Source organism: Streptomyces sp. NPDC057617, from assembly GCF_042800555.1.
In the GTDB taxonomy this organism is placed as follows: Bacteria; Actinomycetota; Actinomycetes; order Streptomycetales; family Streptomycetaceae; genus Streptomyces.
Map to the genome: position 1 here is coordinate 1 of NZ_JBHVGV010000010.1, position 57,671 is coordinate 57,671.

Sequence of the window (57,671 nt, forward strand, 5' to 3'; positions counted from 1 at the left end):
TCCTCCTTGTGCTGTCGATCGCGGTGGTTGCCGGCTGGTACCTTTGGCGGGTCCGGCGGCACGGCGGCCACGCCACCGATCTCGACCTCGACGCGGCGGTGGGACGCGGTCACTTCGGACTGGACCGCGCGGGCTGGATCCGCCTGGGGGTCGTCTTCTGCTTCGGCCTGGTGCACGGTCTGGGCTTCGCGGGCGCGCTGGGCATCGACGAGGCGTGGTCATGGACCCTGCTGTGGTCCCTGCTGGTGTTCAACGTCGGTATCGAAGCGGTGCAGTTGGGGATCATCGCCGTGATCTTCCCGCTGCTGGCGCTGCTGCGGCACCGTGCGCCGAGGACCGGGCTCTGGGCGACCGGGGCGATCTCCGCGGGTGTGGCCGCCATGGGCCTGGTGTGGTTCGTGCAGCGGGTGTTCGGAATGTGAGCCCCGTGAGGTGTGGGCCGTCTGTGAAGTCCAGAAGTTCAACTGGCCCGAAGTCTGTAGTCGTGTCCGGTTCACCTGGGGCCGCGACATTTTGATTCCCAATACATGCACCCATGTGCGTAAAAGGAACGTAAATTGATGACATCAAGACCCTCTGCACAGGCCTTCGGTCCTGTGCGACGCCGTGTGGCCACCGGGGCCGCAGCGGCATTCCTGAGCCTGGCCGTGACCCTCGGCGGCGGCATGGCCTCCCCGGCGTCCGCCGCCGACCCGGCCGCGCTCACCGGCATCATCCTCGGTGTCGGCGCCAACGAGTCGCAGCGCACGGTGACGTGGTACTCCTCCGCCGACACGGCGCAGGTGCTCCAGGTCGCCCCGACCGCTGAGCTGGTCAACGGCGAGTTCCCGGCCGGTGCCGCCACCTTCGACGCCACCGGCGGCGCGAACATCGCCACCAGCGGCGGCTTCAACCGCCACGCCACGATCACCGGCCTGAAGGAGAAGACGCAGTACTCGTACCGCGTCGGCTCCGAGGGCAACTGGTCCTCGGCGTACTCCTTCAAGACGCAGGACTTCGAAGGCGACTACGACTTCCTGTTCTACGGCGACCCGCAGATCGGTTCGTCCGGCGACGTCGCGAAGGACCAGGCGGGCTGGCAGGACACCCTGGACGTCTCGCTGGCGGCCAACCCGAACGCCGAACTCCTGGTGTCCGGCGGTGACCAGGTCGAGACGGCCAACACCGAGACCCAGTGGAACGCCTTCCTCGCCCCCGACAAGCTGCGTCAGTACCCGTGGGCGGCCACCATCGGCAACCACGACGTCGGCGGCAAGGCGTACGAGCAGCACTTCTCCACCCCGAACACGGACCGCTCGGCCCCGCTGTACTCCAACGGGAACCCGGCGTCCAACACGTCCGGCGGTGACTACTGGTACATCTACAAGGATGTGCTGTTCATCGACCTCAACAGCAACAGCTACGCCACCTCCCAGGGCGGCGGCGGTGACGCGGCGCACATCAACTACGTGACCGACGTCATCAACAAGCACGGCTCCGAGGCCAAGTGGACGGCGCTCGTCTACCACCACTCGATCTACTCGCCGGCCGACCACGCCAAGGACAACGACAACAAGGTCCGTCGTGTGGACTTCCCGACGACGTTCTCGAAGCTCGGTGTCGACCTGGTGCTCCAGGGCCACGACCACAGCTACTCGCGCAGCTACGCGATCAAGAACGGCGCGAAGGCGAACCCGGACGAGAAGCCCGGTGCCGCCGATGTGTACCCGGGTCCCGGCGGCGTCATCTACGTGACGGCGAACTCCGCTTCGGGCTCGAAGTACTACGACATCACGAAGCCGGACAGCAGCGGTACGAGCGGTGCCGGCAACGGTGCGGACCCGCTGAACCCGGACAGCTACTGGTACAACTCGGTGCAGAACCAGGAGCACGTCCGCAGCTACGTCAAGGTGCAGGTGCGCAACGACAAGCTCGTCGTCGAGAACGTACGGAGCGGCACCTGCGCGGCCCCGAACGCGGCCGTGGAGCGTGGCCTCTCGTGCACCAACACCCCCGAGGGCCAGCCGGTCGGCTCGATCGTCGACAAGGTCACGGTGCACCCGTACAACGGTGACGACCAGGCCCTCGCGGTCAACGTGCCGAACGCCGCTCCGGGCGAGTTCGGCTGGACGATCGACGGCTACAACGGCCTGGTGGACCTCGGCACCGCCGAGGAGACCAACGGCGACCACTTCGAGGCGGACGGCAAGATCAACCCGATCGTCGTCTCGGACAGCCGCCGCTCGCTCGCCCCGTGGTCGATCTCGGCCAACGTGAGCGACTTCAAGGACGCCGACAAGGCGTTCTCCGGCTCCTACCTGGGCTGGACGCCGCGCGTGCTCGTCAACGGCGCGGGCTCCAAGGCCGGCCTGCCGGTCGCTTCCGGCTATGACGACCAGGGCCAGGGCCTGTCGGTCTCGCGCGGCCTCGGTTCGGCCGAGCAGGGCCACGCCCGGGGTACGGCCAAGCTGGGTGCCGATCTGGGTCTGAAGATCCCGGACAGCGTCCAGAAGGGTGGCTACCGCGCCACTCTCACGATCACTGCGCTGAGCAGCTGATCACACCCGTTCCACCGGCGGGGTAGGCGCCTTCGGGTGCCCTACCCCGCCTCCCGTTCAGGAGAAGCTTGAGATGTACGCGTCCGTACTGCGCCGGAAGTCCGCACGGAGCCGGAAGACCTGGGAGGCCGTGCTGCGCCGGGAGGCCGCGCCGGGCCGGGGCTCCGCGCCGCGCCCGCGCCGGGAGAGTGCACCGGGCTCGCGCCGGGGGACCGCCGTCGCCGGCCTCGCCCGTACCGCCGTCCGTACCACCGCCCTGGCCCTGCTCACGGCCGTCGCGATCGCCGGCCTGTCCGCGGGCCCCGCTGCGGCGGCCGACGGCGATGTCACCTGGACGGTCAGGACGGCCGCGAACAGCTACGGCGACGACCGGTCCAGCTACAGCTACACCGTCAACCCCGGCGGACAGCTCAAGGACGCCATGGTCGTCGCCAACCACAGCAAGTCCCCGCTCGAACTCGCGGTGTACGCCGCCGACGGGTACACGACCGACACCGGTCAGCTCGACCTGCTCACCCAGGACAAGAAGTCCGTCGGCATCGGCGCCTGGGTCCACGCGGGCCGCGGCAGCGTCGTGATCGCACCCGGCAAGTCCGCGGAGATCCCCTTCACGGTCGGCGTCCCGGGCAACGCCCCGCCCGGCGACTACGTCGGCGGCATCCTCACCTCGTTGAAGCAGGCCGACGACGCCGAGGGCATCAATGTGGACCGGCGCCTCGGTATCAAGGTCAAGCTGCGGGTCAGCGGCGCGCTCAAGCCGAACCTCGCGGTCGAGGACCTGCGTGTGGAGTACGACGGCTCGGCCAACCCGTTCGCGAAGGGCGACGCCACCGTCACGTACACGATCCACAACACCGGCAACGCGATCCTGTCGGCCCGCCAGTCGGCCTCGGTCTCGGGCCCGTTCGGCTGGCTGCGCACCGACGCGGGCACCATCGCCCCGCCGCCGGAACTGCTGCCGGGCGAGAGCTGGAAGGTCAAGGCCCCGGTCCACGGCGTGCGGCCCGCGGTCAGCCTGGCCGCCACGGTGACCCTGACCCCCCTCCTCACCGACGCCTCGGGCACCACCACCGCCCTCAAGCCGGTCGAGTCCACCACCCACGGCTGGGCAGTCCCCTGGACACTGCTCGCGCTGGTCGTCGTACTGATCGCGGCGGCAGTCGGCACGTTCCTCCTGATCCGCCGCAACCGGGCCCGCCGCAAGGAGCAGGAGGAAGCCCGGGTCCAGCAGGCGGTGGAACGGGCGCTCCGCGACAAGGAGTCACAGCAGAGCTGACGGGCGCCGCGTGCGCGACCGGGTCGTGGGATTCCGCGTCAGTCGTCGCCCAGGAAGATCGGGTTGGTGAAGGCCGCCAGGGGGCCCGGGAGGCCGGGGAGTACTGGGGGGTGGCGGACTTCTGCTCGTACGTAGGTTGCGTACGACGGGGTTGTCCGCCATTCCGCTGTGCCGTTGCCCGAGGGCGGGAGGGGGGTGGTGTGGAGGGTGCCCTGGTCGGTGATGAAGTGGGCCGTGCAGTTGGGGGCGCCGGTTACGGTCAGGTGGACCGTAACCGGGGTGTCTGCCGGGACCCGGAGGCGGTCGCCGATGTCGGCGTGGCGGGCGCGGCCGCCCGTCGCGGTGAAGGTGAGGGAGATCTTCGAGGACTCGGCCACGTAGCTGCGGCCCGCGCGGATGCCGGCCAGGATCGCGTCCCGGGTGAGGTCCTCGGCGAGGACCACCGTCTGCGGGGTGCCGATGGGGTCGGGGTCGCGGTGGGCGTCGCTGTTGCCCATGGCCGGGGTCCAGGGGCGGCCTGAACGGGCCGCGGAGACCAGGGTGTTGTCCCAGTCGGCCAGCGAGACCTCGTCGTCCACGGTGTACGGGCCGTTCCACACCTCGACCGCGTCGGCGTCGGCGAACCCGAACTTCCAGTTGCAGCCGATGCAGGTGGCGTGCGGATGGGCCGGTACGACCAGACCCCGCGCGCGGTGCACTTCGCGGACGTAGTGGCCGAACCGGTTGTCCCGCGCGCGGTAACGCCAGTCAACGAAGGTGCCCGGGTCCGTACCGATCGCCAGGACATGCCCGTTGCGGGTGGTGACCTCCTCGCCGGTGAGGATCAGCAGGTCATCGCCCCACAGCCCGGCCCAGGCGCGATGCCCGGACTGGGTGTTGTGTTCACTCGTATTGATGAAATCGAGGCCCGCGGCGCGCGCGAGCGCCGCGATCTCCGCCGGAGTGCGCCTGCCGTCGGAGTGCACGGAGTGGATATGGCAGTCGCCCCGGTACCACGCCCGGCCGCGCCCCTTGGCGCGCTCCGGCGGATGGACCGGCCGAGGCGTGGTTCCGGGGGCGCCGAACTTCAGCGTGATGGTCACCTCGTACGCGAGACCCTGCGGGGCGACGGTGTACGGGCCGAGCGCGATGTGCCAGGTGCCGGCGCGTACCGGGCCCGGGATGTAGCCGGGGGTCGCCTCGTCGGCGCGCAGGAAGAACTCCGTACGGGCGCCGCCCGACCAGCCGCGGAAGCCGCGCCCGCCGAGGGCCGTACCGCGTTCGTCGAAGATGCCGATGTCGAGGGCGTTGCCCTGGGTGCCGGCCGGGACCGGGGGCCGCTCGTAGCTGTACGAGACATGGATCTCGCGGACGCCGCGCGGTACTTCGACGGGCAGATAGACGAAGTCGGGGGAGCCGGCGGGGAGGGTGCCGGTCACGGTCCGGGTCAGTCCGTCGCTGTCGCCGGCCTGGGCGGGTGCCGCGCTCGCGAAGCTCACGGTACTCAAGGTAAGCGCGGCGGCGGCTCCCGTCATCAGGAGCCTGCGCCTGTCCGGTCCGGCGAGCCCGTGGTCTCCGTCTTCGAGGAAGCCGCCGAGGTCGTGGAGTTCGTCGAGTTCGTGGAGGGCTGCGTGGTCGTCTGCGTGATCCTTGGACATGCCGGTGGCTCCCAGGGCGCCGAGAGGGACACGGGTGGTCACACGATGCGTGCATTCGAACCCTGGTACCGAGCCGTGAACCCGGCCGCAAGGGACGGGGGTTGACAGGTGGCGGAAACGCGGCGGGGACGTTGCGCGCGAGCGCGCCGCGGTCCGGACGTGGCGGTTACGGTGGCCCCTGCGTCACCCACGGCACAACCGCCGCACGCGGCAACGTACGCAACCACCCCCCATGGAAAGGCCCCTCATGCGGATCGCGACCATGATCTTCCTCACCGATGAGACGATCACGCCCGTACGGCTCGCCCGCGAGCTGGAACAGCGCGGGTTCGCCGGTCTGTATCTGCCCGAGCACACCCATATCCCGGTCGAGCGCTCGACCCCGTACCCGGCCGGCGGCGACCTGCCGCGCGAGTACACCCGTAGCCTCGACCCGTTCGTCGCGCTCGCGCAGGCCGCGGCCGTGACGGAGCGGCTGGGGCTCGGCACCGGTATCACCCTGGTCGTACAGCACGATCCGATCGACCTCGCCAAGCAGATCGCGACCCTCGACCATCTCTCGGGCGGGCGCTTCACGCTCGGTGTCGGCTTCGGCTGGAACAAGGAGGAGGCCGCGGACCACGGCGTCGAGTGGACGACCCGCCGCGAGCTGACCCGCGACCGGATCGCGCTGATGCGCGCGCTGTGGGCGGCTGAACCGACGGCGTACGAAGGGGAGTTCGGCTCGGTACGGGCGAGCTACGCGTATCCGAAGCCGGTACGGGGTGCCTCGCCCCGCACCCTGATCGGCGGCGCGGCCGGGCCGAAGCTCTTCGCGCAGATCGCCGGCTACGCGGACGGCTGGCTGCCGATCGGCGGCGCGGGCCTCGCGGAGACGGTGCCGGTGCTCCGTACGGTCTGGGAAAAGGCGGGCCGGGACCCGGAGAGCCTTCAGATCGTGCCGTACTCGGTGCGCCCGACCCCGGGGAAGATGGCGTACTACGAGGAGTTGGGCATCGAGGAGGTCGTCCTCCAGTTGCCGCCGGCGGGCGAGACGGAGGTACTGCGGGCGCTGGACGAGTACGCGCAGTATCTCTGACGGGGAGTGGCCACGGGTCGCCGCGTCGGCGGCGTCCCGACCCGTCCCCTGGTGACGCCGGGTCTCGAACGTATCCTCAAAGGATGACGACGCGCGCGCCGCAGGACCCCGGGACCGGGCCGACCAAGGGACAGTCGGCCGACCGGTCCGCCGAAGTACCCGCCGACGCACCCGGCGCACCCGGCGCACCAACCGGCCGACCCGCCGAAACGGTCACCGGCCGACCCGTCGAAGACGCGAACGGCCGACCCGCCGAAGACGCCACCGAGCACGACGCACCCCCCGCCCCACGCCCCACCGCCAATGCCATGCGCCGGGCGCTCAAGCGGGCTCGGGACGGGGTTGCGCTCGACATCGGCGAGGCCGCCGTGCTGCTTCAGGCGCGGGGGGACGATCTCAGCGATCTCGCCGCGTCCGCCGCGCGCGTGCGGGACGCGGGGCTGGTGGCGGCCGGGCGGGCCGGGGTCATCACGTACTCCCGCAAGGTGTTCATCCCGCTGACCCGGCTGTGCCGTGACAAGTGCCACTACTGCACCTTCGTGACCGTGCCGGGGAAGCTGCGCCGGGCCGGGCACGGCATGTTCCTGTCGCCGGACGAGGTCCTGGAGATCGCGCGCAGGGGAGCCGAACTGGGCTGCAAGGAAGCCCTGTTCACGCTCGGCGACAAGCCCGAGGACCGCTGGCCCGAGGCCCGGGAGTGGCTGGAGGCCGAGGGGTACGACGACACCCTCGCGTACGTCAGGGCCATGGCGATCCGGGTGCTGGAGGAGACCGGCCTGCTGCCGCACCTCAACCCCGGCGTGCTGTCCTGGACCGACTTCCAGCGGCTCAAGCCGGTCGCGCCCAGCATGGGCATGATGCTGGAGACCACCGCGACCCGCCTCTGGTCCGAGCCCGGCGGCCCGCACCACGGCTCGCCGGACAAGGAGCCCGCCGTACGGCTGCGGGTGCTGGAGGACGCGGGCCGTTCCAACGTCCCGTTCACCAGCGGGATCCTGATCGGGATCGGGGAGTCGTACGAGGAGCGCGCCGACTCCCTCTTCGAACTGCGGCGCGTCCAGCGGGCGTACCACGGCGTCCAGGAAGTCATCGTGCAGAACTTCCGCGCCAAGCCGGACACGGCGATGCGCGGCATGCCCGACGCCGAGCTGGAGGAGCTGGCGGCGGCCATCGCCGTGGCGCGGCACATCCTCGGCCCGTCCGCGCGGATCCAGGCCCCGCCCAATCTCGTGGACGCCGAGTACGCGCTGCTGATCGGCGCGGGCATCGACGACTGGGGCGGGGTCTCGCCGCTCACCCCCGACCATGTCAACCCCGAGCGCCCCTGGCCGCACATCGACGAACTGGCCGCGAAGACCGCCGAGTCCGGCTTCGAGCTGCGCGAACGGCTCACGATCTACCCGGAGTTCATCCAGCGCGGCGAGCCCTGGCTCGACCCCCGGCTGCTGCCGCACGTACGGGCGCTGGCGGACCCGGAGACCGGTCTCGCCCGTGAAGTGAACCCGACGGGGCTGCCCTGGCAGGAGCCGGACGAGGGGTTCACCGCGACCGGCCGGACCGATCTGCACCGCACCATCGACACCGAGGGCCGCACCGCCGACCGCCGTGACGACTTCGACGAGGTGTACGGCGACTGGGAGGCGCTGCGCGAGGCGGCGGCGCCGGGCATGGTGCCGTCCCGTATCGACACGGACGTACGGACGGCCCTCGCGCAAGCCGCCGACGACCCGACGAAGCTCACCGACGCCGAGGCGCTCGCGCTGCTCCACGCGGAGGGGCCCGCGCTGGACGCGCTGACCCGGATCGCGGACGAGCTGCGCCGCGACATGGTCGGCGACGACGTCACGTACATCGTCACGCGCAACATCAACTTCACCAATGTCTGCTACACCGGCTGCCGCTTCTGCGCCTTCGCCCAGCGCCGCACGGACGCCGACGCGTACACGCTCTCCATCGACCAGGTCGCCGACCGGGCGCAGCAGGCGTGGGAGGTGGGCGCGGTGGAGGTGTGCATGCAGGGCGGTATCCACCCGGACCTGCCCGGTACGGCGTACTTCGACATCGCCCGCGCCGTGAAGAAGCGCGTCCCGGGGATGCACGTCCACGCGTTCTCGCCGATGGAGATCGTCAACGGCGCGTCGCGCACCGGCCTGTCGATCCGCGAGTGGCTGACGGCCGCCAAGGAAGCGGGACTCGACTCGATCCCGGGCACCGCGGCGGAGATCCTCGACGACGAGGTCCGCTGGATCCTCACCAAGGGCAAGCTCCCCGCGGCGACCTGGATCGAGGTCGTCAAGACCGCCCATGAGCTGGGCATCCGCTCCAGCTCCACGATGATGTACGGGCATGTCGACCAGCCCCGCCACTGGCTGGGCCACTTCCGTACGCTGGCCCGCATCCAGCAGGAGACGGGCGGCTTCACCGAGTTCGTGACGCTCCCCTTCATCCACACCAACGCCCCCGTCTATCTGGCCGGCATCGCCCGCCCCGGCCCGACGGACCGCGACAACCGCGCAGTGATGGCCATGGCGCGTCTCCTGCTCCACCCCCACATCACCAACATCCAGACGAGCTGGGTGAAACTGGGCACGGAAGGCGCGGCGGAAATGCTCCGCTCCGGCGCCAACGACCTCGGCGGCACCCTGATGGAGGAGACCATCTCCCGCATGGCGGGCTCCAGTTACGGCTCGTACCGCTCGGTCAAGGACCTGGTGGCCATCGCCGAAGCGGCGGGCCGCCCGGCGAAGCCGCGCACGACGCTGTACGGCGAGGTCCCGGAGGAGCGCATCAGGACGGCCACGGCCTCGGACGGCCATCTGCCGGAACTGCTGCCGGTGCTGGGGGCTGGGGCCGGTGCTGGGGACGGGGACGGGGGCGGAAACGGCGGACTGCCGGTGGTGCCGCTGCTCGGTGCGGGGGAGTGAGATCCGGCGTGGGTGGCGCGGGGGGTGAGGTCTGAGGTGAGCGGCGCGGCACGCCCGTCCATGCAGGAGCGCATCCGGCGTCGGCGGCGGGGTGGGTTTGTGGGGCGGCGGGAGGAGCTCGCGCTGTTCCGGGGGAACTTCGACACTCCGCCGGACGACGACCGGCACCGGTTCGTGTTCCATGTGCGGGGGAACGCCGGGGTCGGGAAGACCTCGCTGGTACGGGAGCTGGAGGAGGTCGCGCGGGAGCGCGGGGCGCTGACCGCGTATACGGATGAGGCCGTGGCCGGGGTGCCGGAGGTGATGGCCGCGGTCAGTGAGCAGTTCGGGCGGCAGGGCAGACCGCTGAAGGCGCTGGACCGGGCACTGGCGACGTACCGGCAGCGGCAGTTCGAGGCGGAGTCGGCGGCGGTGACGGCCGACCCGGCTGGGGGAGGGGCCGGTTCGCAGGGCGGGCCGTCGGCTGGTTCGCGGGCCGTCGCCACGGCCGGTCTTGCCGGGCTGGGGTTGGTGCCGGGGGTCGGCGCGTTCGCCGGGATGGTCGATCCGGGGCAGGTGGCGGAGGGCGCCGACCGGTTACGGGCCGCGCTCAGTGCGCGGCTGCGCAGCCAGGAGGACGTACGGCTGGTGCTGTCGCCGCTCCAGGTGCTCACGCCCGTACTGGTATCGGAGATACGGCGAGTCGGCGCCGAAGTCCCGTGGATCGCGCTGTTCTTCGACACATACGAACGCACCGCGCCGTTCCTCGACGAGTGGCTGCGCGATCTGGTCATCACCGAGCGGTACGGCGCGCTGCCCGACCATGTCGTCATCACCCTCGCCGGACAGCGCGGGCTCGACCCCGGCCACTGGGGCGACTACGCGGATGTGGTCACGGATCTGCCGCTTGCGCCCTTCACCGAGAGCGAGGCGCGGCGGCTGCTCGCCGACAAGGGCGTGGTCGACGAGCCGGTCGTACGGGATGTGCTGCGGCTCTCAGGTCGGCTCCCGGTGCTGGTGTCCACGCTCGCCACCAACCGGCCCGACGGCTCAGGCGATCTGGACGATCCCAGCGCGACGGCCGTGGAGCGCTTCCTCAAGTGGGAGCGCGACCCGGCGCGCCGGGCGGTGGCGCTCGCCTGCGCACTGCCGCGCCGGCTGAACGAGGACATCCTGCGGGCGGCGGTCGGCGAGCGGTCCCCGGGTGCGGGCGAGGATTCGGCTGGGCTCTTCGGCTGGCTCCGCACTCTGCCGTTCGTCAGCGGACGCTCCGGCGGCCGGGCGGCGCAGTACCACGATGTCGTACGCGACCCGATGCTGCGGCTGCAACGGACCGCCTCCCCGCGGAAGTGGACGGACGCCCACACCCGGCTGGCCGAGGCGTTCGCGCGCGAACGCGCGGCGGCCGAGGAGGGGCTGGAGCCGTACGGGGACATCGGCGCCGACCAGCGGTGGGCCGAGGAGAGCTGGCGCGAGCCGCGCCTTGAGGAGTCGTACCACCAGCTCTGCGCCCGGCCGCGCGCCGCCCTGCCCGAGGTGCTGCGCGACGGGATCGCGGCTTGCCGGCTGAGTCCTGTACCGGTACGCCACTGGGCGCGGATGCTCGCCGACGCGGGCCGGGACAGCGGTTCCGAGCAGCTCGGAGCGTGGGGCGCGGAGTGCCTCGCGGCGCTCGCGGACGAACGGCGTTACGCCATTGACGTATTGGGGCTCCTGCTCGCCCGGCCCGAGCTGACCGAGGCCGACAGGACCGCCGCGTACACCGCCCGTGGCTGGAACCACTTCCGCGCCGACGCACACGAAGAGGCCCTCGCGGACTACGGCCGGGCGCTCGCACTCGGTCCCGCGCATGTGCCCGCGTACCACGGCCGCGCGGTCCTCCTCCGGGCGCTGGACGACTTCACCCGCGCCCTGGCCGATCTGGACCGTGCCGAGGAACTGGTGCCCGGGACGGCGTGGGTGCCGCGCGAGCGCGGGGAGACGTACCGCAGGGCGGGCCGGTACGAAGAGGCCGTCGCCGAACTGGACCGTGCCCACGCCCGCGACCCGCGCGACCCGGTGATCCTGGGCAGCCGGGGACAGGTCAAGTTCCAGCAGGGCCTGGGGCAGGAGACTCGCGAGGGCGAGAGCTGGGAGCGCGAGGCCCTCCAGGACCTGGACCGGGCCATCGAGCTGCGGAGCGACTACACCTGGGCGCTGCGCCGCCGGGCCCATATCCGAGGCCGGCTCGGCGACACCGCGGGCGCGCTGGCCGATCTGGGCAGGGCGGAGAGGCTGGAACCGGAGACGGCACAGGTGCCGGGGCAGCGGGGCGAGGTGTACCGATGGGCGGGGCGGTACGAGGAGGCGGTGGCCGAGTTCACCCGCGCACTGGCCCTCGACCCCTCGTACACCTGGGCCCTGGGCAGCCGCGCCATGGCACTGAAGGCCCTGGGCAGAACGGCGGAGGCACTGGCCGACCTGAACCGGGCGCTGGAACTGAGACCGGGATACGCCTGGGCCCGCGCCCGGAGGGATGAGCTGCTGGCGGAGACGGGCGCCGCGGGTGGCGACGCGAGTGACGGCACGGGCGGCGGTTCGGGAAGCGGTACGAGCGGTACGGGCGTGGGGGCGGGCAGCGGTACGTAGCCGTAGCCTCCGGGGCGACCGCCCGAGGCGCGCGGCTCCCGGGCCGACTGCCCGAGGTGGGGGTGCCGCCGACCGCTGAAGCCCCAGCCGCCCCGGGCAACCGCTGAAGCCCCAGCCGCCCGCGCGACCGCCGCAGGCCCGTCCGTGGACGACCGGTCCCATACCGGCCATGATCCCTCGTACACCCTCAACTCCCTGTTCCCGTTCGACTACAGTGCTGCGCAGTCTGCGGAGGCAGTCTGCGGAGTCGCTGCGAGGCTCATGGGGAGGGAGGGCTCGTGAGCACACCGTCCGGGGCCGTCTGGGGCCGTGCCGAGCAACAGGACTTCCGCAGCAGAGTCCGGGGCTGTCTGCTGGGCGGGGCCATCGGGGACGCGCTCGGGGCGGGGGTCTCGGGGCTCGGCCTGGAGGAGATCAGGGCCGCGCACGGCCCGGAGGCCGTCACCGACTTCGTTCCCGCGTACGGCCGCCGGGGCGCCGTCACCGCCGCCACACAGCTCACCCTCTTCACCGTCGACGGGCTGATCCGCGCCCAGGTCCGCAGGGACACCGGTGCCTGGCATCCGCCGACCGATGTGCACCGGGCCCATCTGCGCTGGGCGGCGACCCAGCGCGACTGGGGGCCCGATCTGCGGCGCAAGGACAACGGCTGGCTCGCCCAGGAGGAGTGGCTGTACGCGCGCCGCGACCCGGCCCGGTCCTGTCTGATGGGCTTCGGCGACGAGATCATGGGCACGCTCGACAAGCCCAAGAACCCCACCGCGCGGGACGCGGGCGCGGTGGTGCGGTCCGCGCCGTTCGGGCTGCTGGTCGGCTGGGAGCCGCAGCTCGTCTGCCAGCTCGCCGTGGAGTGCGCGGCCCAGACGCACGGGCATCCGAGCGCGTATCTCGCGGCGGGCGCCTTCGCGGTGATCGTGCACGCGCTCGCCCGCGCCGAGAGTCTCGACGCGGGTGTGCAGCGCGCCCTCGCCCTGCTCGCCGCGCGTCCCGGGCACCAGCCCGTGACGGAAGCGCTTCAACAGGCGCTCGGCGCGGTACGGCAGGGGATTCCCGGCCCCGGGCGGATCGCCGCGCTCGGCGAGGGCCACGCCGCCGAGGACGCGCTGGCCGTGGCCGTCTACTGCGCGCTGGTGAGCGAGGACATCCGCCACGGCCTGCGGCTCGCCGTCAACCACGACGGCCCGTCCGGCACCACCGCCACCCTCTGCGGCTCGCTGCTCGGCGCGCACCACGGCGAGACGGCGCTGCCGCCGGCCTGGCTGGCCGAACTGGAGGGCAGGCCCACGCTGCTCGAAATCGCCGACGACTTCGCGATGGAGATGACCCAGGGGCCCGCGCTGCACAGCCCGGGGGTCGCGGCCTCGGGCTGGCTGACCCGCTACCCGCGCGGCTGATACGGGCGTACGGCACGGGCGACACGAGGGCCGCGCTCACGGCCCGTACAAGCGCAGCCGTACGGCCGTACCGGCACGCCCGCGCAGGCACACCCGTACCGGCGCACCCGCACAGGCACACCCGTACCGACACAGCCGTACGGGCGCACAGGCCGGCACCGCACCCGTACGCCCGTACACCGCTCCGTACCGACCCGTACCGCTACGGCTCCTCAGCCGTCAGCGTCCTTCCGTCCCGGAAGCTTCTCGTCCGCCGGACCCGCCTGCGCCGGCACCCGCAGCGACGCCGCCGTCAGACCCGAACCGTCCCCGTCGCCTTCGCCGTTGATCCGCGCCAGCAGCACATCGCGGTCCTCCGAGGGCTCCGGCTTCACGAAGCCGATCACGATGTACAGCACCAGCGAGACCGCGAGCGGCACCGAGACCTGGTACTGGAGCGGGACCCCGCCCTCGACATTCCAGTTGATCGGGTAGTTGACCAGCCAGAACGCCAGCAGCCCCATGGCCCAGCTCGTCAGCGCCGCCGTCGGGCCCGACCTCCGGAACGGCTTGAGCAGGCCGAGCATGAACGGGATCGCGATCGGGCCCATCAGACCGGCCACCCACTTGATGACGACGGTGATGATGTCCTTGAACGTCGGCGAGTTGACCTGGGTGGCGATCCCCATCGACAGCGCCAGGAACGCGATCGTCGACAGCCGGGCCGCCAGCAGCCCCGCCCGCTCCGACCAGCCGCGCGCCGCCTTGGACAGGGTCGGCGCGATGTCCCGGGTGAAGACCGCGGCGATGGCGTTGGCGTCCGACGAGCACATCGCCATGGTGTGCGAGAAGAAGCCGACGATGACCAGGCCCAGCAGACCGTGCGGCAGGAGCTGTTCGGTCATCAGGGCGTACGAGTCGGACGCGTCCGGCTTCTGCGCCTCGACCAGCAGCGGCGCGCACCACATCGGGAAGAACAGGACCAGCGGCCAGACCAGCCAGAGCACCGCGGAGAGCCGGGCCGAGCGGGTGGCCTCGCGGGCGCTGGCGGTGGCCATGTAGCGCTGCGCCTGGTTCCACATGCCGCCGTTGTACTCGAAGGTCTTGATGAAGAGGAACGCGAGCAGGAATGTGACGGTGTACGGTCCGGCCGTCGGCTCGGCATGCCCCTCGGGCAGCTTGTCCCAGACCGTCCACAGCGCGCTGAAGCCGCCCAGTTCGCCCATGACGGCGACGAGCATCGCGATCCCGGCGAAGAGCTGGATGATGAACTGGCCCAGCTCGGTGAGGGCATCGGCCCACAGCCCGCCGACCGTGCAGTAAATGCCCGTGATGACACCGGTGATGAGGATGCCCTGGTTGAGGGAGATCCCGGTGAAGACGGAGAGCAGGGTGGCGATGGCGGCCCACTTGGCGCCCACGTCCACGATCTTCAGCAGCAGCCCGGACCAGGCGAGGGCCTGCTGGGTCTTCAGGTCGTACCGGTTCTTCAAGTACTCCAGCGGGGACGCGACATGGAGCCGGGAGCGCAGCCGGTTGAGCCGGGGCGCGAAGAGTTTCGCGCCGATCCCGATGCCGATGGCGATCGGCAGCGACCAGGTCACGAACGAGGTGACACCGAAGGTGTACGCGATGCCCGCGTACCCGGTGAACATCACCGCGCTGTAGCCGGACATGTGGTGCGAGATGCCCGACAGCCACCAGGGCATCTTGCCGCCGGCGGTGAAGAAGTCGCTGACATTGTCCACGCGCTTGTGCGACCAGAGGCCGATCGCGACCATCACACCGAAGTATGCGATGAGCACGATCCAGTCGAGGCTGTTCATGTGCCCCCTCCAGGGGTCCGCCTTGTGAACGATCGGTGCTCTTCGTCAGTACGTCCGGTCAGCGGCGCCCCCGTGCGGGAGCGGGGACTTCGGGGATTGAACCGCCTGGCGCGGCGGGCGGTCAAGAGCCTCTCCGGTCATAAGTGTGAACCGGGATCAGAAAGCAGAACGATTTTACGTGTTCTTGACCTTCGGGGGCGTTGTCGTGAACGTGACGACGACCACACGATGAGCGAGCACTTCGTCAGAGTCCGTGTACACGCGTGCACCAGAGTCCGTGTACGCGCGAAGCACACGCGTAAAACAGCAGCGACCGCACGGGATGCGGGTCCCTTGCGGTCGGGAAGGGTGGTGGGTGGTCGGTCTGCGTACCAGTCGGTCTGCGTGTCAGGGGTGTCCGGGCATGGCCGAGCCCCCTCGGCCAGGACGGCGGACCGGTCGAGAGGGCTCTATCAGTGGTGCGGAGGCAGGGCGTCGAGCGACCTCAGTCGAGGTCGAAGGCGCCCTTGTTCATTTCCTGTACGAAGGCATTCCATGACGTGGGGACGAAGGAGATCGAGGGGCCCTCGGGCGCCTTCGAGTCCCGGACGGCAATGGACTGGACGACGGGGGACCTGACCTCTACGCACGCGCCGTTTCCGCCGGAGTACGAGGACTTGGTCCACGCGTCCGTAGCGCCGTGAAGAATTGCCATGTTCGCTCCGGTTCACCGAGTGGTGGGACATCGCGCCAACGTCTTGCTGGCATGATCGACGCTACTCGCCTCACTCGATGGGCGGGACAGCCCTTCACTCGTCCTGATGGCTTCTATTGCTGGAGCCTTACGCGCCACGGCGGTTGAGGTGTACGGTGCCCTCTCCCCGGGCGCGGTCGGCTCAGCGGCGTCGCGGTGGTGGCTGTGTGAGTCAGGTGGCTCGGGTGGCTCAGGAGGGCTCAGCGGGCGTATTCCTTGGCGATATTCGCGATGAACTGCCGGGTCTGGTCGACATTCAGGGCCTGGGCGCGAAGATGCTCGTACATCACGCTGTACCGCTGTACATCATTCGCCTTCTCCAGATAGAGATCGCTGGTCACGCCCTCGATATAGACCACGCTGGAGTCCGCGGCGTCCGGGAATTCGAGAATCGCGTAATGCCCGCTGATCCCGGGGTGCGCTCCCATGTCGAACGGCAGTACCTGCACGGTCACATGGGGAAGCTGTGACTGCTCGACGAGATGCTCCAGCTGCTCCCGCATGAGCTGCCGCCCGCCGACGGCCCGGCGCAGCGCGGACTCGTCGACCACGGCCCAGAGACGGAGCGGGTTCTCGGGGGAGTTGATGCGGTCCTGGCGCCTGATCCGTACGCCCACGCGCTTCTCGACATCGGGCGCGGCGGACTCCGGCAGCGCGCCGTTGATCAGCGCCTCCGCGTAGGCGCGGGTCTGGAGCAGTCCGGGGACCACCTGCGGTTCGAAGACCCGGAGCGAGGCGGCGTCGGTCTCCAGACCGATGTAGACGCTGTACGGGATGTCGCCGAAGGCGTGCCACCAGCCCTGCTGACGGGAGTCCTTGGCCATTTGCATCAGCGAGTCGACGATGCGGTGGTCCTCGACCTCGTACACCCCGCAGAGGTCGCGGACATCGCGCTGGCTGATGGAACGGCGGCCGTTCTCCAGGCGGCTGATCTTCGACTGGGAGACCAGCAGGCGCTCCGCCACCTCCTCCGCCGTCATGCCCTTGATCTCCCGGAGCCGGCGCAACTCCTGGCCCAATCGGCGTCGCCTGACGGTGGGGTTGACGTTGGACGCCACGGAAACTGCACCTCCGACTGGGTAGCCGTACGTATCTACTGCTCAGCAGACTGCCACCAAAGGTCCCAACTGCGCTGGGAAATGGCGACAGTGGCGGACAGCGGCGACGGTGGTGCGTGCGCCGGTGTGCGCCTTCGAGCGTGCGTGGGTGGCGCCGGGCCCGGCCCGGGGCCGGGGGCGAGGGTGCGGTTTCCCGGCCAGGACTGTCACGGACCTGTCACGGGCCCGTCATGAGGCCGCTACGGGACGGCTACGGGGGCGCTACAAGCGGGCGGGGTGCGGCGAGGCCCCGGCGGCGCGCAGGGGGCTTCGGCGCGCGCTGTGGGGCCGTACGTACCGCCGGATGGGGCGGGGCCGGAACGCGGCGCGCGGGGCAGCCCGTTGAGAACAGGCTGCCCCGCGCGTCTCTTGCGGCTCCCGAACCGGCTCTGGGGACGTCGGTGCGACGTTGTAGCGGCGGTGCTTCTTCGGTTGTTCGGTTGTACGGCTCATGCGCTGCTGTACGCCTCATGCGCTGCGTCAAGCGCACTCAGGCTGCGTGAAGCGCACTCAGTGCGCCGCGACGCGAGCCATTTTCCCGCGGTTCGGCTGCGACGGTACGGCCGACGGCCGGCCGCCCGGGGCGCTGGGTGGGGCACCCTGAGCGGGGTTGCGGCGCTGCTGCGCGCCCACGCCGTTCTGGACGTCCATCACGGCGTGCGCCACCAGGCCGCCCATCGGGTCGTGCCTGATCAGGTCCCGGAGCCGGGAGCGCGACGAGCGCCCCTCGTTACCCGGGTACAGGTGCTTGCCGAGTCCGACCGCGTGGGCCAGTGCGGCGAGCGCCGCGGTCCGCGGGTCCGGTGGTACGCCGGTGCGGATCGCACTGTCCAGCCGGGCCCTGATCTCCCGGCTGATCGCCGTCTCCGTCGCCTGGTAGCGCGTCGTCGGCAGCACCCCGCACATCTGGCCCGCCACGGCATGCACCATGCCGCACCGCTCCAGATGCGAGAGATAGGTCTGGCGCAGCCCCAGCCGGGGCCCGCCAATCCAGTGGACGGCCCGAACCGGGCTGCCGCGCCTGCGCAGCAGTTCCAGCGCGGAGTCCAGAGTCGGATCTCCGGTCGGCCGTGGCATCACCACGGCGATACGATCCCCGTCAGGGGCTATCCGTCCTGCCAGAGCCAGCTCTACTAGCTGTGCTCCGGCCAGGCCGAGGTCGAGCGACTGCGGCTGCGCTGTGGTACCCGTGGCCGGGTCCAGAGCGAGCAGCAGAAGCTCCTCCGGAATTGTTCTGCGGCTCCTGCCCATCCATGCCTCCCCGCGTGGATGAATGACAGGGTGACCCCTCTCACATTGGTCTGTCGAGAGCGCCTGGGTGCTTTGTGCGGGAACCGTTATGTATGTCGTTCTCGTCTTGCCCGGGGAGCGTGGTCCCAGAGCAGGACACTGATGATGGTTCGGACAGCGTTCGGACGGTGTTCGGACAGCGCGGTACGTCGGCGGTATGTCGGATGAGACATGAAGGAGACACGGTGGCGGGCGAGTCCCCCGGCAAGTCGGAGCAGCGGAACCCGTCGGGGTCGGGGGAGACGGGGGACACGACTCCGGGCGAACGCGACCCGCGGCTCGCGGTCTTCCGAGATCCGCCCCAGGACCGCCCGTCCTCACCCGTAGCAACCGCAAATCGCACACCCGCGGACCGAACCCTGACCTTGACCCCGGACCGGCCGGTCACGGCTCCGGTGAGGCCGGATGGCGGTACGACGGGAACCCGTGCGAGTGGCTCGGAGCCGCCGGCCGACGAGGCCCGGGCCGGTGCTTCGGAGTCCGGCGACTCGGCTACGGGCGCGGCGCGGGGCGACGCGGCCGCTCGGGGTGGCACCGCGCCTGCGGCCGTGGAGCCCGACGGCTCCGGCCGTGCGGGCCTTGCCCGTACCGATGGCCCGGAGTTGGGCAACTCCGCTACGGGTGCCGCTCGCGCCGGCACCCCGTCGCGCAGCGACGAACAGGGCACGCGGGGCGAGGCCGCGCGTGCGGATGGGACCCGGGCGGGCGGCGCCGAGCCCGTCGGTTCCGGCCGCGCCGGCGACGGGGCTGCCCAGGGCGCCGCCGTCTCTGTGGCTGACCGGGAGTCCGATGACTCCAGCCGTACGGGCTCGGAGGGTTCGGCCCGGCAGGGGGGTACGGGCGTAGCCCGCGCGGGCGTTCCGTCGCGCCGCGACGAGGCGGGGCGCGATGTCCCGGCAGCGGGCAAGCCCGCGCCCACAGACACGGCTCGCGGAGGCGAGACCGCTGAAGGCGGCTCCGCCGCGACTGCGGCTGCCCGGCCTGGCGAGGCGGACGCGGGCTCTGTCGACGGAAGCGTGCGGGATGGCTCCGGCCGTGTCGGCGAGGAGGGCCGGGGCTCTGCCTCGGCGGGCGCTGTGCGGGGCGATGGCTCCGGTACGGGTACGGCTCGTCCTGGCGCTTCGTCGCCTGGTGGCGAGGAAGGGCGAGCCGAGGCCCCGGCGCAAGGTGGCGCGGAGTCCGGGGACGCCGTGCGCGGGGGCGAGTCGGCGTCTTCGGGTGCGGCCCGGAAGCCCGGGCCGGAGTCCGGTGACTCCGGGCGTGGCGGCGCCCCTGTTGGCGATTCTCGTGGCGGCGAGGCTGCCCGGGACGGTGCCCGGCAGGGCTCCGCCGATGGTCCGGCGCGGAGCGACGGGAACGCTCCGGGCAGTTCCGCCTCCGCGGGCACCGCCCAGCAGGGCGAGGGCGAGGGCGCCCAGGGCCGTGCCGCTGACGGGCCGGCCGAAGGCAGCGCCCCCGCGCCCGCCAAGGACGCGCCCGCCAAAGACGCACCCGCCGACACGCGGCCAGGCCCCGCCTGGGCCCGTGACGGGATCGATCAGCCCACCGCCGTCCTCACCACGCGGCCGCCGCGGATCGATCAGCCGACCACCTCCCTCAAGCTGCCCCGCGAGCCCGCGAGCACCTTCGTACCGCTGCGGCCCGACCCGCTCCGGCCCGACCCGTCGCAGCCCGACTCCTCCCAGCCCGACGCCGAGCGGACCCGGCAGCAGCCCATGCCGCCGCTGCCGCCGCTCGATCTGCTCGCCGAGCTGACGAACACCCCGCCGCCGCCCGAGACCCCCGTCCGTACCGTCGTCCGGCGCGTCAAGATCTGGACCCCGCTGGTTCTGCTCCTGCTGATCGTCTTCGGCGTCGTACAGTCCCTGCGCCCCCTCCCCGCCCCCCGGCTCGCGCTGTCCGCCGACCCCACGTACACCTTCGAGGGCGGCGAACTCGACCTGCCGTGGCCGAACGAGGGGCAGGGCGGCGTCGTGGTCGAGGGCGTCGGGACCGTCGGCATGTACGGCGAGCAGAAGCCCGCCCCCATCGCCAGCGTCGCCAAGACGATGACCGCGTACGTGATCCTCAAGGACCACCCCATCAGCGGCGACCAGGTCGGCCCGCAGATCACCGTCGACAAACAGGCCGGCGAGGAGTCCAACCGTCCCGACGAGTCGACGGCGCCCATAGAGGAGGGCGAGCAGTTCACCCTGAAGCAGATGCTTCAGCTCCTCATGATCCCCTCGGGCAACAACGCCGCGCGCCTGCTCGCCCGCTGGGACTCCACGACCGAGGAGGCGTTCGTCAAGAAGATGAACGCCGCCGCCCAGGAACTCGGCATGACCGACACGACGTACACGGACCCGAGCGGCCTCCAGGCCACCACCGTGTCCACCGCCGCCGACCAGATCGAACTCGGCAAGGCGGTCATGCAGAACGAGGTGTTCCGCGAGATCGTCAACACCCCGCAGATAAAGATCCCGGGCGTCGAGCCGATGATCTACAACAACAACCGGATCCTGCTGGAGCCGGGCGTGAGCGGAATCAAGACCGGTTCGTCCACCCCGGCCGGAGGCAATCTGCTCTGGTCCGCGAACACCGTCGTCGACGGCAAGAACCGCCGGATCATCGGCGCGGTCATGGGCGCGCAGCAGGGCACGACCCTGGACGACAAGCTTCAGCTCTCGATCGACAACAGCCTCAAGGTGATCAAGGCCGCGCAGGAGGGCGTCACCTCCGCCGGGGTCGTCAAGAAGGGCGAGGTCGTCGGGTACGTGGACGACGGCCTCGGCGGCCGGACCCCGGTCGTGGCGACGAAGGAGCTCAGGGCGGTCGGCTGGGCCGGGCTCGATGTGAAGCTGAACCTGGGCGCGGGTGCCGGGCGCGAGGTTCCGCACACGGCGGAGGCGGGCACGGTGGTCGGCGAACTGACCATCGGTACGGGTGCGGGCAAGGTCTCCACCCCGGTCGCGCTCCAGCGGGCCCTGGCGGAACCGGGCTTCGGCGCGAGGCTGACGCGCGTGGGCTGAGCGGGTGCGGGTCCGGGGCCGGGTCCGGGGCGAGCGGCTCCACGGCCGGCCCCGGACGGACCCTTCGGCCCGCGTCGGCTGCTCCGGCCGGACCGGTCCGGCCGAGCCAGGTCCGGACCCGCCCCGCCCGGACTTTCCGGACCCGCGCTGGCCGATCCGGCGGGGCCCGGCCCATGTCCGTCCGGTGTCCGGCCGGGCACCAGCACACCGACGCCCGGGGAGGGCGGCCCTTATGGGCCCCTCCCCGGGCGTCGTCACGTGCTAGCGTCCCGAAACGGACATCTGCCAGGGTGACCGGACCGACCGGGCGGCACCGACCGGGCAACTGCGGGGCGCGGGGCGGCGTCCTTGCCCACATCGGCCGTGCCGGGCATGCCGGGCATCGGCGTACCCGCCGAGAGCCGCCGTACCGCGCGGGCAGGCGACCGCCGGGCGGTGAGACGGAAAGACGTGGAGAGCCGCAGTGACCACCACTGAGCCGACGCACGCCGACGGCAGCGAGGGACCGGCCCCCGGGCCGCGAATAGGGCTGCCCGCCCTCCAGCCGGACCCGGATCTTCACGAGAAGCCGACCCCGGATCCCCAGCTGGACCCCGCACCCCAGCCGGAAACCGGCACCGCCCCCGGCCCGGCATCTCAGCCGGAACCCACCACCGGCCCCGCCGCCCAGCCTGAGCCGGGCACCAGCCCCGCCCCGACCCCGGCCCCCCAGCCGGAAACCGGCACCGCCCCGAAGCCCGCACCTCAGCCAGGTACCCCGGCTCCGGAGCCCGCCTTCACCCCGGATCCCGCTCCAACCCCCCGTCCGACCCTCCGTACCCGTATCGAGCGGCACCCCGTTCTCGCCACCACCCTTGTCGCCGCCGTCGTTCACATCGTCTGGTTCTTCTTCTTCGCCAACAGCGGTGGCGACATCGCCGCGCAGGACGCCTGGGCCGAGTTCGTCGGGCGCTATCCCGACTCCGCGTACAACCTGGCCTGGTACGGCGGCATGCACCCCGTCTCGTACAGCGTCGTCTCGCCGTATCTGATGTCCGTCCTCGGCGTGCGTACGACGATGATGGTCGCCGGCACTGTGTCCGCCGCCCTGACCGCGCTGATCCTGGCCCGCGTCCGCGCCGTGCGGAATCCGGTGGCGTGCTCGGTCGCCGGGATCTTCGCGTTCCTCTGCAACGCGCTGTCCGGGCGCGTCACCTTCGGCCTCGGCGTGATGTTCGCGCTCGGCGCGGTCGCCGCCGTCTTCTGCTGGCCGCACCGCTGGCGTACGAAACGCTGGGCCAAAGCCGTTGCCGCCGCCCCCCTCGCCGGGCTCGCGACCGCGGCCAGCCCGGTGGCCGGGCTGTTCCTCGGGGTCGTCGCGGCGGCGCTCTTCCTCAACAAGCGGCGCCCCGGCGCGTACGCCCTCGGTCTCGCGCCCGCCGCCGTTGTGGCGCTGTCGGCCTGGCTGTTCCCGTTCTCCGGTACGCAGCCGATGTCCGTGGGGACGGCGTCGCTGCCGTTCCTGTACGCGGTGCTCGTGTTCGTTCTCGTACCGAAGGAGTGGCGTACGGTCAGGGCCGCCGCGGCCGTCTACGGCGTCGGGGTGCTGCTGACGTATGTGATCGACTCGCAGATCGGGTCGAACGTGTCCCGGTTCGCGATGATCATCGCGGGCGTGGTGCTGTGGGCGGTCATGCCGTACACCGCGTCCCGCACCCGCCGCCGGTACGCCCTCGTCCTCGCCTTCGCCGGGCTCAATCTCTGGATCGGTTTCAAGGGCGTGGACGACATGGTGCGTACGGCGCCGACGGCGTCCTGGGCCCGCGAGCTGGCGCCGCTGGTCAACCAGTTGCAGCAGGTCGGCGCGGAGAAGGGGCGGGTCGAGGTGGTCCCCGCCAGCAGCCACCGCGAGGCCTCGGCGCTCGCCCCGTACGTCAATCTCGCCCGCGGCTGGAACCGGCAGGCCGACATGGAGCGCAACCCGCTCTTCTACGACGACACCCTCACCGCCGAGAACTACCGCGGCTGGCTCGACCGCTGGGCCGTGCACTTCGTCGTACTGCCCAAGGGCAAGCCCGACTCGGGCGCCGACCTGGAGGCGGAACTCGTACGGCGCGGACAGCCGTACCTCGAACACCTCTGGGGCGACGCCAACTGGCAGCTCTACGCCGTCAAGGACCCCAAGCCGCTGGCCGACCCGCCCGCGACCGTGGACCGGGCGGCTGCGGGCGAGCTGACGATCCATGTGAGGTCGGCGGGGCGGGTGCTGATCCGGATCCCGTACTCGCCGTGGCTGGGGCTGGTCGACGAGGACGGCAAGAGTGTCGTACCGCCGCGGGAGACGGCGGCGTCGAAGGCGGACGAGGACGGGCCCAAGGTCTACACCAACCCCAACGGCTGTCTGATGAAGGCCGAGGAGACGGTGGAGGGAGACGAGTGGACCCTGCTCCTGGCGCCGCGGCCGGGCGTCTACCGGCTGGCGGCGCCGTACCAGCTCCCGCGGGGGACGGGGTGCCCGGAGGAGCTGCGGTAGCCGGGGGAGGGGGGAGGGGGAGTCCGGGCCGGGGGTACGGGGGCGGCGCGGCCGGGCGCGGCGGCTCGGCCGGGGCGGCGGCCTGGCCGGCTCGGCCGGAGCGGTGGGGACGGTGTCTCACGCGAATCGGCGGCTTCTGCTGCCGGGCGGCCCCGTGATCCCCCATAGTGAGGCGGCATGAGGTGCGAACGGTGCGGGAACGGCCGGGGAGGCCCGCTGCCGGGCATGGTCTGCCCCGTGTGCGGGGCTGAAACCCGTACCACTTCTCGTACGGGACCCCGTACACGTACGGAACTCCGAACGCAGCGAAGAGCGCACCGAAGTGCGCACCGGAGAGCGCCCTCGGCGCGCGACTCCCCCTCGCGGGGCCAAGTGCTCGCCGTGGTGGTGCTGGCGCTGTGCTGTGTGGGCGCGACGGTCGCGGCGGTGGCCGGTTCGGGCAGCGGGAACCCCGTCGAGGACACCGGACCCCGCGCCGCACCGACCGGGTTCGGACCCCCGCAACTGCCGGGCCTGGCGGGCGCGGCAGACCCGAGCGAGAGCGCCGATCCGGCCGACACAACCCCCGGCTCCGGCATCGGCTCCGGCACGGACTCCGGCTCCAGCACTGAGTCCGGCTCCGGCTCCGCCGGCGGTTTCACGGCCTGGGCGGGCCCCGGCTGCACCACCGGCGCGTACGAGGAGCACGGCCGCTTCGAGAACGGCGACGCCGCCTGGTACACCGTCCCCTCCGGCGGCCACCGCGACGCCTCCTGCGACGGCAGCTTCACCGCCGTCCCGATGTCCGGCAGTCCCGACCACGACCGCGGCTCCACCGCGATCTGGTCCTGGAAACTGGGCAAGGAGTACGCGCGCTGCGCCCTCGCCGTCTACGTACCGGACAGCGGCCACGCCCCCGACTCCGCCGGCCACCCCACGGTCTACAGAGTCCTGACCACCACCTCACCCACCCCCTCAAGCACCACCCCCTCAAGCACCACCCCCTCACCCACCTTCGGCATCCACCAGACCACCCACCGCGGCACCCTGGTCGACGTCGGCAGCTACCCGGTCGAGGGCGACTCCTTCGCGGTCCAACTCCTCGACCGAGGCCAGGACTGGGGCACCCCCGACCGCTACTCCGCCCACCACGCGGCAGCCCAGATGAAACTCGCCTGCGCCTGAGCCGGATGGAACGCAGCCCGACCCGGCGCCGGCGGGCCCCAACGCCCGTACGAGTCAGCGGGCATATCGCGCTGCCTTGGACGACCGCAGCCGTACGTGCCTGATAAACGCCAGTCATCCGATGGGCACGGCCGAGGGCGCGCGGGGCCATCGGCCGTGCCGGGTACGGGAGTACGGAAGTCGTGCCGGAAGCGGGGCGCTACAGGCGTACCGGGTCAGCGGCCGAGCGCCCGGGCGAGCTGTCCCTTGTTCATCGACGAACGCCCTTCCACGCCACGCTTCTTGGCCTCGGCGTACAACTGGTCCTTCGTCGGCCCCTGCGCCCCGCTGTGCGACCGCTGCCCGCCGCGCTGCGACGCGGACTTGGGGTCGCGCATCGAGGTGCTGCTCGCAGTCTTCGCCTCCCCGGACCCCGCCCGCTCCTTGTTGACCGTGCGCGACGCCATCTCCTTCGCCCGGCCCGTGGGCGTACCACTCTTCTCCGCGCCCTCCTTGATGTGCTCGTACTGGCGCTCCCGTTTGGGACTCGAACCTCGCGGCATGTCACTTCTCCTTGACCCTGGCTCCGGCCCCTGGCGGGCCGGGCGCGTTCGACGACGACTGTGGGCGACGATGGGCGCGTACCCGCTGATCCACGGCCCTCACATCGGCCGCCGCGACACGCCCGCCCGTTCCCACTGCACGCCCGGAAGCGGCCCGGCGCGACACGAGGTGCGCCGTACGGGGGACGCCGTACGACGCCGTACACGTCGGTCGCGGACCGCCAAGGCCCGCCGCAGAGCAGCGTTTCGGTGCTACGGGCCCTCAGGGGGTGCTGTTCGGCGGCGCCGCTCGGGATGACCGCTGCCCGTACCAACTCCGGTGCGATACGGGCGCCTCGGCACCGGCCGACACCGTCGGAAGCCCGACGCCGACCCCCGCCGGAAACCCGGCACCTGCCCCCGGCCGGAGGCCTGGCGTCCGCCCCGGTGCCGGGCGTCGTCCTGCACTGCCGCCGGGCTCACTCCCGTACCCCCGCCACCTCCACCGCCCTCTGGCGCAGCGCGAGGCCGGCGGGCACGACCGAGGAGATCACCGCCAGCACCGCGCAGGCGGCCACGACCGTGCCGAGTGCCTGCCACGGGATCTCTATGGACGTCCACACCGACAAGATGCCCAAGGCGCTCCACATGCCCAGCAGGTTGAGCCCGGCCACCAGCAGGCCCAGTGCTCCGCCGACCGCGACCACCGTCAGCGCCTCGGCGGCGACCAGGCGCAGTACCTGCCAGGTCGTGGCGCCGGTCAGGCGGAGTGTGGCCAGGTCGCGTATTCGGTCGGTGGTCGCCATGACCATCGTGTTGGCCAGGGAGATGCCGGTGTAGAGGAGGGCGATGCCGAGGACCAGCAGGAAGCCGAGCCGGGTCGTGCGGTTGGTCTCGGGGTAAGTGGCGCGTACCCACTGGTCCTTGGTGAGGACCTGCCCGCCGGACCGCCCGCCTGCCTGCTCTCCGGCCAGCCCGCCGGAAAGGCCTACTGCCTCGCGCAGTCCGGCGGCCACGGTGCTCGCGTCCGCGCCGTCCACGAGGGCGACATCGACGCGGTCGACGGTCGCGCCCGGGGCGTTGCGCGGGGTGATGTACACGCCGTTGCCGCCCGTGCCGGTGGGCATCACCGCGGCGATCCGCAGCGACTTCTTCGTACCGTCGCCGAGCCAGACGTCCACGCGCTGCCCCACGGAGTGTTTCTGCCACTCCTCGTTGACGATGATCGAGCCGTCGTCGAGGTCGGCCGCGCTCCCGGCGCTGAGCGGCAGTCGCGTGGTGGCGGTGAGCGGGCCGGGAGTGGCGGCGCGGGCATCGGACCTGATGAGCGCGATGCCGTCCTCCAGGACGTACACGGCGCTCGACGAGGTCGCGGACACCTCGGCGGCGCCGGGCACGGCACGCAGCCTGTTCAGCGTCGCCGCGTCAAAGCCCGCCCCGCCCGCCCCGCTGGAACCGCCCGCCCCGCTGGAACCCTCCGCCCCGCCTGCGCCGTCCGCCCCGCCCGCCGGGATCACCACGAAATCCGCGGCCGTCCGCTCCCGTACCTCCGTCGCCTTCGCCTCGTTCAGTACGGCGGTGGCGCCCAGCAGCGAGCCCGCCAGAGCGACCGTGACCAGGACGGGTGCCGCGACGGCGGCGGTGCGCCGGACACCGGCGGCGGCGTTCTCCCGTACGAGCATGCCGCCGGCCCCGGGCAGCCTGGCGGGAAGCCAGGCGATCAGCCGGGTCAGCGGGCCCACCAGGGCCGGCGCGAGCAGGGCGACCGCGGTGATCAGCAGCATCGGCCGGCTCACATAGGTCTTACGGTGCAGCAGCTCGCCCGGGTCGGTGACCAGGGCCAGTCCGAGCGTGACGGCGGCGGTCAGCAGCAGGGCCAGCCCGGCCGTCAGCCGCCCCCGCGTCATCGCCCCGTTGTCCACGGACGCCTCGCGCAACGCCTGGGCGGGGCCGGTCCTCCCCGCCCGCCAGGACGCGGCCGCCGCACCGCACAGCGCGACGAGCAGGCCGGTCCAGAAAGCCAGGTGGTACGGCCAGACGGCGCCGCCGATGGCGAACCAGCGCGGGGCGAGGCCACCCCGTACCACCTGTTCGGCGAGCAGCGGCGCCGCGTACGCGCCGAGCGCGCAGCCGACGGCCGAGGCGAGGACGCCCACCGCGAGGGCCTCGGCGACGACCATGCGGCGTATCTGTCCCGGAGTCGCCCCCGCGGTACGCAGCAGCCCGAACTCCCGGCGCCGCTGGGCCACCGCGAACGCGAAGGTGGACGCCACGACGAACACCGATACGAAGCCGGTGACCCCGCCGGCCGTGCCGAACATGGCGTTCATCGCGGTGAGGGCCTCGCTGTCCCGGTCGGGATCGGCGTCGGCGAACCGGCGGGCGTCGCCGGTGAGGACCCGTACGCCCGCGCTGCCGCGTACCGCCTCGCGCACGGCCGCGGCGTCGGCGGCCACGACCAACTGGACGCTGTGCGGGGAGAGCTGGGCGGCGCGCCGGTCGGTGAAGAAGACGGCGTTCTCGAAGGCGAGTGGGGCGGCGGTGCCGACGACTCGTACGGTGCCGTGGTCGGTCCGTATACGGGTGCCGGGCGCGGCCCAGTCACCGGTGACGACGACTTCGTCGGCGGTACGGGGTGCGCGCCCCGCGTCGATGCGGTACGGGGCGAACGCCGCCGTGGACCAAGGGTGGCCGATCAAGTCGCCGGCCTCCTCGGCTCCTTCGGCTGGTGCGGCTGGCGCGGCCCGTACGACTCGTATGACTCGTACGGCGAAGGACCGGTCCTCGACGACCGTACCGAGTTGCTTCAGCTTCGCGACGACTTCGGCGGGCACGGCACGAGGCCGCGCGAGCCGCTGGACCCGGTCGCCGACGGGCGTGGGCACCCGCAGCGTGTCCGCGCCTTTGACCACGACGGGGGCGGCGGCGAACCGCTCGGGCTCGCGCGCGGGCGCGTCCAGCGAGGACGCCAGCGCCAGGCCCATGACGGCGATCAGCGCCACGCCCAGGGAGAGGGCGACGAAACTGCCCACGAAGGTGACCCAGCGGGCGCGCAGCGTACGGAGGGCGGTACTCAGCACGGCACCGCCTCCGGCTTGGTCATGGGGGGCATGGCGATCACGGGCGCCGGGGGCCGGTGGTACGTCCTCCGCCTCCGCCTGGTCGCGGTGGCCGCGGCCTGGTCGTCCGTGCTCAGCACGGCGCGGCTTCCAGCCCGGTCATGAGTGCCCGGGTCATAAGTGCCCCGGTCATGAGTGCTCAGCACGGCACCGCCTCCAGCCTCGTCATACGCGCCGCGATCTCCTCGGCCGAGGCCCCGGTCAGCTCGCCGTTGACCCGTCCGTCGACGAGGAAGACCACTCGGTCCGCGTACGAGGCGGCCACCGGGTCGTGCGTGACCATGACGGTCGTCTGACCCCCGTCGTCGACCATGCCGCGCAGCAGCCCGAGCACCTCGCGGCCGGTCTGCGAGTCGAGGGCACCGGTCGGTTCGTCGCCGAAGAGGACCGCGGGACGCGTGATCAGCGCACGGGCCAGCGCGACCCGCTGCTGCTGGCCGCCGGACAGTTCCGACGGGCGGTGCCGCGCCCGCTCGGCGAGTCCGACCTGGCGCAGCACCTCCCGTACCCGGGCTTTCGAGGGGCGGCGGCCGGCGAGCCGCAGGGGCAGCGCCACGTTCTGCTCGGCGGTCAGTGAAGGCAGCAGGTTGAAGGCCTGGAAGACAAAGCCGACGTGCTCGCGGCGCAGCAGGGTCAGCTTGGTCTCGCTCAGCTTCGTCAGCTCGGTCCCGCCCACGGTGACCGAGCCCGATGTGGGACGGTCCAGCCCGGCCGCGCACTGCAGCAGCGTCGACTTGCCGGAGCCGGAAGGGCCCATGACGGCGGTGAAGGTTCCGCTCGGGAAGGAGAGCGAGACCTGGTCGAGGGCGTTCACGGCTCCGCCGGCCGATCCGTACCGCCTTGTGACGCGGTGCAATTGAATGGCGTCGTTACTCATCTGTCCCCACTTGGTTCCCCGTCTGTCCCCACTTGGTTCCCCCGCGTATCGGCGTCGGTGCGGGTATCGGCGTTGGTGCCTGCTCCACGAAACCGTGCGGACGCACCGCGGCGCAGTGAGGCAGGTACGAGACTTGAGGTAGGGACAGACCTACCCCCGGTCCTCCACCTGGCCCGATGGCACAACAAGCCGCAGCGCTCCTACCGTTGTCCGCATGCACCCCGCGATGCACCCCGCGATCCCCGGGCATTCCGCGAGCCCCGTGCACGCCGAGCCGCCCGTGCACTCCGAGCGCCCCGTGCACTCCGTGCTTCCCACGCACTCTCCGCGCCCCCGCAACGTGTGGCAGGCCATGTCCCGGCCCGGTTTCCTGCTGTCGCCGTGGCCGTGGCGCTCGGTGGCATACCTGGCCAGCGGGGCGGTCACCGGTGCCGCGGCCCTGCTGCTGATCGTGATCGCGGCGGCGGCCGGCGGGATCCTCACCCTCGTCCTGGTGGGGCTCCCCCTGCTCGCCGCCACCGCCCTCAGCGGAATCCCGCTGGCGTGGGCCGAGCGGCGCAGGCTGCGCCTGATCGACCTGGACCCGGTGCCGGACCCGTACCGGACACCGGCCGCGCACGGGCTGTGGGGCCGGCTCACGACACGCCTCCGGGAACGGGCCACCTGGCGCGAACTCGGTTTCACCCTGCTCTTCGCCGGGCTGCTCTGGCCGGTCGACGCTCTCGTGATCGCCGTCGCGCTGTTCTCTCCCCTGTCCATGGCCGTCACCCCGCTGCTGATGGCCACGGTCGGCGACGGCCGCGAGGCGAAGGTGCTCAAGCAGTGGACGGTCACCACTTGGCCGGCGGCCTTCGGTGTCGCCGTGCTCGGGCTCGTTCTCATGGGCCTGTGCGCGTACGTTCTCGGCGTCGCCGCCGGCGCCCGGGCCGAGCTGACCCGCCTCCTCATCGCCTCACGCGAGGGGGATTTGGGCGCCAGGGTCGTCGAACTGGCCCGTTCCCGCGTCCGGTTGGTGGACGCCTTCGAGGCCGAGCGGCGCCGTATCGAACGCGATCTGCACGACGGAGCCCAGCAGCGGCTGGTGGCGCTGACGATGACCCTCGGCCTGGCCCGGCTCGACGTATCGCCCGGGCCGCTCGCCGACCAGCTCGCCAAGGCCCATGACGAGGCGGGCCAGGCGCTCGCGGAGCTGCGCGAGCTGATCCACGGCATCCACCCCAAGGTGCTCGCCGACTACGGTCTGGAAGCCGCCGTCGCCGACGCCGCGGACCGCTCCCCGGTCCCCGTGGACGTCGGTCTCGAACTGCCGGGCCGGCTGCCCCAAGCCGTCGAGTCCGCCGCGTACTTCGTGGTCTGCGAGGCGCTCGCCAACATCGCCAGGCACAGCGGGGCGAACCGCGCTGAGGTGACCGGCGGCCACCGCGACGGCCGGTTGTTCCTGGTGGTACGGGACGACGGCCGCGGCGGCGCCGACACCACGGCCGGCAGCGGGCTCACCGGTCTCGCGGACCGGGTGTCGGTCCTGGATGGCAGACTCTCCCTGTCCAGTCCGCCGGGCGGACCAACCGTGCTGCGTGTGGAGTTCCCTTGCGTTCCCAGCGAGCCCCGCGACCAGCGCGAGCCGACCGGCCGCTCCGCGTAGTGCTCGCCGAGGACAGCGTGCTGCTGCGCGAAGGGCTCATCGGCCTGCTCGACCGCTGCGGCCACGAGGTGGTGGCGGCCGTCGGCGACGCGGAGGCGCTGGTCGCCATGGCCGGCGCACACGTACCCGACATCGTGGTGACGGACGTACGCATGCCGCCCGGCTTCCAGGACGAGGGCCTGCACGCGGCAGTGCGCCTGCGCGAGCAGCGGCCCACGCTCCCCGTCCTGGTCCTCAGCCAGTACGTACAGCGGACCTACGCCTCCGAACTCCTCGACTCCGGCGACGGATCCGGCGTCGGCTATCTGCTGAAGGACCGGGTCGGCCAGGTCGAGGAGTTCATGGACGCCCTGCACAAGGTGGCCGAGGGCGGCACGGTCGTCGACCCCGAAGTCGTACGCCAACTCCTCCGCCACCGCCGCGACCCCCTGCGACACCTCACCCCGCGCGAACGCGAAGTCCTGGCCCTGATAGCCGAAGGCAAATCAAACGGCGCGATCGCCCGCGAGTTGGTGGTCTCGGAGGCGGCGGTGGGCAAGCACATCGGCGGCATCTTCACCAAACTGAACCTGCCCCCGACGGACCAGTCCCACCGCAGAGTCCTGGCGGTACTGACATACCTACGAGCCTGACCACGGCCGCGAGTCTGACCACGGCTCGCGAGCCTGACGACCGCCTTTAATGCACGGCCTTCCGGCTTTAATGCACGGCCTTCCGGATCAGTATCTTGTCGCGCGATACCGACCGGCCTGCCACTGCCGGGGAGCGGAAGTCGCTTACGGGGTAAGGACGAGGCGGCCGTTGGCCGTGTGGTTCTCCAGCCGCTCGTGTGCGGTCGCGGCGTCCGCCAGCGACAGGATCTCGATCTCTGTGTCGGCCAGTCCGGCGGCGGCCGCCTTCAGTGCGGCCTCGGCCGCGGGCCGGATGGCGTCGGGGTGTGCGGGCACGTAAGCGCCGGCGTTGAACCCGGCGACGACGACGTTGCTCTGCCATATCCGGTTGCCGTCGATGCGGTGGTTCCAGTCGCCGCCGGCATTGCCGACCAGCAGCAGACGGCCCGACAGGGCGAGCAGGTCCAGGCTCTGGGTGCGGACCGTGCCGCCCACGGGGTCGACGATGACGTCGAACTTCTCGTCGCCGAGGACATCGGGCAACTGGGCGGAGTCGACGATCCTGTCGTACGGCAGCTTGGTCGCGGCCGCCGCGCCCATCCTCTCCGTACGGACCGTACCGACCACCCGTGACGCACCCAACTGCCGTGCGATGCCGGGGAAGGCGGCCGCGAACGCGCCCAGCGCGCCATGGATGAGAACGCTCTCACCCGCGGATATGTGGATGGCGCGGGTGAGCGCGACATGAGCCATGATCGCGTTGGGGACGACGGCGACGGCGAGGGCGGGATCGATGTCGTACCCCTCCGTGGACACGACTCGCGCCTGGTTGCCGACGTACACCGAGGCGTATCCGCCCGTGGCGTTGTCGGAGAGCGTGACCACCTTCTCGCCGACGGCGAAGCCGGTGACCCCGTCACCGAGCGCCCGCACGGTGCCCGCGACCTCAAGACCGGGAACGTACGGCGGTTGCGGCAGCCCTGCGCGGCCCTGGAACAGCCCCTGCCGGATGTAGACGTCGATGAGTCCGACAGCGGCGTGGGTGACGTTGATCGCGATCTGACCGGGCCCGGGTACGGGATCCGGCAGGTCGGCGAGGGCGAGTACATCCGGCTCGCCGAACAGGCTGGCTTGAACGGCCTTCAAGACGTTCTCCTCTCGATAACGCACGTTGCGATGCGTTAAGTCGACCGTAACACGGAGAATCGGTTAGCGCATCATGAGGTGCGTTACGCTCATGGTGTGCGCGTTATGCTCACGGCATGCGTCAGAGGGCTCGATCGGTCGAGGACAAGGCACGCCGCGCCGAAGCTCTGCTGGAAGCGGCGGAGGCGATCGCGCTGGAGCTCGGCGGCGTGCGGTACGTCACCCTGGCCGCGGTCACCGAGCGGGCCGGCCTGCACCGCACCGGGGTGCGGCGGTATTACGCCAGCAAGGAAGAGCTGTTTCTGGAACTGGCCGAGCGGGGCTGGGGCCAGTGGCGTGACGCGATCAAGGCCGAGGCCGGTGAACGCACGGGCCTCGGGCCCGCGCAGACCGCCGCGGTGGTCAGCGGGACCCTCGCCTCACTACCGGTGTTCTGCGACCTGCTGACCCATGTCCCGTTGCATCTCGAAGGCGACGTGGACATCGAACGGGCCCGCCGGTACAAAACCAACGCCTTCGCCGCCCACGACGAGATGGCCGCCGTACTGGACCGCGCGAGCAGCCTGACGGCTGAGCAGATCGTCAACCTGCTGGCGGTAGCGGTCGTGCTGGCCGCCGGCTTCTGGCAGCTGTCCCATCCGACCCCGACCCTTGCGGAGTTGTACAAGCAGGTGCCGGCCTGGGGCCACGCCGCCCTCGACTTCACACCGCGACTCGACCACCTGCTCAAGACCTTCGCGACCGGCCTCACGGCGACCGGCCTCACAGCGACCGGACTCACGGAGACGACCACCCCGGCTGATGCGAGCTAGCGCTCCGGGCCGTGCCGGCCGTGACCGCCTCCAACCGGCGTAGCCAGGTGCAAGTGGGGGCGCGTAGGCAGGGGGTGCCTCGTTCTTGCCCGGGTGGGACCGGCAGCGGATCATTCGCGCATGAGACCCGAAGTCAGAGCCTTCGTAGCCGTCGGTTCCCTACCCGACCGCATGCGGACGAGGGCGAGGTCGACCGGCGTTTCAAGCAGCTCGAAGCCATCTCCCGGGCCGTCACGGCCGAGGAAGCGGAGGCTCTGGCCGGCTGAAGCCCTGAGATGATCACACAAGGCACAAAGGTCACAGGCCGCTGTGAGCGATGCGGCGGCGTACGGACAAGCGACATCGGCCAGTTCATCGAACATGGCCGGCTGAGCTGGGGCAGCGATGGCAGGTGTGACGACTGCCGCGACGGGTGGTGCGAGCAGGACAGCGGCCCGGTGACTCCCGAATACATCCGCCAGGCCCTGCTACAGGCCCACGGCCCGGCCCAGCTTCGACTGACGGAAGAAAAGCCGCGCCTCGCCCTGGTGATGAAGGCCTTGCGCGAAGCACAGGAGCTGACCTTGGGCGAGGCGCGCGCACGCGCCGCCCAACTCGCCGCATCCGGTCTCGTCGGCACGCTCGTGGAGATGGAGTTCCTGGCCATCCACCTTCGGGAACAAGCCGTCGCGGTGGCAGTCGATCTCCATACCGAGTGACTGCCTTCCCCACTCCGTGACGCTCGACCCGGCATCAAGGCGAGCGGGGTGTCGCACCACAATCTCCTCGGGCACCTTCCCCTCGTCGATGACGAGGGCTCGGCTACGAGGGGTCGGCCACCGGCGAGATGGGTGGCTGTCTTCCAGCCGGGCCGACGACCCGCCTCCCGAGCGGCCCGCCGGATGTCCTTGAGCTCGCCCATCTCCGCACGATCGTCGCGGACCAATGCGTGTCGCGAGACCGGAGGCCCTGCCGCCCGCTAGGACGACAGGGCCTCTGAGCTGCTGCTTCTATGTGCCCCCGGCAGGATTCGAACCTGCGACACCCGCTTTAGGAGTGGGATCGAATCCTTGCCGGGTGGTGCCTGGCCCTGCCGCGTAGTGCTGTCTTGCCTGATCAGGACCACGCGGCACGACGGCCAGTCCAATCTGTGACTGCTCTTCATATGCCGTCCGCTCACGCAGTGCTCACGCATTCGGCACTTCTGACCCAGCAGTCGTGGTGACGAGAGAGGGCCGGTGGCCCTCCCCCCGGGGGGGGAGCGATCCATTGAACCCACCCCTGACAAACCTTCAGGTCATTACACTCACAGAACTCGCACTGATCGGCAGGGATACCGAAGCCCAGCGGGTTCGGGCGGGTTGCGCACATCAGGCAATGCGAGTACTGCTGGCACGGATGTTGAGCGGGGGACTGGTGACTGCGATCACTGGGCCGGGGGAGCCGTCCGTTGTGATGGGAATCGGCGAGACGGGTAGAGCAGCGGCCCACTTCGTCCTGGAGTACCTGTCGGGTGGTAGGCACCCTAGACAAGAGTTCTTGCGCCCAGCGGCGCCGTTCGTCGTCCTTCTGCACCGGCGTTCCATCCTGTTGTCATCCGCTGTCGTACCCTCCGCCGAGCGAATTAGCGACGACACGCTCGTTTCGGAACTGGTGTCACACTTTTCTGCCGCGGCCCTCGAAGCCGACGACATCGCACTTGCCCAACTGATGAGCTGGTCCAGTCAGGTATGGGCGGGACGCCGGTATGACGTGTTCGACTCCGGCCAGTCGCTACCGCCCACCCTCATGCACCAGCTGTCTGAGCTGCTCCACACCACGCCATCGCCGGTGATGCTGCAGGCGACCGGAACCGCACTGCTCCACCGGGTGTCGAAGGAGCTGCATACCTGTGCCGACTACCATGCCAATATTGATAAGTCCGTGACAGCCGAGCTCTTCCTGAAGCCGGTTGCGGCCGTTCTGGAAGGTCTCGCTGTCGGCGCCGCCGATGATCGGGGACTGCTGTCCCACACGCCTGAGGAGCTGGTCACTCAGGCCGCTGGTAAGGGGGGTGCGAAGTCGCACCCCATCGACCCGAACAGCGCACGCTGGAGGCGGTTGGTCCAGGCAACGGCAGACATCGCGGACCAGGTCCGGCGAATCATGGAGTTGGCGGCGATCTTCCGATGGCGCCAGCCTGAAATCCCGCCCCTGGAGAGTCTCGACTGCTCGGAGCTCGACCCAGCCCTCGTCCCCGTACTGGGAGCCGCCCTCCACGTGAGCACGGACCCCGGGGCCCCGCGGATGTCACAAGGGAAATCAGTGCTGGCCGAGATCGCTGCCGAGGCGCTCGCCGAGGCTGATCCGCAAAGTCGGCACCATGTTGCCGTTGCCGTTCGGTTTTCCGGGCTCGCCCCGCAGATCCTGGAACCCGCTTTGGCACCCCTCGAGCGGTTACGGCTGCGTACCCAAGAGTTGATGCAGAACGTGGGCAGCGCTGGCGCTGACGTGCTTGGGCCACTGGGATCGATGGTCACCGACGCCCTGGCCCGGGGTGACCTGGAAGAAGCCGAACAAGGTGTCGAGCTGCTTTCGGAGGCGCGTGCGGAGCTCGACATCGCCCTCGGTCTCGAACGTGCGCGGGCGGCACTGAGCCGACAGACCATATCCGATACGGCAGCCGAGCTGGATCTGCGTACCGCGGACATGCACCTCGCGAACGGTGACGCCGAGGCGGCCGCGACATATCTGCAATTTGCCGAGGATCGCATCCACGGCCGAACTGGCATCAAAACGGCCGATGGTGAAGCGACAGCATCTGCGGAAGCGGATCCGGGCGAGTCGCGGAAGGCAGACACGCCTCGTAAGGTCTCGGAGCACAACGAAGCGGATGAGCTCTTGACCCTGTTGGTGCATCCTGCCCACAGAGGGAATGATCACAGTTCCGATGGTTCCAGGCCGGAAACCGGGTCCGCTCACCCCGCCGATCCCGCGCGTCCCGTCTCTCCTCCTCGTGACGAGGTACTGGCCACGGTGGTCCTGAGCGGTTTCCAGTTCGATGCCACGCCCGAGGCCCGCAGCAGTGCCGAGACTGCACTCCGCGCTCTGAGCGAATCAGGCGCCTACGAGACGGTGACCCGAGTCGGCCGTCAGCTGACGCACTTGAACCCTGGTACCGCGGCGGACCTGCTCGAATCCTCGGTGGCCAGATTTCCTCCAGTGGCGCGACCAGTCATCTGGCAATTGCTGGAGCAGGCACTACGCGCGAGCGGTCAGCACACACGGGCCGACGAAGTCTTCCGCCAGGGGCATCCGCCGCTGCCTCCGCCAGAGCTGCGTGATGCCATTCCCGTCGCCGACGTGACACTCGCCCCCCGTCTCTGGCCACTGATCGGCGCAGCGCTCGGCCGCCCCGATCTCGCCGAAGCAGCACGGGCAGCTGACGAGAACGACGCACCGAGAGCTGCGGCGGCGTTCAGTGCCGCTAGCCGGGCTGGGGCCCGGACAGCGCTCGGGCTCGCCATCGGCTGGTCCGTCGTCGCTGGCTCCCCAGCCGCGGGCCTGGACCTGTATCGGGAGGTCGGGTCACGGCAGTACCTGAATGCCTCGGCGGTCTGGAACATCGCTTGCGCCTATGCCGCCGTTGGCGCTGATGAACTCGCTGTTGAGTCCCTCCGGGTCATGGCCAGGGTGCTCCCGGGCCGGCCGGCTCAGGCACAGAAGGATGCCGCGGACCGCTTCTGCGCTCGGCTCGGTCTTCTCTCTCCCTTCGCTGCAGCGGTGGCCCGGCGCGAGCCCGCTCTCGCGATATCCGGGGAACAAACAAGGGAGTCACTGGCCAAGCAGATGTACGAGCGCGGTGAGGTGAACGAGGCCGCACGTGAGCTCGAGGAACTGCTCCACGACAACCCGTCGTCACCGGGCGCGTTCCTGATGCTTCGTATCTGCCGTGAGCTGGGCGATCTGCCACGGGCGGAAGCCGTCGTGCAGCGCATCGCTATGACGCGTGGCGCCCTGAACTGGCGACATCACATCGAACTTGCCCGTACCGCCCTCGACAGCCGCTGCGCCGACTACACAGTGGCGCGCCGAGAGCTGGATCGTGCCCGTGAGCTGAAAGCGACGGACAACTGGACTGGCCCCTTGGAGCAGCGGCTCCGGGAAGCTCGTGTAGTTGCGCCGTCGACAACCGGTACCCTCACCCGTTCCACGCCACCGCGAACTGACGACCCTAGCTCGTCGAACGGGCAGGACCACGGCGCAAGTCTGCGCGACGGGGGACTGCTGGAGCTGCTACACGAGGCCCGCACCGGCCTCCCACACGGCGCCACGACCCTCACCGCGGTTGTGGGTCGACTACGGGCCGTGTCGTCAACCGTGCCGCGCGGTGATGCCCTAGGCACTCTTCTGGACGATGTCGTCGCAAGCCATGACGACTACCTCGTCCGAGAGGTCGCGCACTGGCTCTTGGACGTCGGACAGCCCACCGAGGCCCTTCGTGTTGTGGAGCGCTGCTTCCCGTGGGCGGCGCCCGAGAAAGTCCCCCGGCTGATCCACCTGCGCGACCGGGCGGCCGTGGCTGCCGGGGTCCCGCTTGCCGGACTGCACCCACCCGGTGCTCCGCGACTGCGGCGCGCGGAGCCGCCTGCACCCGCCAGGCGGCTTGCCCTGCCAACGCACCAGGGGAACATCACAGGACCGTTGGCGACCCAACCCACGATCCGGGCGGCGCAGCAGCCGCCGCCCGGATCGCCTGTCGACTACGTGGCCGACGCGTGGACGGCAGCTGCCCGCGAGCACCCAGTCGCGCTCAGCAACGCGCTCGGATGTCTTGTCATCGCAGGTCGCCCGGAGGAGGCGCTGCTGCTGCACGACGAGCTCGCCGATACTCTGTGGTTAACGGCCGGTGCTGCGTGGAACCTCGGCTGCGCCTACGCAGCGACAGGGCGTCTGGAGGCTGCCGCTTCCAGCTTCGAGTACTTCGCCACGGTATCGTCGCGTCGCTTCGATCCCAGCCAGACGGCGGCCCTGCGGGGCATGTTCGCCTCGGTAGGCAGGTCCATGCCGACGCCTGCCGTCCGCAGTCCCGTCCCGATGCCGCGGGGAATGCGATACGGGACGCCGACCGCCACGGCCCAGTTGCCGCACACGGGTTTCACCTCGGCACCCGACAGGCTGGGGACACACTCCACCCTGTCGTCTGGCTGGCTCCAGCCGTCGCACGAACTGACCGAGGCAGAGTCCAACGCAGCTCAGCGCATCGCGCAGTGCCTCAGCGCACCGAGTGGTCACAATTTCCGGTTGGCCTCCGACGCGGCGCGCCGGGCCATGCGTGCAGGCGGCACCCAGGCCGCGGGCCGGTACGTGGCCACCATGCGCGAGCTGTTCTCCCTCCAGCCCGAACCCCAACCCGACACCGCTGCGTCCATGGCCATGGTGCTGGAGACGGCCGAACGGTATGAGAATGCTTGGGAACTGCTGACGGAGTGGATCGGCCGCACCAGGGCGGACTCGGAGTTACTTGCCCCTGCCGTTCGCGTTGCCCGCGTATTGCATCGTGCCCAGGAGCTCTGGGATTTGCTGCTGCCGTACGACTCGCCGGACGCCGGGTTCGAGCTGCACCTGAACCTGGCCAAGTTGGCCCAACTTTTGAAGCGCAACGGTGATCTGGTCCGGCATGCCGATCTGGCGCTGCAACGAAACCCCACCTGCGCCGAGGCCGCGATCCTGCGCAACTCGGTGAGTGGTCTTCCCAGGCGTGATCATCAGCAGGCGACCAGTCTCCGGCAGCGGATCGCCGCGAACAAGATCACCCGGCAGCAGGCAATCGCGATGGTCGAGGCCGAGTACGGTCCGACCCTCGCTGTCCTGCGAGTGCAGGCCCTCGCCCGTTTCCAGCCGGCCACGAGCCGCAAGGGGCTCGAGCGCCATCTGGGCGATCACCATAAAATCGACGCAGCGGCGCTGCTGGCCGCGGCTGAAGAGGAGGACTGGGAGCTCGCCTCGGACCACGCCTGGAAGCTACTGGACAAGGAGCCGCGTGACGCGCAGGTCGCCCGGGTGGCGGCGGACTGCCTGATCGAGGCTAAGCGGGATGAAGAGGTACGGACAGTGGCGGCCTTGGTCGGACCGCCTGACGTACGCCGTGACATCCTCGTCCGTCTGGCGTGCGCCAGGGGGGACTACACCGAAGCCGTGCGTCTGCTCTCCGGGGTCCGTGAGTGGTACGCCCACCGGAATTCGCTTCTCGCGCACGCGGGACTCCTGGCGGAAGCGGACATGGGGGCCAGCCCCGCGGACGCTGTGCAGCTGCTCCTGCTCCATGCGCGGCTGACGCCCCGGAGCGAGACCTTGGCCGCGCTCGCCGCCATCCTGGCCGATCGTGCCGGACGCGGTGAACTCGTCGATGAGGCAGTCGAGTTGCTGCGCCGTACGGACTTGCCCCCCATGGATATCCTGGTGGACAGTGCTCTGTCGGCTCAGGTGCCAGAGGCGCTCAATGGCCCCGTGCCGCCGTTGAACCGAGACCAGCTGCAACGGGTCGCGGACCATCTGCATGAGGATCCTGCGCGGCTCATCCGATTCTTGCGGGCGCAGTACACCCGTGCTGGGGGGAGCGCGGGCCGTCACGACGAGGAGGTGTCACGCGCGCTGCTCCTCGGCCGAGCTCTCGACTCCGAAGGCATGCTGGCATCGGCGGTTGAAGCCCACCGAGAAGCTCAGCGTGCGGGCGGCGACCCGTCCGAGATTCTGCAGCAGCTGACGGATCTGTGTACGCAGTGGAGGTTCGGCGATCCGGTAGTAGACGCAGAACAATTGCTGGCCGGTGATGTTCCGACCGAGCACAAGGTCGGCACGGAGATTGCTCCGGAGGCCGCCGCGCTGGTTTCACAGGCGGCGGAGTGCACACCGGGCCCTGCGCTCGCCGAGCACCTCGAACACGTAACCGCAGCGTTGAGCGCCTGTGCATCAGGGCTGGACGTCCTCCTGTGCGAGCGGATAGGGCAGTCGTGGCAGAGGCAGCTGTCCCTCATCCTGCAGTCGGACGACCGAAAGCAATCGGCGAGCACGTCCTTGGAAACCCACGATCGGGATGTCCATGCGGCGATCAGGAAGGGTGACTCTCAGACACAGGAATTCGCCTCCCTGCTATTGCGAGAACAGGCCCACCTCGTCCAGTCCCTACTGCGCGGGCTCTGGGATGCCGCGGGCCGGGAACGGCTGCGCACAGATGCGGCGGCTACAGGCCCGCTGAGCTGGCGTGCTCACAAGGCCACGAGGCTTGAGGGAGGGCCGGTGGAGGTGCAGCTGGAGCTCCGCGCGGGGTCGGAGGTGCTCAGCGGTGTCACCGTCCAGGTGCGGGGAACAGACGTGGGCAAGGTCATCGGCAACATGGAGGCTGGCACCGTCACTTCCTTCTTCCTTGTTGTCCAGGACGATGCCACGCGACTCACCGTGCACGCCGAGGGCACCCTGCCCGACCAGCGACTCGGCGGGGCTAAGGACTGCGTGGTGAAGGTTAGGTCGATCACTCGCCAGGAACGCCTGGTGTCTCGGTTCCGCCCCGGTGATCCCGTCACCGCCGGGATGTTCGTCGGACGCGCCGGAGAACTGGACAGACTGAGGGCCGCGTATGGCGATGCTTGGCACGACTCCGTTCCGCTGCTCTTTATGACGGGCTCGCGCAGGGCAGGCAAGACCTCACTCATCCGCCAGATCACCCGGCTTCGGGGAGGAGCGCCGGAGGCACTGCTCCCACCGGACCGATGGCGTATCCCGCGGGTCTTTCCGGTGCTACTCGACGGCCAGTCGGTAGATCCGGGCAGTGACCCGCTCCTCACCTGGATCGCGAAGGAGGTCCGCGACCGGGTGGAAGAGTTCTACGAGCCAGAGCCGGCCGACATCGGCCTTCCGGGGGGCCCGCACGCGGTCGACTTTCGGCGCTGGTGGCGCGCAGCGCGCCGGGTGGTATGGCCACAGGCTCAGGTGGGATTGCTCCTGATCGTCGACGAACTACAGGAACTACTGCGGCGTTACGACGATCGGGAGAGCCTGGCTAGGACCCTGGGCGATCTGCGTCGGCTGAGGCAGGACGGGACGCTTGCACTGCTGTTTAGCGGTTCGTGCACCACCGCCCAGCTGCAGGAGCAGGTAGCCGGAACGCTCTCCCAGCAGGACTTCTCGCGCCCGCTGGAGATTGGCCCGCTGGACAGGCAAGCGACCCTGCAGGTTGTCCACCAGGGTTTTTCGGGTACTGACGTGGAAGTTCTTTCGTCTGCGGCGGAGTTGGTTTTCAGGCACACCTCCGGGCACCCCCACCATGTTCACATGGTGGGTCAGCGGCTCAGCGAGCTCCTCGAAGCGAATAACCGCACCGTTATCGACACTGGCCTGGTGGACGATGCTTTTGATTGGGTGTCACGGCAGGACGAGGCCGTACGAGGCATCATCGACCCGTACACAAACGGTGAGGACTCTCTGGAACTGCTGTTCCGGATCGCCCAGGAGCTGGACGCGAATCCTGATGAAGCTGCGGTACGTGGCGCTCTGATTGACGATTCACACAAGCGTCGACTCGACGACTACCTCGACTACGGCTTACTCGTCCGTGACGGAGCCAATCTCACCTGGGCCAACAGTGTCGTCGAGAGCTGGCTGCGCAATCAGAACGCGCCGTGGGAAGACGGCTCCCAGGGCCTGTACGAGCACGAAAAGGATCTGCGTCCCCATTATCAGGTCACGCGCCGCTACGAGTCCTCCCTGACCAGTGCGTGCGACGTGCAGCAATCCACCTCACCCGGCGTCACTTTTGTCGCCAGGCACTATCCGGAGGCGCCTCAGGCCATGCTGAGCGAGATCCGCGAACTCCTGAGCGACACTTCGTCCCCCTCGGTGTCGGGACTACCGGACCGGTGGAAGCAGAACGGCAGCTGGCTAATCCACCGGAAGATCGTCGGAAGCTCGCTGACGGCCCGCTTGACGGGGAGCGCCCAGATCGACCACTGGGCTGCGACGAGGCTGATTCTTTCAGCCTGCGACACCGTTGCGCAGGTGTGGGAAACCCATGGGATGTCGCACGGGGACATCCGTCCCGGCAATCTGATCGTGGCCGACGGGAGGGAAGACGACGAGCTGTACGTGGTCGGATGGGGACACGGCAGTATCAGCAGCCATGGCCGGGTGCGGCCCCTACTGCGTGCGGTCCGGTCCCTCTACTATCCGGACACCTGGCTAACCGGCCGCACACTGGGCCAGGGGGACGATGCCTTTGCCCTGTCCGCGGTCCTCTATCAGCTTCTCGATCGCGATCAGCGGCTGCCGTGGGACGAGTCGAACCTCGGGGATTGGGAGAACTACCGGCTGGCGCTGCACCACGCACCGCCCTCACTGCGGGCGATTCTGCATCTCGCGTTGGGAAACCCTTCGCACCGATACAGATCCGCGCATGAGCTGGCCGAGGAGCTGAGGCGGGTGTTGCCTCAAGAGATCGCGATCCCCGAGCCTCGCCCTGCGCTCGCACTGACCGTCAATCAGACCAACAACTCCACCAGTCACGCATCCAACAAAGCGATCGCATCCTCGGAGGCACGTATGTCAAGCGGCAAGTACGAGATCTCGGCGCCGGTCACTGGATCGGTGATCGGCGAAGGCAACGACAACAGCAACAACAGCTCTTCCTACACTGGGGACACCATTGCCGCCGGGGCCGCCGGCGAGGACCTCAGCGCTTTGGTGGCCCGACTGAGGGAAGAACTCGACCGTCTCCGCCAGGATATGCCGCCCGGCGACGCACGGGACGTCGACGCCAGCGTCGAGGGTCTCGCCGAGGAAGCCGAGAGCGAGCAGCCCAACACCAGCCGTATCCGCCGCTTGGCGAGCCTCGCCCGCGACATTCTGGACTCAGTCAGCGGTGCCGCTGCGGCCGTTGCCGCGCTCCAGACGATCACCGACGTCTTCGGAAGCTGACCCAGTAATATAAGGGCCCCATCCAGTAGGCAGCTGGGGTGCCAGCGCCGGGTTCCGCGTCCAAGTGGAAGCGGAACCCAGCGCACGGTGCAACTGGATGTGCCAGCTACATCTCGCCGACCGCGCGAAGAGTAGGGCGATCGGTTCCTCCACTTGCACTTTCAAGGCAGGAAGTGATCGCCTGTTGGAGTTTCTGAAGTACGGTTACGATGTCGGGTTCATGCAGGGATGCCAGCTCACACCACGCCCCGTGGGGATTTCGTTGAGCACGAGACTTTCGAGTCCTTTGTGGCGACCGCACCGACAGCTGGACTCGGAAAAAGCCTCGACGAGGTCGTCCGCGTCATCAGAGATGACGATGAAGTTCTCGCCCTGCTTGCCAACGAGATCGGCGTCCCTGTTAATTACTTGAAGGAATTGGATGGCGCGCCCAATCTAAGCAGTCCAGTCGAACTGGATGCCAGGGAGTTCGGCTCCTACGCTCGCTCAGGCGGTTGGATCTTCAGGCTCATGGTCGCCCGCAGCGTCACGCCAGGAAGTGATCGCAACCGCGCAAGTCATTCAGATGGGGACGGGCCATCGATCGAGCCGAAGGTTTCTGCTCGCCAGTTCGCTCTTCTTGCAGGAACCACCGCTGCACGGGTGGTGCGCTTCTACCGCGCTTGGGAAAGGGCGGCCGAGGCTGGCCTCGCCCCTAGCGCCGCGACCCCGCGTCCCGGCCAGGCTGTCGAGCTTCCGGCCTCGGACGAGTGGGCTGAGTACTTCACCAAGTACGAGCAGTCGACTCCCCGGCGGGAGAGCATCGCCCAGCAGGCAGAGGCGGCCGGAACCAGTTACACAGAAGCAGTAAAGGTTGCCAAGAATCCTGCGGCAATGCGCACCGCGTTCCTAGGTGACCACAAGACCGCGGATGCAGCCCACAAGGCGCTCATGGACCGCCTGAAGGACGACATCGACCTCCAGGCGGCGATGGCTCGTACCATCGCAAAGGCGCCTGAACTCCGAAAGGCTGTCACTGCGGAGAGCAAGAAGTCGGAGCAGATCGAATACATTCGCAGCGTGGCAGTCGAGGGCAAAATTAAGACGCCGGCAGGAGAAATTCTGGAGGTACCTCCAGCCCTCAAGGCCACGGCACAGCGGCACTTCACTGTCTTGGAGTCCGCAGACGACAACATTCCTCCGGAATCGGCCACAGAGGCGTATGGCGCTGTTCAACAACTCATTTCCGAGGCGATCGAAGGTGACCCAGAAATCCAGCTACGCGAGCGGCGGGCGAGGCTTTACAGCCGCCTCCAGCGGGCCGCTAAGGCATTTGAAGATGTTGACCCTGAAAATGCCGCCATGACGCCTCCTCCAAGACTCGACGGATGAGGCCAGGAGCGGTGTCGAGTCCGTTGAGTGTAGAACGTAGAGATGAGCTGAGAGAGTTGACCAGAACTGCGTTGCCGTCAGATGTGCTCATTTCTACGCCTCCAGCCACCGGTCGAGAAGCGTAATTCGCTTCAACAGGGTTTCCAAGGTGGCATTCTTTGCAGTATCGCCGAAGTGCCTGTTGAGTTCAGCGTGGATGTATTCGTGGGGCTTGTTGGCCACAATCGAGTAGCGGCCAACCTTGCGGCGAAGCAGGCGCCGCACATCGTGCTTTTGGTCTGCCAGAGGGGCCTGGTCGGTTTCAACCGGGCGCTGCGTGGGAGCGGCGGTGCCAGCTCCGGCTGTCCTGAGGATCAGCGCGACATACTCCGGAGTTGTCCCTCTGGGAGCTGAACCTGCTCTGTTCATGACGCTCTTGGCGTAGTTCATCTCCTCGGGGGTGATGGATTCGCCACTCACGATGGTCGTGTGGTGCACGGCCTGGGAGGACCCGACGGTCTCAAAGGCCGGGAGGAGGGACAACGGCTCGTCAGGATCGCCGCCGAGCGGGGACATCGAGTCGAGGCCATCGGGATGCACGCGCTGAACCGCCACACCCACACCCCGCCGCTGGTGCGGTTCCTCACCGAACTGTCCCGCGCCCAGTGCGCGCAGGTCACCGTCTTCGACTGGGGCGCCGCAGCAGCGATGCCGTTCCTTCCACGTTTGCGGTACGGCCGGACCGTGCTGGCCTCAGCACGTTGGCGGCTGGAAGCGTCCGAACTGCCCGGCCATGCCAGTCCTCGGGCCGAGTGGGACGCCGCGCTCGCCGACTGGCGTGCCCGGCGGAGGCTGCCGCGCCGCGTCCATCTCGTTGAGGACGATCGAAGTCTCTTCCTCGACCTCGACGAGGCCGGCCACCGTGCGCTCCTGCGCCAGCACCTCGACCGTTCGCGCCTGGCCGTGCTCGTCGAGGCCCCGGAACCAGAGGCGTACGGCTGGTGCGGAGGGCGAGCCCACGAGGTCGTAGTTCCGCTCAAGGCAACCCGACCGCCGGCGTGGCCGCCGCTGCCCACCCCCAGCCGGGCCCGTGCCCTGTCTGCGGCCCAGATGCAGACGCCTGCCGCGTCCTCGGTTCTTTTGGCCGCCCTGTACGGCGATCCCCGCCGCCAAGGTGCCTTACTCTCCCGGCATTTGCCCGGCCTCCTCGAACAACTCGGCAACCCGCCGTGGTGGTTCATCCGCTACCGCGACCCGGACCAGCACCTTCGCGTACGCATCGCCCTCCCCGACCCGGAAGTTTTCGCCGACACGGCCCGAACGGTGAGCGCCTGGGCCGACGAGCTACGAAGCATCGGCCTGCTGGCCGATCTGCGCTATCCCACCTCCTACTGGGAGATGGGCCGCTGGGGCTCCGGCGCCGCATGGGAGGCGGCTGAGGAGGTCTTCCGGGCGGACTCGCGCGCCGTCCTGGCCCAGCTCACTCATCCTCAGCACCCTGGACCGCGCACGCTGGTGGTGGCGCACACCGTCGCTATCGCCTCCGGGTTCCTCGGCGGCACCGCAGCCGGGATGCAGTGGCTGATCGACCACATCCCTCCGAAAGCCCCCGCTCTCGTTCCGCGCCCGCAGTTCATCGACGCCGTACGGCTCGCCGACCCGTACGACGACTGGGCGGCGCTGCGCCATGTCCCGCGCGGGACGGCATCGTGTCGGGATGGGCTGACCGGGATACGGCGCTCGCCAGGTATCGGCCGCACCTGCCTGGCCCGGACACCCAAGGCATCGCCGTCGACGATGTCCTGACCTCCCTGCTGCACGTCCACTTCGTGCGCCACGTCGCAGTGAACTTCCCGGAGGAAGAGGTGTGCCTCTACCTGCCGCGCGCCGCCGCCTTGGCCTGGACCGCCCGCACCCGTGGGAGGGCCTCGTGACCGCTCACCCCACGCTCGGCCTGGTCCACGCCATCGCCACCCGGCTCGCCGACCCCGACAACGTGCCCCTCGGCTCCAGGCTGCTGTCCTCGGACCGGCAGCATCTTGCTTACGGCCCGCCCGGAATCGAGCTTCTGCACATCGAGCTGGCCGCTAACGGCCGCGGCCCGTGGCACCGCGCCCACGACTGGCTCACCGCCGCCTCCCGGCAGCCGCTTACCAGCGGCTCGGACAGCCACCCGTTCTACGGAGTGCCCGCCTTCGCCCACGCCCTGAGCTGCGCCGCCGACCACCTTCCCGGCTCCTACCAGCGCGCCCTCGACGCGATGGACGGACAGATCGCAGTCGACGTCGGACGCCTGCCTCAGCTCGCCGAGTTCGACGCCATCCGGGGCCTCACCGGATACGGCGCCTACCTACTGCGCCGAGACCTCAGCAGCTCCACGATGCGCGCCGTTCTCGACTACTGCGTGCGCCTCACCGAACCGATCACCCACCACGGCGAGACCATGCCGGGCTGGTGGGCGGAGACCGGGCCCTCGGGCAGCCCGGACGACCGGTTCCCTGGAGGGCACGCCAACACCGGTATGGCGCACGGCATCGGCGGCGTGCTCGCGCTCCTGGCCCTCGCCGCTCGGAACGGCTTCCTCACCGACGGGCACCACGCAGCGCTGCGCACCATCCTGGCCTGGCTGGACCGCTGGAAGGAGAAGGCCGACGGCGGACCGGTCTGGCCGTACTGGGTCACTCAGGGCGAGCTGAGCAGGGGGCTTCTCGTCCCGTCAGTCCCCAGGCGGCCATCCTGGTGCTACGGCACCGCCGGCCTCGCCCGCACCCAGCAACTCGCGGCGCTCGCCCTCGGCGATGCCAGCCGCCAGATGGACGCGGAGAACGCGCTCGTGGCCGCTCTCACCGATCCCGAGCAGCTGAAGGCCACGACGGACAACGGCCTCTGCCATGGGTTCGCCGGCCTCGCCCACGCTGCCGCGCGTACGGCCGATGACGGTCACCCCTCGACCGTGGGAAGACTCCGCGCCGCGCTCCCGGCCCTCCTGGCTGCTGCCACCCCTCCGGGCACCGACCCCGAACTCATGGCCACAGCGCTCATCCAGGACGAGAAAGTCGGCCCCGGCCCACTCGACAGCGCCGTCGGCATAGCCCTGGCCCTCCTTGCGCCCAGCACCGCCGCATCACCCCAGTCCGCCTGGGATGCATGCCTCCTCATCGCTTGATGCACCGACCGAAGGACCTCTATGCCTCCCGACCGCTGGCAGCAGCACAACATCAGAGATCAACTCTCCGTCCGCTCACGCAAACGGCCCCGGACGAGGAGTCCGAGGCCGAGTAGAACCCTTCCCTGGGGGAGAAAACCCAGTTCAGAGCGCTAATGCGTTGTGCCCCCGGCAGGATTCGAACCTGCGACACCCGCTTTAGGAGAGCGGTGCTCTATCCCCTGAGCTACGAAGGCGAGGACCTGGATTGGCCTCTCACAGAGTAGCGGATGTGGCGCGTGGAGCGCTTACCGCTGTAGGGAGTGGTAGAAGGTCAGGTGGTGCTGGGCCGCCGTGTGCCAGGTGTGGTGGGCGGCGAGTTCTTGGCCTGCTGCGCGGCGGGCGGGGGCGTCGGTCGTGAGGGCTGTGGCGAGTTCGGTGGCCAGGGAGTGGGGGGTGGTGGCGAAGCGGGCCGCGGGGGTGAAGACCTCCCGCAGGACCGGGAGGTCGCGGACGACCAGGGGGACTCCGGCGGCCAGGGCTTCCATCGCCGCCAGGCCGAAGCCCTCCTTGGCGGACGGGAACGCGAAGGCGGCCGCGGCGGCGACGAGCGGGGGGAGGTCGGGGTCGGGGACCTGGCCCAGTACGAGTGGCTCGACGCCCAGTTCGGCGGCGCGGGTCTCCCAGCGGGAGCGGTAGTCGCGGTAGTCGAAGAGGGTCTCGCCTCCCGCGATCACCAGCCGTACGTCGGGATGCTCGGCGCGCAGGAGTGCGTACGCCTCCAGGAGGTCCAGGGAGCCCTTGCGGGGCTCGATTCCGCCGACCGTGAGCACATAGCGGCCCAGGCGGGCGCGCCAGGCGTCGCGGGCCGCCGGGTCGGTGGTGGCGAAGCGGTGGTGGTCCACGCCGTTGGGGATGACCTCCGCCGCCAGGCCCCAGCCCTCGGCGAGTTCGTCCGCGACAGACCGGGACACGCAGATATGGGCGTACGGCTCGACGATGGCCCGTTCGTGGCAGGCGGCGAGTTCGGGCGTGGTGAAGTGGTCGAGGTGGTGGACGGTACGGACGCAGCGGCCCACCGCGTTGGCGCTGATGCAGTCCTGGGCGTGGACGACGTCGTACGGGGACGGGTCGAAGGCGTCGCGCAAGGTGGCGATGGAGCGCAGGATGCGCTCGCCGACGGTCTCGGCCGCCGGCCCTTCCCGGAACGGCACGATCCGTACGCGTACGTCAGGGGCGACCGCGCGGAAGAAGCCGGAGTCGCCGCCCCGGCCCAGCGACCAGACGGTGACGTCCTCCCCCGCCGCGGCCAGCGCCTCCGCGAGCGCGAGCGTGTGCACGACACCGCCGCGCGGCTTGGTGGAGTAGCTCACCAGGGCAATCTTCATGAGGGAGCCCCACGGGTGGGGGAGGGGCGCCGCTCGGCGGGTGGCACGTGCTCGGGGGAGGAGCGAGGCCCCGGTGCGTACGGTTCCCGGGCGGTGCTCTCCGTACCGGTGCTCTCCGCGTTCGTGCTCGCCGTACCGGTGCTCTCGTGGGCGCTGTTTTCCCCGCCGGTCCTCTCCGTACCAGCTCTGCGGTGCCCGCGCCCGTACGGTTCCTGGGCGCCGCCCGCCGTTCTCAGCCCGCGGTACGCGTCGGGGCGGCGTTCGTCCAGGTGGCGCAGGACGCGACGGGCGCGGTCGATCTCGGCCGCGACGTCGACCTCGGCGACGGCCAGGCCCGCCTTGGCCCACGTCCGGGCGAGGATGTCGCCGCCCGGCCCGACGACCTTGGACTGGCCGAGGAACCGCATGCCGCCCATGGCGCCGGTCTGGTTGGAGGAGGCGAGGACGACCTGGTTCTCGGCGGCGCGCGCCTGGTCGTACAGGTCGAAGAGCTTGGCCTGCCGGTCCTGGGCCATGCGCGGGGCACGGTTGGTGATGCTGGTGGGCCACGCGGAGAGACAGGCGAGGATCTCGGCGCCGTCCAGGGCCAGGGAGCGCGCGGACTCGGGGAACGTCTTGTCGTAGTCGATCAGCATGCCGATCCGGCCCACCGGGGTGTCGAAGGCGGCGAAGCGGTCGCCCGGCGCGTAGGCCGCGACCTCCCCGGCCGGCAGGTGCACCTTGCGGTGGTGGCCGAGGACGCCGTCGCCGCTGACGCACACGGCGGCGTTGTAGCGCTCGTCGCCGCCGTCCTCGCAGTAGCCCACGCATACGACCATCTCGGCGGCGAGCCTGGCCACCCGGAGGATCAGCGGGTCGTCCGGCTTCAGAGCCGGGGGGAGTGCCTCGGGGTCGGGGTGGCGCAGATCGGCCAGATAGCCCCCGAGCGCGGCGTCGGGCAGGACGAGCAGCCCGGCGTCCGAGCGGCGCGCGTCCTCGATGAGTTTGCCGATGCGGGCGAGGTCGAACTCCAGGTCACGGCCGAAGTGGGCGGCGGCGGCCGCGATCCGGACTGCGCTCATCGGTCGTTCACCGCTCCTCGCTCGCTCCGCGGACGGCCTCGTACCTCGGCCGGCCACTGCGCTCCCTGCGTCGGGTTCACTCCTGTGGTCATCGGTCGTTCACCGCTCCTGTGACTGTGCTCGTCGGTCGTTGACCGCTCGTGCGACTGTGCTCATCAGCCGTTCACCGCTCCTGCGTACGTGTACGTCTCCGGGCGCCGGTCCCGCAGGTGGCCCATGGCGCGGCGCGCGGTCTCCAGGGCCTGGGCGACGTCGAGTTCGGCGATCGCCAGGCCGGGTTCGACACCGGTGTCGGCGAGGATGTCGCCGCCCGGGTCGACGACCTTGGCGCTGCCGACGAAGCGTAGCGACCCGAAGGTACCGGTCTGGTTCGCGGACACCCATACGATCTGGTTCTCCAGGGCGCGGGCCCGGTCGAAAAGATCGAAGCGGCGCTTCCAGCGGTCGTTGACCAGATCGGGGGCGGCGTTCGTGCGCGAGCCCGGCCAGGCGGAGACGACCACGCCGATCTCGGCGCCGTCCAGGGCCAGCGCGCGGGCGGACTCGGGGAAGGCCTTGTCGTAGCAGATCAGCATGCCGATCCGGCCGACCGGTGTGTCGAAGGCGTGGAAGCGGTCGCCGGACGCGTAGCTGGCGTCCTCGCCCAGCGGCTGGTGGACCTTGCGGTGATTGCCCAGCACCCCGTCGCCGTTGACGCAGACCACGCTGTTGTAGCGCCGTCCGTCCGTACCCGCCTCGCAGTAGCCGGCCACCACGGTCAACTCGCCCGCCAGCGCGGCCAGTCTGCGGATCTCGGGGCCGTCGGGCGCGAGCGGCGGCGGGCCCGCGTCCAGCGCGGTGTCGTTGTCGAGGCTGAGCAGATAGCCGCCCAGACAGGCCTCCGGCAGGGCGAGCAGCCGTACGCCCTCGGCCCTGGCCTCCTTGATCAGCCGTTCGGCGACGGCGAAGTCCTCTTCGAGGTCGCGGCCGAACCCGGCGGCGACGGCCGCCATACGCAGCGTGCTCATGCGGTCCCCATTCCGGTCACCGGGCCGGCGACCGCGTCTGTGATCTCTCCGTCCGGCCAGCGCAGCCCGACGCCTTGTCCCGTGGTCAGCTCCCCGCACACGGCGCCCGTGGCGGGCCCGGCGGGCAGCGGTACGGCGCCCGGTCCGTCCGTGGTGAGCATCGCGAAGCCGGGGAAGCAGGTGAGCCAGTCGCCCATGGCCGCGGCCGGCGGGCGGGGTACGGCGGCCATGTCGAGGACGGCGCCGCAGCCGCTCGCCTCGGCGAGCATGCCGAGGGTCCCGGCGATCCCGGCCATCGACACGTCCTTCGCCGCGGCGGGCCTGGCGGCGGCCACCGCCCCGGTCATCGCGCGGAGTTCGTCCGTACGGCGATGGGTGGACGAGTCCCACTGGCGGCCCCGGTAGCCCTCGCGCCAGCCGCCGCCGAGGTCCGCGGTCAGCCGTACGGCGTGCCCGGACCGTCCGCCGCCGCCGGGCACCGGACGGTCCGTGCGGCCGAGCGCGGTCACGGACAGGGCGGCCGGTACGCCGAGCTGGGTGTGGCCGCCGAGGACCGGCACGCCGTACGCCTCCGCGGCCCGCCGGAGTCCGGCGAGGATCCGGGCGGCGTGCGCGGCGTCCTTTGCGCCCACGGCGTCGAGCAGCCCGACCGGTGAAGCGCCCATCGCCGCGAGATCGTTGACATTGACGAGGACCGAGCACCAGCCCGCCCACTCGGGATCCCGTTCGACCATGGACGGCACGATCGCGTCGCACGCGGCGATCACGTCCGTACCGGGGACGACCGCGCCGTCGTCGCCGACGAATCCGGCGCCGCCGAGGGCGGCCCGCGTGTCCGCGGCCCAAGCGTCCCCGCGCGAGGCTCCGCCGACCGCTTCCCGGCCGCGCCGCCCTGCCGCTCCCCTGCGGAGGCCTCCCGCACCGCCCGCGGGCACCTCGCCCGCACCGCCTGCACCGCTCGCGAGTGCCCGTACCCCACCCGTACCACCCGCCCCGCCCTGGAACGCCGCGAGGAGCAGTCCCAGCGCGGACTTCGTGGCCGCCGCCTGTGCCGCGATCCGCCCGATCGGCCAGCGCATCAGCGTGTGCGGCGCCCCCGCGACCGTGATCGGGCGTACGGACCGCCAGCCGAGCCGCTGGAAGAGCGCCTCGTTGCGGGTCTGGACGGTCGCGTCGAACCGCAGGACGCCCGCGGCCTCCGCACGGGCGCAGGCCGCGCGGACCAGCGCCGCGCCGATACCGTGCGGCCCGCGTGCCCGGCGGGCCACGACAAGGCGGCTGCCCTGCCACCACCCGATGTCCGGACCGTCGCCGACCGGTCCGAGTCGTACGCCGCCCACCACCGTGCCGTCGTGGTCCTTGGCGACCAGCACGACGGTACGGGAGTCGGCGTCCCGGTCGTCCAGGTCATGGCCGGCGAAGAGACCCTGCTCGTGGACGAAGGTGTCCCGGCGCAGCCGGCGGTAGTCGGACAACTCGCCCGTGGAGCGGGCCTCTTCGATACGGAAGGCGGGCTGCCGCGCCAGGGTGCTGCGGTCGCCGAGCAGCGCCAGGATGTCGACCGGGAGGTCGGCCGTGACGTCGGCCGGGATGGCGGCCGTGCGCGGTGCGGCGGATCCGTCGAGGTACACGGCCGTCACCCGCCGGCCGTCTTCAGCACGCTGCACGCCCCGCAGGCAGCGCAGCCCGCCCGCTGGTCCGCGCCGCTCATCCCGGCCGCGCGCAGCTTCACCGCGACGCCCTCGGTGACGTACCGCAGCACCTCCGCGCTCGGCGCCCCGATCCCGTCGCGGGCCGCGAGCGTGCCGCGCATCGGACGGAACGGGACGACGAACGGATAGACACCCCGGTCGATCAGCCTTCCCGCGCCCGCGATCAGCTCGTCCGGGTCCTCGCCGAGGCCGACGAGCAGATACGTGGAGACACGGTTGGGCCCGAAGACCCGCGCCGCCTCGTCCCACGCGGCCTCGTACTCGGCCATCGGCACGGTCGACTTGCCGGGCATCCAGCGGCGGCGCACCTCGTCGTCGAGGGACTCCACATGGATGCCGATCGCCGTCGTCCCCGCGTCGCGCAGTGCGCGGATCCACGCCAGGTCGCCGGGCGGTTCGCACTGCACCTGGACGGGCAGGCCGGGCACCGCCTGGAGCACCGCGCGGACCGACCGTACGAGAGTGCGGGCGCCCCGGTCGGGACCCGCGGTGGTGCCGGTGGTCATGACCATCTGCCGGACGCCGTCGAGCCGTACCGCCGCCTCGGCCACCTCGGCGAGCTGCGCCGGGGTCTTGGCGGCGACCGTCGCACCGGAGCGCAGGGACTCCTCGATGGTGCAGAACCGGCAGCGGTCGGACTCGGCGTAGCGGACGCAGGTCTGTACGACGGTCGTGGCGAGCACATCGGAACCGTGCAGCCGGGCGATCTCCTCGTACCGGATGCCGTCGGCCGTCGTCAGGTCGTAGAACCTCGGCCGTCGTACGGGGGTGAGTGAGAGACCCGTGTCGGTGAGGGGCCCGGCCCCGTCGTCGAGCCAGACCCTGCCCTCGCGGACCGTGTAGGGGCTGGCGGGGTTGCGGGGCAGCGCGGCGTTGGCACCGTCGACGAGGACATGACCGTCGTCGCTGGGGCCCGCGCCGTCCGGCCGTTCGACCTCGACGTCCTGGCGGATGCCGTGCAGGGCGAGTTCGGCGCGGGTCATGATCCGCACATCCACCGCGGTGCTCGTCCGCGCGGTGTCCGCCGCCGCGGTGCCCGGCCCCGCCGTGTCCGCCCCCGACGTGCCGGTCCCCGCCCTGCTCGTCGCGGTACTCGTCGTACCGGTGCCAACGCTCACGACGTACCTCTCAGAGCTGGTAGGTGGAGTTGATGATGGCGCCCTTGCGGGCGTAGTGGATGATCGCGTCCTGGACGTCGAGGGGGTGGGTGGGGATGACGCCCTCGATCAGGTCCTCCTCGCGGGCGCCGTGCAGGGAGAGGCCGAAGCGGCAGCAGTAGACCTTGCCGCCCTCGGCGATGAACGTCTTGAGCTGGTTGTTGATGTTGTGCTCGCCGGGGAAGGCGGAGTTGCCGACGGTCGGGAAGCCGCGCGTGGCAAGACAGTTGAGCGAACCGGGGCCGTAGAAGTAGATGGCCGCCTCGAAGCCCTTGCGCAGGGCGCGGGTGGCCTGGAGCACGGCGACGAAGGACACCGAGGACTCGTGGGCGATGCCGTGGACGAGGGTGAAATAGGTCTCGCCGTCCTCGGCCCGGTAGTCGGGGAAGACCTTGGTGGACCCGTAGATGCTGGAGCCCTCGGGGAGCGAGGGGTGCGGGATCTCGGCGAGGGACTTCTGCTCGACGTCGCTCAGCTCGGCGGTGGGGGCGGTCTCGGACATGCTGTCTCCTTGGCTGGTATGGAATTGACGGGTCGGCTGGTACGGGAATGACGGGCCGGGGGCCGGTCAGTCGTAGAGCGCCGCGAAGGTGTCCCGGAAGACGAGCCGGCCGAGTTCGCCCCCGCCGGTCGCCTCGGCGAGCCGGGCGTACTCCCCGGTGAAGTCGCCCCACGGCTGGTCGCTGGCGAAGAGCACCCGGTCGTGGCCGATGCCGCGGCGCTCGATCTCCTGGGCCAGCCACCGCGGTGTGAAGCCGATGGCCCAGGAGAGGTCGGTGTAGACGCGCTTGCCGGACTCGATCCAGTCGAAGAACCGCGAGCCCGCGAGCTTGATGTGGCCGCTCATCCCGCCGCCGAAGTGCACCAGGTGGACGGGGACCCGGTCGGCGTACCAGTCCACCAGGTGGCCGACCTCGTCGATGTCGGAGGCGGCACCCGGGGACGTGTGGACGTGGACGACCAGGCCATGCCGTTCCGCCGTCGCGAAGACACGGTCCAGTTGCGGGCGGCAGGCCGGGTCGGTGGGGCGTCCGCCGAGCAGAAAGCTGAGTTTGAGGGCCCGTACGCCGTCCTCCCCCGCCAGGGCGAGGGCCAGCCCCGTGCGGTCGGTGTCCTCCGGGCGCGGGGAGACCCACAGCCCGGCGCGTACGCGGTCGTCGCGCTGGGCCGCCTCGATCGCCAGCTCGTTGAAGAGGAACGCGACGGCGGGGTCCGGCACGCCGTAGTTGGGGATCACCAGGGCGCGTTCGGTGCCCTCGGCGTCGAGGTCCGCGAGGAACCGCTTGACGGTGGCGCGGGCGGTGGTGTCGGGGTTGACGGGCGGACCGCCGTAGAAGGGGTACGCGGGCAGGACGCCGATATGGCGGTGGGCGTCGTGGACCCCCTTACGGCCGTGGACTCCCTGACGGGGTGGGGCGAAGACCATGGGAGGCTCCTGTCAGCCCAGGGGGAGGGCGGAAGTGACGGAGGCCGGCGCCCCGGTGAGGGTGCCGCACACGTCGGCGAGGCGGCGGTTGGCGTCGATGTGGTCGGCGAGGAATCCGGCGTCCCGGCCGACGGCCTCGAAGCGTCCGGAGCCCCACGAGTACTGCCAGGGCAGGCCCAGGAAGTACAGGCCGGGGGTGCTGGTGGCGCCGCGCCGGTGCATCGGATAGCCGCGGCCGTCGAAGGCGGGTATCTCGATCCACCGGTGGTCGCGGGTGAAGCCGGTGGACCAGACGACGGAGGTGATACCGGCCTCGGCGAGATCGAGTTCGGCCACATGCCCGGAGGGCTCCCACACCGGTACGTACCGTGGCTCGTGGGGGGCCTGGAGGCCGTGCGCCGAGATATGCGCGTCGATGGCGTCCTTGATGGACTCGGCCACCCCGTCGGCCCGGTCCAGGTTGATCTTCAGATCGTCCGCGAACTCCAGCGTCGTACCGTTGATGCCGGTCAGCCGCCCGTACAGGCGCATTCCGTCCCGGGCGAAGGCCCGCAGATCGATGTCGCGGCCGCCGTCGCGCCCGGTGACATAGTGGTTGACCCGCATCCGGACGGCTGAGGCGTTGTCGAAGCTGTCGATGCCCTTCGCGTAGTGCCCCATCTCATCCAGCCAGGCCACACAGTCGCGGTCCCGGTAGAAGCGGGCGACCCGGGGCGCGCTGCCGACGGCCAGATGCACCTGCCGGCCCGCGAGATGCAGGTCCTCGGCGATCTGGCAGCCGGACTGGCCGGTGCCGACGACCAGGACGCCGCCCTCGGGGAGCCGGTCAGGGGCGCGGTAACGGGAGGAGTGGATCTGCGTGACGCCGGCGGGCAGGCGCTCGGCCATCCGGGGGATGGACGGATTGTGGTACGGCCCGGTGGCCACCACCACCTGATCGGCGGTGAATCCCCCCTCCGCGGTGGTCAGTTCGAAGCGCCCGTCGGTGGCCCGCCGCAGCCCGGTGACCGGTACGCCCTCCACCAGCGGCGGCCGGAAGAAGGCCACATAGTCCTGGAGATACCGGACGATCTCGTCACGGACCATGAATCCGTCGGGGTCGTCCCCCTGATAGGGGAAGCCGGGGAGCTTGCACTGCCAGTTCGGGGTCACCAGGCAGAACGAGTCCCAGCGGCGCTCACGCCACTCGTGACCGACCCGGTCCGCCTCGACCACGACATGATCGATACCGCGTCGGCTCAGGTGGTAGCTGACCGACAGACCGGCCTGTCCGCCGCCGACCACCGCCACCGGATAGTGGGCCCCGGCCAGCCGCGCCGCCGGGCTCATCGAGGGCTCCCGTCGGCGTTGACGAGGGACACGACGGTGACCTTGGCACCGTCGGCGGACGCGTCGGCCCCGTCGGCGGAGGCATAGCCGACGGCGGTCCGCTCGATCAGGGCGAGTTGCTCGGACGCGCCGGTGCAGTGGAACCCGAACTTCTCCCGCACCCGGTCACTCGCGATACCGAGTGCCGTCCGGCTACGCTCCACGAAGTCGGCGAGTCCGTACTCGCCGCCCGCCGTGAAGTACTCCTCGACCACTGTGGACGGGGAGTAGCAGCGCTGGGTCGCGCCGTCGGGCCAGCGCACATGAAAATAGATCTCAGGCATGAAGTCCTCCGGGCGAGGCGCCGAGGTGGTGTGGCACCTCGTCGCTGCTTGTG

Annotated in this window: 36 protein-coding genes, 1 tRNA gene and 1 pseudogene; 18 read left to right on the forward strand and 20 right to left on the reverse strand. The window is 70.5% G+C overall.

The window, feature by feature from the left end:
- The 3 genes from ACFU9P_RS24135 to ACFU9P_RS24145 form a co-directional block, all read left to right on the forward strand.
- On the forward strand, positions 1 to 422 hold a 422-nt coding region (locus ACFU9P_RS24135), incomplete at its 5' end, for a HupE/UreJ family protein (RefSeq protein ID WP_384084270.1).
- Between the two features lie 138 nt (positions 423 to 560).
- Positions 561 to 2,537 (forward strand): fibronectin type III domain-containing protein, encoded by a 1,977-nt coding sequence (locus ACFU9P_RS24140; RefSeq protein ID WP_376377518.1) that lies wholly within the window; start codon positions 561 to 563, stop codon positions 2,535 to 2,537.
- A gap of 73 nt (positions 2,538 to 2,610) precedes the next feature.
- Positions 2,611 to 3,813, forward strand: coding sequence for a WxL protein peptidoglycan domain-containing protein (locus ACFU9P_RS24145; RefSeq protein WP_384084274.1), 1,203 nt, complete (start codon positions 2,611 to 2,613; stop codon positions 3,811 to 3,813).
- A gap of 38 nt (positions 3,814 to 3,851) precedes the next feature.
- Here the strand turns inward: ACFU9P_RS24145 and ACFU9P_RS24150 are convergent, their stop codons facing one another.
- Entirely contained in the window at positions 3,852 to 5,327 is a 1,476-nt protein-coding gene (locus ACFU9P_RS24150; RefSeq protein WP_384084768.1) for a CehA/McbA family metallohydrolase, read from the reverse strand.
- Positions 5,328 to 5,697: 370 nt separating this feature from the next.
- Here ACFU9P_RS24150 and ACFU9P_RS24155 point away from each other — a divergent pair, with 370 nt between their 5' ends.
- From ACFU9P_RS24155 to ACFU9P_RS24170, 4 genes are all read left to right on the forward strand, one after another.
- The gene (locus ACFU9P_RS24155; protein WP_384084771.1) at positions 5,698 to 6,528 is read left to right on the forward strand and encodes an LLM class F420-dependent oxidoreductase; all 831 of its coding nucleotides are present in this window, start codon (positions 5,698 to 5,700) and stop codon (positions 6,526 to 6,528) included.
- An 83-nt stretch (positions 6,529 to 6,611) separates the two neighbouring features.
- A complete protein-coding gene (locus ACFU9P_RS24160) occupies positions 6,612 to 9,452 on the forward strand; it encodes a bifunctional FO biosynthesis protein CofGH (protein WP_384084277.1) in 2,841 nt (946 codons plus the stop codon).
- Between the two features lie 99 nt (positions 9,453 to 9,551).
- A complete protein-coding gene (locus ACFU9P_RS24165) occupies positions 9,552 to 12,059 on the forward strand; it encodes a tetratricopeptide repeat protein (protein WP_384084280.1) in 2,508 nt (835 codons plus the stop codon).
- A gap of 278 nt (positions 12,060 to 12,337) precedes the next feature.
- Positions 12,338 to 13,453: an ADP-ribosylglycohydrolase family protein gene (locus ACFU9P_RS24170; RefSeq protein ID WP_384084283.1), complete on the forward strand. Its 1,116-nt coding sequence runs from the start codon at positions 12,338 to 12,340 to the stop codon at positions 13,451 to 13,453.
- 212 nt (positions 13,454 to 13,665) lie between these two features.
- Here ACFU9P_RS24170 and ACFU9P_RS24175 read toward each other — a convergent pair whose 3' ends face one another.
- From ACFU9P_RS24175 to ACFU9P_RS24190, 4 genes are all read right to left on the reverse strand, one after another.
- The gene (locus tag ACFU9P_RS24175; protein ID WP_376377525.1) at positions 13,666 to 15,258 is read right to left on the reverse strand and encodes a sodium:solute symporter family protein; all 1,593 of its coding nucleotides are present in this window, start codon (positions 15,256 to 15,258) and stop codon (positions 13,666 to 13,668) included.
- A gap of 484 nt (positions 15,259 to 15,742) precedes the next feature.
- Positions 15,743 to 15,952, reverse strand: a complete 210-nt coding sequence (locus ACFU9P_RS24180) for a DUF397 domain-containing protein (protein ID WP_384084287.1) — start codon at positions 15,950 to 15,952, stop codon at positions 15,743 to 15,745.
- 239 nt (positions 15,953 to 16,191) lie between these two features.
- Positions 16,192 to 17,049, reverse strand: coding sequence for a helix-turn-helix domain-containing protein (locus tag ACFU9P_RS24185; RefSeq protein ID WP_376377529.1), 858 nt, complete (start codon positions 17,047 to 17,049; stop codon positions 16,192 to 16,194).
- Positions 17,050 to 17,598: 549 nt separating this feature from the next.
- The gene (locus tag ACFU9P_RS24190; protein WP_217308183.1) at positions 17,599 to 18,339 is read right to left on the reverse strand and encodes a GPP34 family phosphoprotein; all 741 of its coding nucleotides are present in this window, start codon (positions 18,337 to 18,339) and stop codon (positions 17,599 to 17,601) included.
- A 203-nt stretch (positions 18,340 to 18,542) separates the two neighbouring features.
- Between ACFU9P_RS24190 and ACFU9P_RS24195 the strand changes: the two genes are divergently transcribed.
- From ACFU9P_RS24195 to ACFU9P_RS24205, 3 genes are all read left to right on the forward strand, one after another.
- Positions 18,543 to 21,389, forward strand: a complete 2,847-nt coding sequence (locus ACFU9P_RS24195) for a serine hydrolase (RefSeq protein ID WP_384084291.1) — start codon at positions 18,543 to 18,545, stop codon at positions 21,387 to 21,389.
- Positions 21,390 to 21,852: 463 nt separating this feature from the next.
- Complete coding sequence (locus tag ACFU9P_RS24200; protein WP_384084294.1) at positions 21,853 to 23,901, forward strand: MFS transporter; 2,049 nt, start codon at positions 21,853 to 21,855, stop codon at positions 23,899 to 23,901.
- A gap of 372 nt (positions 23,902 to 24,273) precedes the next feature.
- Positions 24,274 to 25,065 carry an adhesin gene (locus ACFU9P_RS24205; protein WP_384084297.1) on the forward strand — a complete coding sequence of 264 codons (792 nt, stop codon included), beginning with the start codon at positions 24,274 to 24,276 and terminating at the stop codon, positions 25,063 to 25,065.
- 215 nt (positions 25,066 to 25,280) lie between these two features.
- Here ACFU9P_RS24205 and ACFU9P_RS24210 read toward each other — a convergent pair whose 3' ends face one another.
- From ACFU9P_RS24210 to ACFU9P_RS24220, 3 genes are all read right to left on the reverse strand, one after another.
- Positions 25,281 to 25,607 (reverse strand): plasmid stabilization protein, encoded by a 327-nt coding sequence (locus tag ACFU9P_RS24210; RefSeq protein ID WP_384084300.1) that lies wholly within the window; start codon positions 25,605 to 25,607, stop codon positions 25,281 to 25,283.
- Between the two features lie 458 nt (positions 25,608 to 26,065).
- Entirely contained in the window at positions 26,066 to 28,666 is a 2,601-nt protein-coding gene (locus ACFU9P_RS24215; RefSeq protein ID WP_384084303.1) for an ABC transporter permease, read from the reverse strand.
- A 178-nt stretch (positions 28,667 to 28,844) separates the two neighbouring features.
- A complete protein-coding gene (locus tag ACFU9P_RS24220) occupies positions 28,845 to 29,582 on the reverse strand; it encodes an ABC transporter ATP-binding protein (protein ID WP_376377538.1) in 738 nt (245 codons plus the stop codon).
- A 352-nt stretch (positions 29,583 to 29,934) separates the two neighbouring features.
- Here ACFU9P_RS24220 and ACFU9P_RS24225 point away from each other — a divergent pair, with 352 nt between their 5' ends.
- Both ACFU9P_RS24225 and ACFU9P_RS24230 read left to right on the forward strand, forming a co-directional pair.
- On the forward strand, positions 29,935 to 31,224 hold the full coding sequence (locus ACFU9P_RS24225; protein WP_384084774.1) for a sensor histidine kinase: 1,290 nt from the start codon (positions 29,935 to 29,937) through the stop codon (positions 31,222 to 31,224).
- A complete protein-coding gene (locus ACFU9P_RS24230; protein ID WP_376377540.1) occupies positions 31,224 to 31,856 on the forward strand; it encodes a response regulator in 633 nt (210 codons plus the stop codon). Before ACFU9P_RS24225 ends, ACFU9P_RS24230 begins: the two co-directional genes overlap by 1 nt.
- Positions 31,857 to 32,000: 144 nt before the next feature.
- Here the strand turns inward: ACFU9P_RS24230 and ACFU9P_RS24235 are convergent, their stop codons facing one another.
- Positions 32,001 to 32,981: a zinc-binding alcohol dehydrogenase family protein gene (locus tag ACFU9P_RS24235; protein WP_384084307.1), complete on the reverse strand. Its 981-nt coding sequence runs from the start codon at positions 32,979 to 32,981 to the stop codon at positions 32,001 to 32,003.
- 116 nt (positions 32,982 to 33,097) lie between these two features.
- Between ACFU9P_RS24235 and ACFU9P_RS24240 the strand changes: the two genes are divergently transcribed.
- The 4 genes from ACFU9P_RS24240 to ACFU9P_RS24255 all read left to right on the forward strand — a co-directional run bounded on the left by ACFU9P_RS24240 (position 33,098) and on the right by ACFU9P_RS24255 (position 45,091).
- Positions 33,098 to 33,793: a TetR family transcriptional regulator gene (locus ACFU9P_RS24240; RefSeq protein WP_384084310.1), complete on the forward strand. Its 696-nt coding sequence runs from the start codon at positions 33,098 to 33,100 to the stop codon at positions 33,791 to 33,793.
- A gap of 275 nt (positions 33,794 to 34,068) precedes the next feature.
- The gene (locus tag ACFU9P_RS24245; protein ID WP_384084312.1) at positions 34,069 to 34,491 is read left to right on the forward strand and encodes a hypothetical protein; all 423 of its coding nucleotides are present in this window, start codon (positions 34,069 to 34,071) and stop codon (positions 34,489 to 34,491) included.
- Positions 34,492 to 35,311: 820 nt separating this feature from the next.
- On the forward strand, positions 35,312 to 43,720 hold the full coding sequence (locus tag ACFU9P_RS24250; protein WP_384084315.1) for a hypothetical protein: 8,409 nt from the start codon (positions 35,312 to 35,314) through the stop codon (positions 43,718 to 43,720).
- A 228-nt stretch (positions 43,721 to 43,948) separates the two neighbouring features.
- Positions 43,949 to 45,091 (forward strand): hypothetical protein, encoded by a 1,143-nt coding sequence (locus ACFU9P_RS24255; RefSeq protein ID WP_384084318.1) that lies wholly within the window; start codon positions 43,949 to 43,951, stop codon positions 45,089 to 45,091.
- 93 nt (positions 45,092 to 45,184) lie between these two features.
- Here the strand turns inward: ACFU9P_RS24255 and ACFU9P_RS24260 are convergent, their stop codons facing one another.
- Positions 45,185 to 45,550, reverse strand: coding sequence for a hypothetical protein (locus ACFU9P_RS24260; RefSeq protein WP_384084321.1), 366 nt, complete (start codon positions 45,548 to 45,550; stop codon positions 45,185 to 45,187).
- Positions 45,551 to 45,628: 78 nt separating this feature from the next.
- Between ACFU9P_RS24260 and ACFU9P_RS24265 the strand changes: the two are divergent.
- Positions 45,629 to 47,004 (forward strand): annotated as a pseudogene (locus ACFU9P_RS24265) (thiopeptide-type bacteriocin biosynthesis protein); the annotation flags it as partial.
- Positions 47,001 to 48,236 (forward strand): lanthionine synthetase C family protein, encoded by a 1,236-nt coding sequence (locus tag ACFU9P_RS24270; RefSeq protein WP_384084324.1) that lies wholly within the window; start codon positions 47,001 to 47,003, stop codon positions 48,234 to 48,236. The pseudogene ACFU9P_RS24265 and the gene ACFU9P_RS24270, both read left to right, overlap by 4 nt.
- Positions 48,237 to 48,399: 163 nt before the next feature.
- Here ACFU9P_RS24270 and ACFU9P_RS24275 read toward each other — a convergent pair.
- From ACFU9P_RS24275 to ACFU9P_RS24320, 10 genes are all read right to left on the reverse strand, one after another.
- A tRNA-Arg gene (locus ACFU9P_RS24275) sits at positions 48,400 to 48,472 on the reverse strand.
- Positions 48,473 to 48,523: 51 nt separating this feature from the next.
- Entirely contained in the window at positions 48,524 to 49,603 is a 1,080-nt protein-coding gene (locus ACFU9P_RS24280; RefSeq protein WP_384084327.1) for an MSMEG_0565 family glycosyltransferase, read from the reverse strand.
- On the reverse strand, positions 49,600 to 50,664 hold the full coding sequence (locus tag ACFU9P_RS24285; RefSeq protein WP_384084330.1) for a carbon-nitrogen hydrolase family protein: 1,065 nt from the start codon (positions 50,662 to 50,664) through the stop codon (positions 49,600 to 49,602). The genes ACFU9P_RS24280 and ACFU9P_RS24285 overlap by 4 nt, the downstream gene beginning before the upstream one ends.
- A gap of 155 nt (positions 50,665 to 50,819) precedes the next feature.
- Positions 50,820 to 51,671 (reverse strand): carbon-nitrogen hydrolase family protein, encoded by an 852-nt coding sequence (locus tag ACFU9P_RS24290; RefSeq protein ID WP_384084334.1) that lies wholly within the window; start codon positions 51,669 to 51,671, stop codon positions 50,820 to 50,822.
- Positions 51,668 to 53,338 carry an MSMEG_0567/sll0787 family protein gene (locus ACFU9P_RS24295; RefSeq protein WP_384084338.1) on the reverse strand — a complete coding sequence of 557 codons (1,671 nt, stop codon included), beginning with the start codon at positions 53,336 to 53,338 and terminating at the stop codon, positions 51,668 to 51,670. The genes ACFU9P_RS24290 and ACFU9P_RS24295 overlap by 4 nt, the downstream gene beginning before the upstream one ends.
- Complete coding sequence (locus ACFU9P_RS24300; protein ID WP_384084341.1) at positions 53,308 to 54,501, reverse strand: MSMEG_0568 family radical SAM protein; 1,194 nt, start codon at positions 54,499 to 54,501, stop codon at positions 53,308 to 53,310. Before ACFU9P_RS24300 ends, ACFU9P_RS24295 begins: the two co-directional genes overlap by 31 nt.
- Positions 54,502 to 54,511: 10 nt before the next feature.
- The gene (locus tag ACFU9P_RS24305; RefSeq protein ID WP_376377558.1) at positions 54,512 to 55,042 is read right to left on the reverse strand and encodes an MSMEG_0572/Sll0783 family nitrogen starvation response protein; all 531 of its coding nucleotides are present in this window, start codon (positions 55,040 to 55,042) and stop codon (positions 54,512 to 54,514) included.
- A gap of 66 nt (positions 55,043 to 55,108) precedes the next feature.
- Positions 55,109 to 55,966, reverse strand: coding sequence for an amidohydrolase family protein (locus ACFU9P_RS24310; protein ID WP_384084345.1), 858 nt, complete (start codon positions 55,964 to 55,966; stop codon positions 55,109 to 55,111).
- A gap of 12 nt (positions 55,967 to 55,978) precedes the next feature.
- A complete protein-coding gene (locus tag ACFU9P_RS24315) occupies positions 55,979 to 57,295 on the reverse strand; it encodes an MSMEG_0569 family flavin-dependent oxidoreductase (RefSeq protein ID WP_384084347.1) in 1,317 nt (438 codons plus the stop codon).
- Positions 57,292 to 57,618, reverse strand: coding sequence for an MSMEG_0570 family nitrogen starvation response protein (locus ACFU9P_RS24320; protein WP_384084349.1), 327 nt, complete (start codon positions 57,616 to 57,618; stop codon positions 57,292 to 57,294). The genes ACFU9P_RS24315 and ACFU9P_RS24320 overlap by 4 nt, the downstream gene beginning before the upstream one ends.
- Positions 57,619 to 57,671: the final 53 nt, after the last annotated feature.

Excerpts from the sequence above, each read along its gene's own strand:
- ACFU9P_RS24180 (WP_384084287.1), bottom strand. The coding sequence starts at position 15,952 with ATGGCAATTCTTCACGGCGCTACGGACGCGTGGACCAAGTCCTCGTAC.
- ACFU9P_RS24305 (WP_376377558.1), bottom strand. The coding sequence starts at position 55,042 with ATGTCCGAGACCGCCCCCACCGCCGAGCTGAGCGACGTCGAGCAGAAG.
- ACFU9P_RS24195 (WP_384084291.1), top strand. The coding sequence starts at position 18,543 with ATGAGACATGAAGGAGACACGGTGGCGGGCGAGTCCCCCGGCAAGTCG.
- ACFU9P_RS24285 (WP_384084330.1), bottom strand. The coding sequence starts at position 50,664 with ATGAGCGCAGTCCGGATCGCGGCCGCCGCCGCCCACTTCGGCCGTGAC.
- ACFU9P_RS24280 (WP_384084327.1), bottom strand. The coding sequence starts at position 49,603 with ATGAAGATTGCCCTGGTGAGCTACTCCACCAAGCCGCGCGGCGGTGTC.
- ACFU9P_RS24140 (WP_376377518.1), top strand. The coding sequence starts at position 561 with ATGACATCAAGACCCTCTGCACAGGCCTTCGGTCCTGTGCGACGCCGT.
- ACFU9P_RS24210 (WP_384084300.1), bottom strand. The coding sequence starts at position 25,607 with ATGCCGCGAGGTTCGAGTCCCAAACGGGAGCGCCAGTACGAGCACATC.
- ACFU9P_RS24155 (WP_384084771.1), top strand. The coding sequence starts at position 5,698 with ATGCGGATCGCGACCATGATCTTCCTCACCGATGAGACGATCACGCCC.
- ACFU9P_RS24150 (WP_384084768.1), bottom strand. The coding sequence starts at position 5,327 with ATGACGGGAGCCGCCGCCGCGCTTACCTTGAGTACCGTGAGCTTCGCG.
- ACFU9P_RS24320 (WP_384084349.1), bottom strand. The coding sequence starts at position 57,618 with ATGCCTGAGATCTATTTTCATGTGCGCTGGCCCGACGGCGCGACCCAG.
- ACFU9P_RS24240 (WP_384084310.1), top strand. The coding sequence starts at position 33,098 with ATGCGTCAGAGGGCTCGATCGGTCGAGGACAAGGCACGCCGCGCCGAA.
- ACFU9P_RS24255 (WP_384084318.1), top strand. The coding sequence starts at position 43,949 with ATGCCAGCTCACACCACGCCCCGTGGGGATTTCGTTGAGCACGAGACT.
- ACFU9P_RS24220 (WP_376377538.1), bottom strand. The coding sequence starts at position 29,582 with ATGAGTAACGACGCCATTCAATTGCACCGCGTCACAAGGCGGTACGGA.
- ACFU9P_RS24315 (WP_384084347.1), bottom strand. The coding sequence starts at position 57,295 with ATGAGCCCGGCGGCGCGGCTGGCCGGGGCCCACTATCCGGTGGCGGTG.
- ACFU9P_RS24145 (WP_384084274.1), top strand. The coding sequence starts at position 2,611 with ATGTACGCGTCCGTACTGCGCCGGAAGTCCGCACGGAGCCGGAAGACC.
- ACFU9P_RS24290 (WP_384084334.1), bottom strand. The coding sequence starts at position 51,671 with ATGAGCACGCTGCGTATGGCGGCCGTCGCCGCCGGGTTCGGCCGCGAC.
- ACFU9P_RS24245 (WP_384084312.1), top strand. The coding sequence starts at position 34,069 with ATGATCACACAAGGCACAAAGGTCACAGGCCGCTGTGAGCGATGCGGC.
- ACFU9P_RS24310 (WP_384084345.1), bottom strand. The coding sequence starts at position 55,966 with ATGGTCTTCGCCCCACCCCGTCAGGGAGTCCACGGCCGTAAGGGGGTC.
- ACFU9P_RS24190 (WP_217308183.1), bottom strand. The coding sequence starts at position 18,339 with ATGGGCAGGAGCCGCAGAACAATTCCGGAGGAGCTTCTGCTGCTCGCT.
- ACFU9P_RS24160 (WP_384084277.1), top strand. The coding sequence starts at position 6,612 with ATGACGACGCGCGCGCCGCAGGACCCCGGGACCGGGCCGACCAAGGGA.
- ACFU9P_RS24225 (WP_384084774.1), top strand. The coding sequence starts at position 29,935 with ATGTCCCGGCCCGGTTTCCTGCTGTCGCCGTGGCCGTGGCGCTCGGTG.
- ACFU9P_RS24175 (WP_376377525.1), bottom strand. The coding sequence starts at position 15,258 with ATGAACAGCCTCGACTGGATCGTGCTCATCGCATACTTCGGTGTGATG.